Source organism: Aeromonas sp. sif0611 (assembly GCF_019218845.1).
GTDB lineage: Bacteria > Pseudomonadota > Gammaproteobacteria > Enterobacterales > Aeromonadaceae > Aeromonas > Aeromonas media.
Genome location: NZ_JAHUWU010000012.1, coordinates 1 through 55647, shown reverse-complemented (window position 1 = coordinate 55647; position 55647 = coordinate 1). Strand labels below are relative to the sequence as shown.

At 59.8% G+C, this 55647-nt stretch carries 59 protein-coding genes and 1 pseudogene (1 of these 60 only partly in view); 13 read left to right on the top strand and 47 right to left on the bottom strand.

The genetic code is table 11. The annotated features are described in order from the left end of the window. On the top strand, positions 1 to 530 hold the 3' portion of the coding sequence (locus KW824_RS19675; RefSeq protein WP_043131489.1) for a GGDEF domain-containing protein. 493 nt of this gene lie to the left of the window's left edge; only the last 530 of its 1023 coding nucleotides appear in the window; its start codon lies beyond the left edge, outside the window; it ends in the stop codon at positions 528 to 530. Positions 531 to 590: 60 nt separating this feature from the next. Here the strand turns inward: KW824_RS19675 and luxS are convergent, their stop codons facing one another. From luxS to KW824_RS19635, 8 genes are all read right to left on the bottom strand, one after another. Continuing rightward, positions 591 to 1100 carry an S-ribosylhomocysteine lyase gene (luxS, locus tag KW824_RS19670; RefSeq protein ID WP_017782209.1) on the bottom strand — a complete coding sequence of 170 codons (510 nt, stop codon included), beginning with the start codon at positions 1098 to 1100 and terminating at the stop codon, positions 591 to 593. Between the two features lie 17 nt (positions 1101 to 1117). After that, positions 1118 to 1711, bottom strand: coding sequence for a transglycosylase SLT domain-containing protein (locus KW824_RS19665; RefSeq protein WP_139751230.1), 594 nt, complete (start codon positions 1709 to 1711; stop codon positions 1118 to 1120). Between the two features lie 61 nt (positions 1712 to 1772). Further along, positions 1773 to 2111 carry a nitrogen regulatory protein P-II gene (gene glnB, locus KW824_RS19660; RefSeq protein ID WP_005308848.1) on the bottom strand — a complete coding sequence of 113 codons (339 nt, stop codon included), beginning with the start codon at positions 2109 to 2111 and terminating at the stop codon, positions 1773 to 1775. A gap of 9 nt (positions 2112 to 2120) precedes the next feature. Further along, the gene (locus KW824_RS19655; protein WP_043131484.1) at positions 2121 to 3743 is read right to left on the bottom strand and encodes an NAD+ synthase; all 1623 of its coding nucleotides are present in this window, start codon (positions 3741 to 3743) and stop codon (positions 2121 to 2123) included. 156 nt (positions 3744 to 3899) lie between these two features. Further along, positions 3900 to 5990, bottom strand: coding sequence for a prepilin-type N-terminal cleavage/methylation domain-containing protein (locus KW824_RS19650; RefSeq protein ID WP_218410789.1), 2091 nt, complete (start codon positions 5988 to 5990; stop codon positions 3900 to 3902). A gap of 14 nt (positions 5991 to 6004) precedes the next feature. Further along, complete coding sequence (locus tag KW824_RS19645) at positions 6005 to 7120, bottom strand: PilX N-terminal domain-containing pilus assembly protein (protein WP_182786601.1); 1116 nt, start codon at positions 7118 to 7120, stop codon at positions 6005 to 6007. Positions 7121 to 7124: 4 nt separating this feature from the next. Next, entirely contained in the window at positions 7125 to 7799 is a 675-nt protein-coding gene (locus tag KW824_RS19640; RefSeq protein ID WP_232092315.1) for a PilW family protein, read from the bottom strand. Then, positions 7790 to 8323, bottom strand: coding sequence for a GspH/FimT family protein (locus KW824_RS19635; protein WP_256351432.1), 534 nt, complete (start codon positions 8321 to 8323; stop codon positions 7790 to 7792). Before KW824_RS19635 ends, KW824_RS19640 begins: the two co-directional genes overlap by 10 nt. Positions 8324 to 8410: 87 nt before the next feature. On the opposite strand from KW824_RS19635, the gene KW824_RS19630 reads away from it, so the two are divergent. Continuing rightward, positions 8411 to 8797, top strand: a complete 387-nt coding sequence (locus KW824_RS19630; RefSeq protein WP_256351431.1) for a type IV pilin protein — start codon at positions 8411 to 8413, stop codon at positions 8795 to 8797. A 190-nt stretch (positions 8798 to 8987) separates the two neighbouring features. Here KW824_RS19630 and ispH read toward each other — a convergent pair whose 3' ends face one another. From ispH to murJ, 6 genes are all read right to left on the bottom strand, one after another. Then, entirely contained in the window at positions 8988 to 9923 is a 936-nt protein-coding gene (ispH, locus tag KW824_RS19625; RefSeq protein WP_218410788.1) for a 4-hydroxy-3-methylbut-2-enyl diphosphate reductase, read from the bottom strand. Then, positions 9923 to 10375 carry an FKBP-type peptidyl-prolyl cis-trans isomerase gene (gene fkpB, locus KW824_RS19620; protein WP_218410787.1) on the bottom strand — a complete coding sequence of 151 codons (453 nt, stop codon included), beginning with the start codon at positions 10373 to 10375 and terminating at the stop codon, positions 9923 to 9925. The genes ispH and fkpB overlap by 1 nt, the downstream gene beginning before the upstream one ends. Beyond that, positions 10372 to 10875: a signal peptidase II gene (lspA, locus tag KW824_RS19615; RefSeq protein ID WP_182786607.1), complete on the bottom strand. Its 504-nt coding sequence runs from the start codon at positions 10873 to 10875 to the stop codon at positions 10372 to 10374. Before lspA ends, fkpB begins: the two co-directional genes overlap by 4 nt. Beyond that, positions 10875 to 13736 carry an isoleucine--tRNA ligase gene (ileS, locus tag KW824_RS19610; RefSeq protein WP_218410786.1) on the bottom strand — a complete coding sequence of 954 codons (2862 nt, stop codon included), beginning with the start codon at positions 13734 to 13736 and terminating at the stop codon, positions 10875 to 10877. The genes lspA and ileS overlap by 1 nt, the downstream gene beginning before the upstream one ends. Beyond that, positions 13736 to 14710, bottom strand: coding sequence for a bifunctional riboflavin kinase/FAD synthetase (gene ribF, locus KW824_RS19605; RefSeq protein ID WP_025325710.1), 975 nt, complete (start codon positions 14708 to 14710; stop codon positions 13736 to 13738). The genes ileS and ribF overlap by 1 nt, the downstream gene beginning before the upstream one ends. 120 nt (positions 14711 to 14830) lie before the next feature. Then, on the bottom strand, positions 14831 to 16393 hold the full coding sequence (gene murJ, locus KW824_RS19600) for a murein biosynthesis integral membrane protein MurJ (RefSeq protein WP_218410785.1): 1563 nt from the start codon (positions 16391 to 16393) through the stop codon (positions 14831 to 14833). A 191-nt stretch (positions 16394 to 16584) separates the two neighbouring features. Here murJ and rpsT point away from each other — a divergent pair, with 191 nt between their 5' ends. Beyond that, positions 16585 to 16848, top strand: coding sequence for a 30S ribosomal protein S20 (gene rpsT, locus KW824_RS19595; protein WP_005308808.1), 264 nt, complete (start codon positions 16585 to 16587; stop codon positions 16846 to 16848). Positions 16849 to 16897: 49 nt separating this feature from the next. On the opposite strand, the gene KW824_RS19590 is transcribed toward rpsT, so the two are convergent. The 8 genes from KW824_RS19590 to rppH all read right to left on the bottom strand — a co-directional run bounded on the left by KW824_RS19590 (position 16898) and on the right by rppH (position 24552). Further along, positions 16898 to 17200, bottom strand: coding sequence for a metalloregulator ArsR/SmtB family transcription factor (locus tag KW824_RS19590; RefSeq protein ID WP_005332359.1), 303 nt, complete (start codon positions 17198 to 17200; stop codon positions 16898 to 16900). Between the two features lie 49 nt (positions 17201 to 17249). Next, complete coding sequence (gene nhaR, locus KW824_RS19585) at positions 17250 to 18182, bottom strand: transcriptional activator NhaR (protein WP_005332358.1); 933 nt, start codon at positions 18180 to 18182, stop codon at positions 17250 to 17252. Further along, positions 18169 to 18549 (bottom strand): hypothetical protein, encoded by a 381-nt coding sequence (locus KW824_RS19580; protein ID WP_171274280.1) that lies wholly within the window; start codon positions 18547 to 18549, stop codon positions 18169 to 18171. Before KW824_RS19580 ends, nhaR begins: the two co-directional genes overlap by 14 nt. A gap of 20 nt (positions 18550 to 18569) precedes the next feature. Next, complete coding sequence (nhaA, locus tag KW824_RS19575; protein ID WP_218410784.1) at positions 18570 to 19760, bottom strand: Na+/H+ antiporter NhaA; 1191 nt, start codon at positions 19758 to 19760, stop codon at positions 18570 to 18572. 285 nt (positions 19761 to 20045) lie between these two features. Further along, entirely contained in the window at positions 20046 to 20840 is a 795-nt protein-coding gene (thyA, locus tag KW824_RS19570) for a thymidylate synthase (protein ID WP_182786608.1), read from the bottom strand. Then, a complete protein-coding gene (gene lgt / locus KW824_RS19565) occupies positions 20837 to 21664 on the bottom strand; it encodes a prolipoprotein diacylglyceryl transferase (protein WP_041207083.1) in 828 nt (275 codons plus the stop codon). Before lgt ends, thyA begins: the two co-directional genes overlap by 4 nt. A gap of 67 nt (positions 21665 to 21731) precedes the next feature. Continuing rightward, positions 21732 to 24011 (bottom strand): phosphoenolpyruvate--protein phosphotransferase, encoded by a 2280-nt coding sequence (ptsP, locus tag KW824_RS19560; RefSeq protein WP_041206408.1) that lies wholly within the window; start codon positions 24009 to 24011, stop codon positions 21732 to 21734. A 13-nt stretch (positions 24012 to 24024) separates the two neighbouring features. Beyond that, positions 24025 to 24552: an RNA pyrophosphohydrolase gene (rppH, locus tag KW824_RS19555; RefSeq protein ID WP_041206409.1), complete on the bottom strand. Its 528-nt coding sequence runs from the start codon at positions 24550 to 24552 to the stop codon at positions 24025 to 24027. Between the two features lie 733 nt (positions 24553 to 25285). Between rppH and mutH the strand changes: the two genes are divergently transcribed. Together mutH and KW824_RS19545 are read left to right on the top strand one after the other, a co-directional pair. Then, positions 25286 to 25960 carry a DNA mismatch repair endonuclease MutH gene (gene mutH, locus KW824_RS19550; protein ID WP_042649812.1) on the top strand — a complete coding sequence of 225 codons (675 nt, stop codon included), beginning with the start codon at positions 25286 to 25288 and terminating at the stop codon, positions 25958 to 25960. 83 nt (positions 25961 to 26043) lie between these two features. Then, positions 26044 to 26373 carry an isoamylase early set domain-containing protein gene (locus tag KW824_RS19545; protein WP_025325698.1) on the top strand — a complete coding sequence of 110 codons (330 nt, stop codon included), beginning with the start codon at positions 26044 to 26046 and terminating at the stop codon, positions 26371 to 26373. Between the two features lie 104 nt (positions 26374 to 26477). Here the strand turns inward: KW824_RS19545 and rplS are convergent, their stop codons facing one another. The 5 genes from rplS to ffh form a co-directional block, all read right to left on the bottom strand. Next, positions 26478 to 26825 (bottom strand): 50S ribosomal protein L19, encoded by a 348-nt coding sequence (rplS, locus tag KW824_RS19540; protein WP_005313505.1) that lies wholly within the window; start codon positions 26823 to 26825, stop codon positions 26478 to 26480. A 32-nt stretch (positions 26826 to 26857) separates the two neighbouring features. Next, entirely contained in the window at positions 26858 to 27607 is a 750-nt protein-coding gene (gene trmD / locus KW824_RS19535; RefSeq protein ID WP_218410783.1) for a tRNA (guanosine(37)-N1)-methyltransferase TrmD, read from the bottom strand. A 34-nt stretch (positions 27608 to 27641) separates the two neighbouring features. After that, positions 27642 to 28163 carry a ribosome maturation factor RimM gene (gene rimM / locus KW824_RS19530; RefSeq protein WP_005332346.1) on the bottom strand — a complete coding sequence of 174 codons (522 nt, stop codon included), beginning with the start codon at positions 28161 to 28163 and terminating at the stop codon, positions 27642 to 27644. 24 nt (positions 28164 to 28187) lie between these two features. Then, on the bottom strand, positions 28188 to 28436 hold the full coding sequence (gene rpsP, locus KW824_RS19525; RefSeq protein ID WP_042649810.1) for a 30S ribosomal protein S16: 249 nt from the start codon (positions 28434 to 28436) through the stop codon (positions 28188 to 28190). Between the two features lie 179 nt (positions 28437 to 28615). Next, the gene (gene ffh, locus KW824_RS19520; RefSeq protein ID WP_182786612.1) at positions 28616 to 29995 is read right to left on the bottom strand and encodes a signal recognition particle protein; all 1380 of its coding nucleotides are present in this window, start codon (positions 29993 to 29995) and stop codon (positions 28616 to 28618) included. A 286-nt stretch (positions 29996 to 30281) separates the two neighbouring features. Here ffh and KW824_RS19515 point away from each other — a divergent pair, with 286 nt between their 5' ends. Further along, positions 30282 to 31073, top strand: coding sequence for an inner membrane protein YpjD (locus KW824_RS19515; RefSeq protein WP_218410782.1), 792 nt, complete (start codon positions 30282 to 30284; stop codon positions 31071 to 31073). A gap of 39 nt (positions 31074 to 31112) precedes the next feature. Then, entirely contained in the window at positions 31113 to 32393 is a 1281-nt protein-coding gene (locus tag KW824_RS19510; RefSeq protein ID WP_041206412.1) for an HlyC/CorC family transporter, read from the top strand. 31 nt (positions 32394 to 32424) lie between these two features. Here KW824_RS19510 and KW824_RS19505 read toward each other — a convergent pair whose 3' ends face one another. Continuing rightward, on the bottom strand, positions 32425 to 32892 hold the full coding sequence (locus KW824_RS19505; protein ID WP_041206413.1) for an Rrf2 family transcriptional regulator: 468 nt from the start codon (positions 32890 to 32892) through the stop codon (positions 32425 to 32427). A gap of 111 nt (positions 32893 to 33003) precedes the next feature. Between KW824_RS19505 and hmpA the strand changes: the two genes are divergently transcribed. After that, a complete protein-coding gene (gene hmpA, locus KW824_RS19500) occupies positions 33004 to 34197 on the top strand; it encodes an NO-inducible flavohemoprotein (protein ID WP_182786614.1) in 1194 nt (397 codons plus the stop codon). An 86-nt stretch (positions 34198 to 34283) separates the two neighbouring features. Here hmpA and KW824_RS19495 read toward each other — a convergent pair whose 3' ends face one another. From KW824_RS19495 to KW824_RS19470, 6 genes are all read right to left on the bottom strand, one after another. After that, a complete protein-coding gene (locus KW824_RS19495; protein WP_182789003.1) occupies positions 34284 to 34874 on the bottom strand; it encodes an SEL1-like repeat protein in 591 nt (196 codons plus the stop codon). Positions 34875 to 35317: 443 nt separating this feature from the next. Beyond that, positions 35318 to 36253 (bottom strand): malate dehydrogenase, encoded by a 936-nt coding sequence (gene mdh / locus KW824_RS19490; protein ID WP_041206414.1) that lies wholly within the window; start codon positions 36251 to 36253, stop codon positions 35318 to 35320. A gap of 242 nt (positions 36254 to 36495) precedes the next feature. Then, a complete protein-coding gene (gene artM / locus KW824_RS19485; RefSeq protein ID WP_042649806.1) occupies positions 36496 to 37158 on the bottom strand; it encodes an arginine ABC transporter permease ArtM in 663 nt (220 codons plus the stop codon). Between the two features lie 2 nt (positions 37159 to 37160). Continuing rightward, the gene (artQ, locus tag KW824_RS19480; RefSeq protein ID WP_005332336.1) at positions 37161 to 37811 is read right to left on the bottom strand and encodes an arginine ABC transporter permease ArtQ; all 651 of its coding nucleotides are present in this window, start codon (positions 37809 to 37811) and stop codon (positions 37161 to 37163) included. Between the two features lie 3 nt (positions 37812 to 37814). Beyond that, a complete protein-coding gene (locus tag KW824_RS19475; protein WP_005332335.1) occupies positions 37815 to 38552 on the bottom strand; it encodes a transporter substrate-binding domain-containing protein in 738 nt (245 codons plus the stop codon). Positions 38553 to 38576: 24 nt separating this feature from the next. Further along, complete coding sequence (locus tag KW824_RS19470; protein WP_218410781.1) at positions 38577 to 39317, bottom strand: ATP-binding cassette domain-containing protein; 741 nt, start codon at positions 39315 to 39317, stop codon at positions 38577 to 38579. A gap of 200 nt (positions 39318 to 39517) precedes the next feature. Here KW824_RS19470 and argR point away from each other — a divergent pair, with 200 nt between their 5' ends. After that, complete coding sequence (argR, locus tag KW824_RS19465; protein WP_005308670.1) at positions 39518 to 39988, top strand: transcriptional regulator ArgR; 471 nt, start codon at positions 39518 to 39520, stop codon at positions 39986 to 39988. Positions 39989 to 40066: 78 nt separating this feature from the next. On the opposite strand, the gene KW824_RS19460 is transcribed toward argR, so the two are convergent. The 5 genes from KW824_RS19460 to glnK all read right to left on the bottom strand — a co-directional run bounded on the left by KW824_RS19460 (position 40067) and on the right by glnK (position 45404). Then, a complete protein-coding gene (locus KW824_RS19460; protein WP_218410780.1) occupies positions 40067 to 40972 on the bottom strand; it encodes a Dyp-type peroxidase in 906 nt (301 codons plus the stop codon). An 81-nt stretch (positions 40973 to 41053) separates the two neighbouring features. Next, on the bottom strand, positions 41054 to 42088 hold the full coding sequence (locus KW824_RS19455; protein WP_218410779.1) for an ABC transporter ATP-binding protein: 1035 nt from the start codon (positions 42086 to 42088) through the stop codon (positions 41054 to 41056). Positions 42089 to 42160: 72 nt separating this feature from the next. Beyond that, positions 42161 to 43786 (bottom strand): iron ABC transporter permease, encoded by a 1626-nt coding sequence (locus KW824_RS19450; RefSeq protein WP_171269306.1) that lies wholly within the window; start codon positions 43784 to 43786, stop codon positions 42161 to 42163. A 39-nt stretch (positions 43787 to 43825) separates the two neighbouring features. Then, entirely contained in the window at positions 43826 to 44833 is a 1008-nt protein-coding gene (locus tag KW824_RS19445) for a Fe(3+) ABC transporter substrate-binding protein (RefSeq protein WP_218410778.1), read from the bottom strand. Positions 44834 to 45065: 232 nt separating this feature from the next. Continuing rightward, positions 45066 to 45404: a P-II family nitrogen regulator gene (glnK, locus tag KW824_RS19440; RefSeq protein WP_005332325.1), complete on the bottom strand. Its 339-nt coding sequence runs from the start codon at positions 45402 to 45404 to the stop codon at positions 45066 to 45068. Positions 45405 to 45605: 201 nt separating this feature from the next. On the opposite strand from glnK, the gene arfB reads away from it, so the two are divergent. Both arfB and KW824_RS19430 read left to right on the top strand, forming a co-directional pair. Continuing rightward, entirely contained in the window at positions 45606 to 46022 is a 417-nt protein-coding gene (gene arfB, locus KW824_RS19435; protein ID WP_218410777.1) for an alternative ribosome rescue aminoacyl-tRNA hydrolase ArfB, read from the top strand. A 27-nt stretch (positions 46023 to 46049) separates the two neighbouring features. Further along, a complete protein-coding gene (locus tag KW824_RS19430; RefSeq protein WP_171269308.1) occupies positions 46050 to 46544 on the top strand; it encodes a methylated-DNA--[protein]-cysteine S-methyltransferase in 495 nt (164 codons plus the stop codon). 421 nt (positions 46545 to 46965) lie between these two features. On the opposite strand, the gene KW824_RS19425 is transcribed toward KW824_RS19430, so the two are convergent. The 7 genes from KW824_RS19425 to KW824_RS19395 form a co-directional block, all read right to left on the bottom strand. Beyond that, the gene (locus KW824_RS19425; RefSeq protein WP_218410776.1) at positions 46966 to 48162 is read right to left on the bottom strand and encodes a NupC/NupG family nucleoside CNT transporter; all 1197 of its coding nucleotides are present in this window, start codon (positions 48160 to 48162) and stop codon (positions 46966 to 46968) included. Between the two features lie 182 nt (positions 48163 to 48344). After that, positions 48345 to 49280 carry a LysR family transcriptional regulator gene (locus KW824_RS19420; RefSeq protein WP_218410804.1) on the bottom strand — a complete coding sequence of 312 codons (936 nt, stop codon included), beginning with the start codon at positions 49278 to 49280 and terminating at the stop codon, positions 48345 to 48347. An 82-nt stretch (positions 49281 to 49362) separates the two neighbouring features. Next, on the bottom strand, positions 49363 to 49899 hold the full coding sequence (locus tag KW824_RS19415; protein WP_218410775.1) for a glutathione peroxidase: 537 nt from the start codon (positions 49897 to 49899) through the stop codon (positions 49363 to 49365). A 59-nt stretch (positions 49900 to 49958) separates the two neighbouring features. After that, positions 49959 to 50522: an NnrU family protein gene (locus KW824_RS19410; RefSeq protein ID WP_218410774.1), complete on the bottom strand. Its 564-nt coding sequence runs from the start codon at positions 50520 to 50522 to the stop codon at positions 49959 to 49961. Between the two features lie 217 nt (positions 50523 to 50739). Continuing rightward, positions 50740 to 51873, bottom strand: coding sequence for a glycerate kinase (locus KW824_RS19405; RefSeq protein ID WP_218410773.1), 1134 nt, complete (start codon positions 51871 to 51873; stop codon positions 50740 to 50742). A gap of 9 nt (positions 51874 to 51882) precedes the next feature. Continuing rightward, positions 51883 to 53145: a GntP family permease gene (locus KW824_RS19400; RefSeq protein ID WP_042649793.1), complete on the bottom strand. Its 1263-nt coding sequence runs from the start codon at positions 53143 to 53145 to the stop codon at positions 51883 to 51885. A 119-nt stretch (positions 53146 to 53264) separates the two neighbouring features. Next, the gene (locus KW824_RS19395; RefSeq protein WP_218410772.1) at positions 53265 to 54380 is read right to left on the bottom strand and encodes a sugar diacid recognition domain-containing protein; all 1116 of its coding nucleotides are present in this window, start codon (positions 54378 to 54380) and stop codon (positions 53265 to 53267) included. A 348-nt stretch (positions 54381 to 54728) separates the two neighbouring features. Between KW824_RS19395 and KW824_RS19390 the strand changes: the two genes are divergently transcribed. Then, positions 54729 to 55103: a YacL family protein gene (locus KW824_RS19390; protein ID WP_005332296.1), complete on the top strand. Its 375-nt coding sequence runs from the start codon at positions 54729 to 54731 to the stop codon at positions 55101 to 55103. 50 nt (positions 55104 to 55153) lie between these two features. Continuing rightward, positions 55154 to 55450 carry a hypothetical protein gene (locus KW824_RS19385; protein WP_005332293.1) on the top strand — a complete coding sequence of 99 codons (297 nt, stop codon included), beginning with the start codon at positions 55154 to 55156 and terminating at the stop codon, positions 55448 to 55450. Positions 55451 to 55523: 73 nt separating this feature from the next. On the opposite strand, the pseudogene KW824_RS19380 reads toward KW824_RS19385, so the two are convergent. Beyond that, positions 55524 to 55647: pseudogene (locus tag KW824_RS19380) on the bottom strand (IS1595 family transposase); the annotation flags it as partial.

Sequence of the window (55647 nt, the reverse complement as noted above, 5' to 3'; positions counted from 1 at the left end):
TCAAGGAGCTCAAGGCAGCACTGAACGAGACGCGCAAGATGGCCACCGAGGACGCTCTGACCTCGCTGCTCAACCGTCGCGCCTTCGATCTGGAGATGGAAAGCCTGATCCGCAGCAAGCAGCCCTTCTCGCTGATCATGACCGATATCGATCGTTTCAAGAACTTCAACGACGAATATGGTCATCTGCTGGGAGATCAGGTGCTGCGCATCGTCGGCAAGCGGCTGCGGGAAGTGAGCAAGGAGGGCATCACGGCCTATCGGCTCGGAGGGGAAGAGTTTGCCCTGCTGGTGCCGGGCCGGGTGTTGGCACTGACCCGCCAGATGGCGGAGAGCCTGCGCCGGGTCATCGAGCGGATGTCGCTGCTGGATCGCAAATCAGGCCGGCGCATCGATCACATCACCGCCTCCTTCGGTGTGGGGGAATATAATGGGCAGGAGACGGCGGACGCCCTGATAGAGCGCACCGACAAGCTGCTCTACAAGGCCAAGGAGCTGGGTCGCAACCGGGTGATGCCACTCCCCTCCTGAGCCTCTCAGACACAAAAAAGGCCGGTCACAGACCGGCCTTTTCATTTTTCCGCATTCTGCTCAGAGGCTTTTCAGCTTCTCTTCCGGCAGCGCCAGCTCGTCGTTGTGGTTGACGCCGATGCCGCGCTCCAGCACATGGCGGGCGATGGCATGGGCCTCTTCCAGGGAGTGCATGCTGTAGGTACCGCACTGGTATTCGTTCAGCTCGGGGATCTTGCCCTGCTCCTGTACGGTCAGCACGTCGCTCATGGCGGCCTGCCAGGCGGCGCCCACGCGGGCCTCGTCCGGCGCACCAATCAGGCTCATGTAGAAGCCGGTACGGCAGCCCATGGGGGAGATGTCGATGATCTCGACCCCGTTACCGTTCAAGTGATCCCGCATGAAACCGGCAAACAGATGCTCAAGGGTATGGATGCCGCGCTCGGAAAGGATCTCCTGGTTCGGCACGCAGAAACGCAGATCGAACACGGTAATGGTGTCCTTGTTCGGGGTCTGCATGGTCTTGGCGACCCGGACTGCCGGGGCTGCCATGCGAGTATGGTCGACGGTAAAACTGTCCAATAACGGCATTTCTGACTCCTGATTGGTTACGAGAACCAGCCCCCGCTGGGAAGCCGATCCTTGCATTGTCGATACTGGGCGCCGTAGCGTTGGGCACGGGCCTCCACCTTGCGGGAGACCTTCATCAGCCACCCCTTGCTGCGGTAGCTGCCGCGCCGGTAACCACCCCAGCCTTCGTGATAATTGAGATATTGACCGTAGGCATCCCACTTGGAAGTGCCATTGAGCCGCTGCGCCTTGTGAGTGTACCAGCCCATGAAATCGATGGCGTCAGCGAAGTCGTCGCGATCGCTCCAGCCGTTGCCGCTCTCCCGCTGGTAATCATCCCAAGTCTCATCCTTGACCTGGGCATAGCCATAAGCAGAGCTGGCACGCCCGGTAGGGATGAAGAGAAAATATTGCATCGGCGGCTGGGCATCGTGCACGAAGGAGGACTCCTGATACATCATGGCCATCACCACATGTACCGGGGTCCCCCACTTTTCGTTCATCTTGAGTGCTGCCTTGTGCCACTCGGGTTTTTCCCGAAAGATCTGGCACAGGTTTTCCGGCTGGGCCGGTGGCTGACTACTGCAAGCAGTCAGCACCATCAGCAGGCCGGCTGCCACCATGAGACGCATCCTTGGTATCGGATGGGTTACATTTTCGTTCTCTTGGTCGTTACGAGGCACATCCATCACATCAAATCGCGTCTTCGTTCTCTTCACCGGTGCGGATGCGGATCACACGCTCCACCTCGCAGACGAAGATCTTGCCATCACCGATCTTGCCGGTACGGGCAGTGTTCTGGATCGCTTCCAGACAGGCGTCGAGATCCTCGTCCTGCACCACTAGCTCTACTTTTACCTTGGGCAGGAAGTCGACCATGTACTCGGCACCGCGATAGAGCTCGGTATGGCCCTTCTGGCGCCCGAAGCCTTTGACTTCGGATACAGTCATGCCGTTGATGCCGATCTCGGCCAGGGCTTCGCGCACATCGTCCAGCTTGAACGGTTTGATGATGGCTTCAATCTTCTTCATGGTGACTCCTTACCAGTTCTGTTTACCGAACCCGGACGTAATGGGGTAGCGGCGATCCTTACCAAAGTTGCGGGTCGTGATACGGGGCCCGACGGCAGCCTGACGGCGCTTGTACTCGTTGAGATCCACCAGGCGGATCACCTTGCGCACCACGGCTTCTTCGAAGCCCTCCGCCACCATGTCAGCGACCGAGGCATCTTCTTCCACATAGCGCTTGAGGATGGCGTCCAGAATGTCGTAGGGGGGCAGGCTGTCCTGATCCACCTGATCCGGTGCCAGCTCTGCCGAAGGGGGACGATCAATGACCCGCTGCGGGATCACATAGTCGACGGAGTTGCGGTATTCGCACAGCTTGAAGACCAGCGTCTTGGGCACGTCCTTGAGCACGTCAAAGCCGCCCGCCATGTCACCATACAGGGTGGCATAGCCGACCGCCATCTCGCTCTTGTTGCCGGTAGTCAGCACGATGCGACGACGCTTGTTGGAGAGCGCCATCAAGAGCACGCCACGGCAGCGGGCCTGCAGGTTCTCCTCGGTGGTATCGCGGGCCGTCCCTTCAAACAGCGGCGCCAGCTGAGCCATAAAGCCCTCGAACATGGGCTCGATGGAGATGATGTTGAACTCGACCCCCATCCGCTCGGCCTGCTCCTTGGCATCCTCCACGCTCATCTGGGCGGTGTAGCGGAACGGCATCATCACCGCCTGCACCTTGTCGGCACCGATGGCATCTGCCGCGATGGCGAGCGTCAGGGCGGAGTCTATGCCACCCGAGAGGCCCAGCACGGCCCCCTGGAAACCGTTCTTTGTGACGTAGTCATGCACCGCTAGCACCAGCGCCTGATAGGTCTCGGCCAGGGGCGCCAGCGGCGCGGCGGGTTCCCGCTCTTTCAGCGGCTGACCGTCGACAAAACGCACCAGCGCCAGCTCTTCGGCAAAGGGGGCCAGCTTGTGGGTCAGCTCGCTCTGGCTGTTGAACACCTTGGAGCAACCATCGAATATCAGTTCGTCCTGACCACAGACCTGATTGAGGTAAACCAGCGGCAAGCCGGTCTGCTCGCAACGCTCGGCCATCAGCTCGCGGCGGATCCAGGGTTTTTCCTGATCGTATGGGGAAGCATTGATGGTGAGCAGCAGCTCGGCACCGGCCGCCTTTGCCGCGAGTGCCGGGCCCGGTTGCCACAGGTCTTCACAGATGAGCAAGCCCAGTTGATGGTCACGGAACGACACCACGCAGGTATCGCTCGCCGCGGTGAAGTAGCGCTTCTCGTCGAACACCCCGTAGTTGGGCAGATCCTGCTTGAAGTAACGGGCGATCAGCTTGCCCTGCTCATAGAGAGAGGCGGCATTGTAGAGCGCTTCTCCTTCACGCCAGGGGTGTCCCACCAGGATGGCGCAACGACCCTGCCAGGCCACAACACGAGCCAAAGCCGCCTCCACCCGGACCATCAGATCGCTGCGCAGCAGCAGATCTTCAGGCGGATAGCCGGTCAGCGCCAGCTCGGAGCAGACCAGCAGATCGGCACCTTGCTGGTCGGCCTCTGCGGCGGCAGCCAGCACCTTGTCACAGTTATCTTCGATGGCGCCTACCGTCAGATTTAACTGGGCAAGCATCAGAGAGAGGGCTTTTGCCATGGCGATGCATCTTGAATTCGAAAATGATGGGGAATGATAAAGAAAAGGCGCTGGCTGTGCCAGCGCCTTGGGGAGAAGGGCATCCGTTATTATTCCATCACTCTACCTATGACTGATGACGGATATACACATGCCTCCATATCACAGCACATCAGGCTAGGGCACTGTGGTGCACGTCGTCGTCGGCGTCGGCGTCGGTGCAGGTGATGCGGTCAGCAACGTCTCCTGTACCATCATCACACAACCGCCCACCGAGGTACCGCTGGCTGGCAGGGTAAATGTCTGGGAGGCCGGCGTGATCTGGTAACCGCTCTTGGAGAGGGTCAGCGTAAAGCTGCTGCCAGGTACCCCGCTACACGAATAGTTTGGTTTTGCCGGCGTGCCCAGATCCAGCACCTGACAGGTCACATTGGCATTGTTGACGCCAACGGTCAGGCCAATAGAGGTGGCGTCGCAAGGGGCAGATTTATTGTTTGGGCCCGTTGTCTTCAGCTGCAAACACTCCACGATCCCGTGAATGCTGGCAACCGGTTGGTCTTGGATACTGACCAGTATGGTGGAGGTCATGGCCGCAGTGACATCTTCAGGCAGTACGGCTGACCCCACAACCCCCGAATTACCCTGATAACTTTTCACCGTGATGGTGATTGGGCTATCGGCTGGCGGTGTGCCAGAGAAGGTCGTACTCTTGGCCGTCAATATCCCCCGGCTATAGGTGCCGTAATAGTTGTTGTCCGGGTCAACGATAGTGGCTATCGGCTGACTGGTCACGGTACCTTTGTTGGTGTCGCTGCTGCTCCATTCGCTTAGCAGCGTCATGTTCACATCCTGAAACGGGATTTTGGCCAAAATCGGTTCGCTCACTCCCCCTTTAAAGACCTCATCGCTTAGATAGCTGGGGGGCATGATATCCACGTAGATGCCACGGCTGATCAATTGCCTCGAGCCTATCGAAGTCGACAGGGCCGTGGTACTGTCACCAGCCCGGTTCGCCGCCAGCCAGCTATTGAATGACTGGATCGCCGGGGAGGAGTTGGGGGTCGACCAACTGCTGTCAGTTGTCCCAGCGAAAGCCGTTTTCTGCCATTTGGCATGCTCTGTCACCACATAGACCACATAAGCCTGATAGTTCGCCAGATTGGTGGTATCGTTCAGAAAGCTGGCGGAGAAACTGGTTAGGCTCGCAAGGCGCCAATCCGGTGCGGGGCGGTAGAAACCATCGATACGGATAAACCGGCAGGCATCCAGATAATCACCTGTGCTGGCCGCCACCAGGCTACTCCCGCTTGCTTGGTATCTGCCCCTGCTCGTGTTCAGTGGTGCGTAATAGCCGGCAAATCCTTGGGTGCTCACATCATGATGTTCATTGCAACAAGTCGAGCAGAGTGTTTCCTGCTGATTGGCATTGCCTTTCAGCACCCCGACAGACTTGCTCAACTGTGTACCTGACTTCCAATATTGCAGATCATCGGACTCGATATAATAGGGACGTGCGGGCAAATAAGCCGTTCCTGTGCCACCGGAAAAAGTGCAGCTGCAATAAACCGTGGCAGTATCCTGAACCGACTGTCGCTGACTGCCGGTTCCTATAGTCTGGTAAGTCGCCGTATCAAATTGAATGGTTCGGCTGGAACTGGATCCTCCCGATATATGGGGTAAAGGCTTGCTCGTCTCTTTATTGCTGCCATTCCCCAGCGCAACTGAAACCACGTCCGGAACGCTTCCCTGCGTATAGTCAACCGTGGGACTTTCACGGGGTTTGACCAGACCGTCTCCGGTTTCTTCGCTGGTGAAGGAACCTGTGGGGGAAATAGCGCCTGCCAGCTGCAGCGTACGGGCTGCCCCATCATTATCATTCCAGGTGACAGTCACCTCTACCCGCTTACGCTCCGGATAGTCGTAAAGATAAGTGGCTGGCTTAGTTGTCGACCAGACACCGCCATTCAGATACTGGTTGCTGACCTTCCAGCTGACTCCGTAGTTGTCATTCGAGAGTGACTGGCTGCTGCTACCGGTGGAAATGTCTTTATAAGCAGTGAGTGGTGGGGTCGCTGTGCGTATTTCGTTGAAGTTGCGAAACTCATCGAGCTTGGACTCGGCCAATCGCATGGCTATCTCGTACCGCCCCCCTTCGCGGGCTGTACTCAACATGCCACGCGCCAGCGAGACAAGCCCAGCCACCCCCACCCCGAGCAGTACCAGGGTAATCAGGATCTCCAGCAGACCGAATCCTTTCTGCTTTTTCATATGCGTTCCTCGCCCTACCAATCCCGCCAACTACCGGGCACCATCTTTGTGGTCTGAAAACTGGCGCCCTGTTGAACACCGTCAAGCACGGATTGATCGTATTTGACATTGAAAGTACCGCTCGTGATATCGATAGGGGCATTGGCAATCAGGGAGCCATTCACCGTTGCCGTACCATTTGCTTTCACCCGCGGAGGATTACTCGGATCATCGGAATGCGCGAAAATGATGCCGTTGAATACCAAGCCGCCATTCATCGTCAGGTCACCATCCCGGACAATCAGCACCACGGGAGCCCCCGCACTTCCAATCAGACTCGCAGTGAAGTCGCAATCGACGCCAACATCGACAATAAATATCCCGGTCGATGTCGCCCCCAGAGAGCTGCAATTGGGGATAGAAATCGCCCCGTTATCGAACATGTTAGCCCAGCCTTCATCTGTATTCGGCTCTCCAAACAGATACCAGAGCAGATCGTCTGGGAAGGTGGGATCACTTGCCTTTATATCCGGCCCGATATCATTATCATCGCTGAGATTAGTACTGCAGCTGCCGCCGCTAAAATCCCCTTGGTGACACGTCTGCCAGGATCCGCTGCCCCCTACAGCCTGATCAGACCAGACCGATAGCGGTACCCCTGGCCCCCCACCGTTTGGATTGGCAACCACAGTGAAGTTTCCCCCAATAGAAGCCCCTCCCGCGACCATCAGAGGTACAGCTTTGGCTGCGGAAAGCAGATGATAGGCCGCAACCTGAACCCGCACGGTAGCGGTTCCCAGATTGCTGGGCAAAGTGGCTATGGATACCAACTCCACCGGCGTCACATCCAGCGTATTGGGCGGTGAGCCGACCGTGATCGGCGTTGTATTGGTAGCCGTGAGCAGATAAGTGCCTTCCGCCGAGCTGACCGTCAGGCCGCCGCTGGGGATAGCAATGCCAGCGCCCTGCCGACTCAGGCCATCGGCAATACCCAACTCAGCCAGTGCAATGGCCTGCCGATATTGAACCTCGTTGACGCTGACTTTTCGGTCGGCCACCATCAACTTTCCCACCAACAAGGAAATACCGACAAGGATAAGGATAAGCAGCAGGGTGACCGTAAAGGTGGTGAAACCGGCGTGGCGCTTCATGACATCAGAACCCGTCGTTGCGCAGCTTGATATCCCGCTGCAGAGTGAGTACCAGGGCCGGAGATTTGATATCGTTGCCCGTGATAGTGAGCCTGATAGTTCTGACCCCCGTGGAGACAGAACCGGAAATCATCGTAAAGCTCAGGTCAGTAATCTCAATCGCATCATCCGTAGTAAGTCTATTGCCCCCACTACTACAGGCAGTAGTTAACGTCCCCACGCTTGCCGAAGCAGATAGATCATCCAGCCATATGGAGCTATCTGTGCTCGTAGAACGATAACTGTATACAACAGCCTCCTTAGCCCCTGGCAAGCCAGGGCTTGGAGCATTAGCATCACGCTCATCGTATTTCACTGCTATACAGCGGAATTTATCTGGCGAAGACGAATATTTATTTAGCAAATGCTTAGTAGAATCGAAATAGAAGGGAGATGTTGCGCCAGAGACCAGAGTATGGGCTGCAGCACTGGTGTCATAACCTGCACGCTGGATATCACGAGCCATCATGTCCGTAATCGATTGAAGCTCCTGATTGAGTCTACTCACCTGCATGGCAGTTCTGTTGGCCTTGAGGATGCTGGCAAAGAGCGCCGACGCAGCCGCAACCAGCAGCAAGCCCGCCACCATGGCCACCATCAGCTCCACCAGATTGAAACCCCGGTTGTGTCTTAAGAACATGTTGGGACACCCCCAACCTTGCTGCCTGTTGGTGCACAGGTAGATACCCGCCCCAAGTCACTCGAACGAACCTGTATGGTATAGGCACCAGAGCTCAGCTCAATATTCCCCGCGGGTAAAGTCCCCCTGCGTGGTGAAAAAGTGAGTTTGCCCCCGGTGTAACTGGCGGTCAGTGCAATACCAGGATATTCGCTGGCATCACCGCCTTTTCGCCCTTCCACGCTGGAGCAACTGTCGGCACAACTGTTACAACTGCCCGCTCCGTCGACCGCAACCCGATAGCACCAGCCGCTCAGTCCGCTGTTGAAAATGATGAGGGTGAGGTTGTTGTTGCGTTTGACCGCCTCGGACTTGAGCAGCATGACATCGGTATAGATGGCCTGCGTCGCAGCTCTGACCATCTGCTCCTGTCGCAATGACTGATAGCTGGGGAGCGCGACGGCAACCAGGATCGCCACCAGTGCCAAGGCGAGTATCAGTTCTATCAGGGTAAAGCCGGACACCGGCCTGATTCGCATTTCCATGTTTGCACAGACTCCTGTCTGTAGCCCGTTCTCGGGCCGGCGAGTACTATCCTATGATAGTCTCAACTCACCTATGGAACCATGCCGATGCCAATACGCTTCGCAAGAGGAATAACGCTGATTGAATTGATGGTCGTAGTCGCCATCGTGGCCATCATTGCTGCCATCGCCTATCCCTCTTTCCAAAACGGACTGCAGCACTCCCGACGTGCCGATGCGTTCAAGACTCTGCTGACCATGCAACTCAAGCAGGAAGAGTATCGCATCACCAGCAGCGCTTACAGCACGAACCTGGCGGATCTTGGTAACCCCAGCAGCAGCTACTACAGTTTTTCCGTTGTTGCTGCGTCGACCGGTGCCGCCACCTACAAGCTGCAAGCTCAGGCTATTGGTGCCCAGCTCGGCGATACAGGCTGTACCCTGCTAACCATCACAAAGGCCGATGTGAAGGATCCTGCCGACTGCTGGAAGTGAACCCTCATAACCATCAGCACCCAGTTGAAGGTGATTGAGAGGGATCTCTCTCATGCATAGGGAAAACACTGAAATCACAAGAAGGCGAATCTGTGCCAATCACTATGCCTCCCCCCAGCACGCCTTTGGCCTTGATGCAGGTATTGCCCGCTCTACCTATAAAAATGCCGGCGCTGGGCCGGCATTTCCATCAGAGGATACGCAACTCTGGCGGCACCTCGAATACTACGTTTTCCTCGCGACCAGGGTGTTCTGTCACTATCGTGCCCCCCAACTCACGCAGACGGGCGATGACATTTTGTACCAGCACATCGGGGGCAGAGGCCCCCGCGGTCACCCCGATACGCTCCACACCGTCCAACCAGCCCGGTTCGATCATGGAGGCATCGTCGATCAGGTAGGCTCGCGCCCCCACCTTCTCGGCCAGCTCCCGCAGGCGGTTGGAGTTGGAGGAGTTGCGCGACCCCACCACCAGCATGGCATCCACCAGCCCGGCCATCTCCCTAACTGCATCCTGACGGTTCTGGGTGGCATAACAGATGTCATCCTTGCGCGGCCCCTGGATCTTGGGGAAGTGCTTGCGCAAGGCATCGATGACGTCAGAGGTCTCATCCACGCTCAGGGTGGTCTGGGTGACGAAGCAAAGATCATCCGGGTTCTTCACCTTGAGCCTGGTCACATCCTCCGGCGTCTCCACCAGATACATGCCCCCTTCCTGATTCTCGTACTGCCCCATGGTGCCGATCACCTCGGGGTGGCCCGCGTGACCGATGAGTACGGCCTCGGATCCCTTGCGACTGGCACGATGGACCTCCATGTGCACCTTGGTCACCAGTGGACAGGTGGCATCGAACACCTTGAGGGCACGGGACTTGGCCATCTCGCGTACCGTCTTGGCAACGCCGTGGGCGGAGAAGATGACGATGCTGTCGTCCGGCACCTCGTCCAGTTCCTCGACGAACACGGCTCCCGCCTCCTTCAGCTTGTTCACCACATAGCGGTTATGCACCACCTCGTGACGGACATAGATAGGGGCACCGAACTTCTCCAGCGCGCTCTCGACTATGCTGATGGCACGGTCGACACCGGCGCAGAAGCCACGCGGGTTAGCCAGCAAAATATCCATCAGCTCACCTTTTCCTCGTCATCCACGCCCAGGATCTCCACCTCAAAGGTAACGGTGTGGCCCGCCAGCGGGTGGTTGAAATCGACCGTCACCGACATGCCTTCCACCGCCCGGATGATCCCCGGCAATTCGCTGCCGTTGGGCTGATCAAACAGGATGATGGTACCGACCTTGGGTTCCACATCGGCACCAAACTTGGCTCTGTCCAGATGGTAGATGTTGTCGGGATTGGAGAGGCCAAAGGCCTCTTCCGGCGGCAATGTGAAGCTCTTGCTATCACCTTGCTTGAGCCCCAGCAGGCACTGCTCGAAGGTGTTGGTCAGGCTGCCATCCCCCATCCGCAGGCGGGCCGGTTTGCCGTGCAGCGCCGTGCTGTCAGCTACCGAGCCGTCTTCCAGCTTGATAGAGAAGTGAAACAGCACACTGCTGTCTGCAACAATCAGCCGGCTCATTGCGTCACGTCCTTCTTCTTTTCACTGCGAAAACCTTCCAGCACTATCATGGCGGCGCCGATGAAGATGAAGCTGTCGGCCAGATTGAATGCAGGCCAATGAGCTCGCTGCCAATAGAAATCGAGGAAATCGACCACGTGGCCCAGCACCAGCCGATCAAAGACATTGCCAAGCGCCCCGCCGATGATGAGCGAATAGGCGATGCCGCTCCAGCGCTGAGCGACGGACTGCTTGCGCAGCCAGTGGATCAGTAAGCCACAGATGGCAAACGCCAGCACCGCGAAGAACCAGCGCTGCCAGCCGCCCTGATCAGCCAGGAAGCTGAAAGCCGCCCCCTTGTTGTAGACATGGACCAGGTTGAAGAAGGGGGTGATCTCCACCCCCGGGTAGCCAAATGGCAGCAGCTTGACCACGGCGAGCTTGCTCGCCTGGTCCAGTACAAAGGCCAGCACTGCCAGCCACAGCCAACGCAGGCCGCTTTTATGGTGAGTCATGTTCATCAGGCAAATTGACGAGTTTCGCCGTCACCCTCGACGTTGGTGACGCAGCGGCCACAGATCTCTTCGTGACCGGCGATGGTGCCCACGTCTTCCACATGGTGCCAGCAGCGGTCACACTTGGCGGCGGCAGACTGGGCCACGCTCAGCCACAGGTCGTCGCGCTCGGTCGCCACGGCGTCTGCCGGGGCGGTATCGACGCTGACAACCTTGGCCTTGGAGGTGAGCAGCACGAAGCGCAGCTCATCGGCCAGGGCGTTCAGACGCGCGGCCAGTGCCGGCTTGGCGAACAGGGTCAGCTCGGCCTGCAGGGAGCCACCGATGCGCTTCTCGCCACGGGCCACTTCCAGTGCCTTGTTCACTTCACCGCGCACGGTGAGGATCTCGGCCCAGAAATCGTCGTTGAGGGTTTCACCCGCTTCCAGCCCGAACAGGCCGTCATACCACTCCTCGGTGAACACGAACTCGCCGCGCTCACCCGGCAGCAGTGCCCAGATTTCATCGGCGGTGAAGCTCATGATCGGCGCCATCCAGCGCACCATGGCCTCGGCGATGTGATAGAGGGCGGTCTGGCAGGAGCGACGGGCCAGGCTGTCGGCCTTGGCGGTGTACTGACGATCCTTAATGACATCCAGATAGAAGGAGCCCATCTCGATGGAGCAGAACTGCATCAGCTTCTGGGTCACGCCGTGGAAGTTGTACTCGTCGAATGCGGCCATGATCTCGGCCTGTACCGCTTTGGCACGACCCACGGCCCAGCGATCCACCACCACCATGTCGGCAGGCGCAACCATGTCGGTCGCCGGATTGAAGCCGTTCAGGTTGGCCAGCAGGAAGCGGGCGGTGTTGCGAATACGACGATAAGCATCGGCGGAGCGCTTGAGGATCTCGTCGGAGACGGTCATCTCGCCGGTGTAGTCAGTGCTCGCTACCCACAGACGCAGGATATCGGCACCCAGCTTGTTCATCACGTCCTGCGGGCTGACCACGTTACCGATGGACTTGGACATCTTGCGACCCTGGCCATCCACGGTGAAGCCGTGAGTCAGCACCTGGTTGTACGGGGCCTTGTCTTTCATCGCCACGCCGATCATCAGGGAGGACATGAACCAGCCGCGGTGCTGATCAGAACCTTCCAGATACATGTCGGCCGGGTTGCCGTTAAACTCGGGACGAGCGTCGACCACTGAGGAGTGGGTTGAACCGGAGTCGAACCAGACGTCCAGGGTGTCAGGCACCTTGTCGTACATGTCGGCATCGGCGCCCAGCAGCTCGGCCTTGTCCAGATCCCACCATGCCTGGATGCCGGACTGCTCGACCCGCTTGGCCACTTCGTGCATCAGGCGTACGGATTCCGGGTGCAGCGCCTGAGTCTCTTTGTGAACAAACAGGGAGATAGGCACACCCCAGGTACGCTGACGGGAGATACACCAGTCAGGACGGTTCTCGACCATCGCCTGAATACGGTTTTTACCCCAGGCCGGTACCCAGCCGCTCTGGCCGTGTTGTTTGATACCGTCTTGCTCGATGCGCTCGATCTCTTCCAGCGCGCGCTTGCGCAGTCCCTTCTGTTCCATGCTGATGAACCACTGCGGAGTGGCACGGAAGATGATCGGGGTCTTGTGACGCCAGCAGTGCGGGTAGGAGTGATTGAACACCTTGTGATGCAGCAGGGCGCCGCGCTCGGTCAGTACCTCGACCACAGCGGCGTTGGCCTTGAACACATGCTGGCCAGCAAACAGTTCGGTATCCGGCAAGTAAACGCCGTTGCTGCCAACCGGGTTGGCCACTTCCAGACCGTACTTCTGACCCACCACAAAGTCTTCCTGACCGTGGCCAGGGGCGGTGTGTACCGCGCCGGTACCGGCATCCAGAGTGACGTGGTCACCCAGTACCACAGGCACGTCGAAGCTGTAGAAGGGGTGGTTGAAGCGCAGCAGCTCGATCGCCGCGCCCTTGGCGTAGCCCAGATTGTGGAACTTCTCGATACCGGCGCGATCCATGACGTCCTTGACCAGCTCGGCGGCCAAGATCAGACGCTCGGGGTGCTCGCCTTCAACCTGCACCAGCGCATAGTCCAGATCGGCGTGCATGGCGATGGCGCGGTTGGCTGGCAGGGTCCACGGAGTAGTGGTCCAGATCACCGCAGAGATCGGGCCCTTACCGGTGTGGCCTTCGGCGCAATCAAACTTGGCGGCAACGGTCGCCTCATCAACGGCCTTGAAGCGCACGTCGATGGAGGGGGAGTTCTTGTCGTAGTACTCCACTTCAGCTTCAGCCAGCGCGGAGCCACAATCGGTACACCAGTGCACCGGCTTGGAACCTTTGTGCAGGTGGCCATTTTCAACGATCTTGGCCATGGAACGGATGATGTTGGCCTCGGTGCCAAAATCCATGGTCAGGTAGGGGTGTTCCCAGTCACCCAGCACACCCAGACGGATGAAGTCGGTCTTCTGCGCTTCGATCTGGGTCTTGGCGTATTTGCGGCACTCGGCGCGGAATTCGGCAGCGGAAACCTTCTCGCCCGGCTTGCCGACCATGCCTTCCACTTTCAGCTCGATAGGCAGACCGTGGCAATCCCAACCCGGCACATAGGGGGAGTCGAAGCCGGAGAGGCCCTTGGACTTGATGATGATGTCTTTGAGGATCTTGTTGACCGAGTGACCGATGTGAATGCTGCCGTTCGCGTAGGGAGGGCCATCATGCAGAATGAAAGAAGGCTTGCCCGCTTTGGCGCGGCGAATGGCGCCGTAAAGATCCTGATCGTACCAACGCTTGAGCATGTTGGGTTCGCGCTTGGCCAGATCGCCACGCATCGGAAACTCGGTTTCCGGCAGATTCAGGGTGTGTTTATAGTCGCTCATCAGTCCTGGGTTCCCTTCTTTTCTAAAAGAGTGCTGGGTAAATTGAATGGTGGCAGCCCGAACCAGGCTCGGGCCGCCAGGGCATCTCGTTCGATCTGCTCTTTCAAGGCGGTGAAAGAGGCAAACTTCTGCTCTTCGCGCAGCTTGTGGCGAAGCAGCACCTTGACCTGCTGACCGTATAGATCACCAGAAAAATCAAATAGATGTACTTCCAATCTGGCTTGTGTACCGCTCAAGGTCGGCCGTACACCCACATTGGCGACGCCGGGGAAGGTCTTGCCGGAACATAACACTTCCACCGCGAACACGCCACCGACCGGGATCACCTGCCGTTTGAGCGCGAGATTGGCCGTAGGAAAACCTATGGTGCGCCCCAGCTTGTCGCCGTGGGCCACCCGGCCGCTGATGGCATAGGGGCGGCCGAGCATCAGCTCCACCTCCGCCATCCGCCCTGCCTTCAAGGCCTCGCGCACCAGGGTGCTGCTGACCCGCTGGCGTTCGACCTGGAAGCTCTGGGTGCTGATCACCTCGAAGCCGAAGCGGTGGCCCGCCTCCTCCAGCAGGTGGAAGTCCCCTTCCCGCCCCTTTCCGAAGCGAAAATCATCACCCACCACCAGGTAGTGCACGCCAAGTTTCTCCACCAGCAGCTGCTCGATGAAGGTGCTGGCGGCCTGCTCGGCGAAGCGGTGCGTGAACCGCACGCAGAGCATGCGATCTATCTGCATCCCCTTGAGCGCTTCGTACTTCTCTCGCCAACGGCTGAGCCGGGCAGGGGCGGCATCTCCCGCAAAGAGCTCAAGGGGCTGCGGTTCGAACAGCATGACGCAGGCGGGCAGGCCAAGCTGGGCGGCTTTCTCCTGCAGCCGGGCCAGCACAGCATGGTGGCCCTGATGAACCCCATCGAAGTTGCCTATGGTCAATACACAACCCCGGTGGCGGGGCTTGATATTGTGAATGCCGCGAATGAGTTCCATCAGTGCCTTGTGCGTTGCTGCCATGGAAATCGGCGGATTATATATCAGGCAGCAGGCAGGGTCAGCCCTGCTGTTGACCCGATTTCAGGTATCTGGCCCAGATCCCGAGCCTCTTCAGCATCACTGCTGACCCGATTTCAGGTGTCTTGGTCTGACCCCCAGCACCAGCAGGACGATCCCGTACAACGCCCCCCCAAGGCAGAGCAGCAGGGTCAGCTCCATGCTTGCCTTGCCCATGCTCCAGGCTACCCACTGGGCGAGATCCGGCGACAGATAACCAAGCAGGCCCCCCATCAGCAGGGTCGCTGCCAGCAGCTTGAGGCAGAACACCCCCGTGTTGCGGGAAGGACGATAGACCGCCTGCTGATACAACCCCTTGAACAACAGAGCCGCATTCAGGGTACCGGAGCAGGCGGTGGCGAGCGCCAGCCCCACATAGCCCAGGGGATAGATGAAGATGAGGTTGCATACCATGTTGGCCACCATGGCCATGATGCCGATCCGCACCGGGGTCCTGGTGTCCTGGCGGGCGTAGTAGCCAGGGGCCAGCACCTTGATCAGCATCAGCGACAGCAAGCCCGTGGTGGATGCCAGCAGGCTGGCGCTGGACATGGCCACCTCGTGCATGCCGAACTCGCCGCGCATGAACAGCACCCGCAGTATGGGCTCGCGCAATACCGCAATCCCTACCATGGCGGGCAGGCCGAGCAGCATCACCATGCGCACCCCCCAGTCCATGGTGCGGGAGAAGTCGGCCGGATCCGCATCCACATGCTTCCTGGCAAGCGCCGGCAGGATCACAGTGCTGATGGCGACCGCGAACAGGCCAAGGGGGAACTCCAGCAGGCGATCCGAGTAATAGAGATAGCTGATGGCACCGGTCGCCAGGAAGGAGGCCAGCATGGTGTTGATCAGCAAATTGATCTGGCTGACCGAGACGCCGAACAGCGCCGGTATCATCAGGGTGCGGATCTTGACCACACCGGGATGGTGCCAACCCCACTTGGGCCACACCAGCATGTTGATCTGACGCAGGAAGGGGTACTGGAACAGAAACTGCACCAGGCCGCCGAGGAAGACGCCGATCGCCAGCGCGATCTCGGGCCGCTCCAGCAACGGGGCTATCCACCAGGCCGCCGCAATCATGGTGAGGTTGAGAAACACCGGCGTGAAGGAGGAGACGGCGAAGCGACCGAAGGTGTTGAGAATGGCACCGGCCATGGCGGTGAAGGTGATGAACCAGAGATAGGGGAAGGTAATCTTGAGCATCAGGCTGGCCAGCTCGAACTTCTCGGCCGCCGGCCCGCCGTGCAGCCAGTCCCAGAACCAGCCCCAGCCGAACAGGGCCGTCAGCACACCGGAACCCAGCACACCGAGCAGGGTGACTATGGTGACAATGCCGCCAAGGGTGCCCGCCACTGCGGCCAGCAACTCGCGAACAGCCTGTTCGTCACCGTTTTTCTTGTACTCCGTCATCACGGGAACAAAAGCCTGGTTGAAGGCCCCTTCGGCGAACAATCGGCGCAGGAAGTTAGGAATGCGGTTGGCGAAGAAGAAGACGTCTGCGGCCACCCCGGCACCGAGCAGATTGGCGATGACCACATCGCGCACCAAGCCCATCACGCGGGACGCCAGCGTCATTCCGGACACTATCATGCCGGATTTGATCAATTTCTTACTCAAGACGAGGCCTCTGGAACTGTCAGAAAGAAAAGAATGCTGTTAGAATCGGCCGACAGTTTAACCGTCTCCCATCTGACACACCACCGGGGGGCGGTGTTTATTTGCACAAATCATTTGACAATATGTGGTTGGGAAGGCATATTTCCGGGCCTTTTCAATACACTCGCTAAGACAGTTTTAGGAGTTTTACCTTGGCTAACATCAAATCTGCTAAGAAGCGTGCTCTTCAGTCAGAGAAACGTCGTCAGCACAACGCCAGCCGTCGTTCCATGACCCGTACTTACCTGAAGAAAGTGATCGCTGCCATCGCCTCTGGCGACAAGGCTGCTGCCACTGCCGCTTTCGCTGTTGCTCAGCCGATCATGGATCGTATGGCGACCAAAGGCCTGATCCACAAGAACAAAGCTGCTCGTCACAAGAGCCGCCTGTCTGCCCAGATCAAAGCTATGGCTTAATCAGCTCCGGCTGAACAAAGCTAAAAAAACCGGCCCTAGTGCCGGTTTTTTATTTGGGTTCGCTGCAATACAACCTGTGCAACAATCCAATCATCTCGCGTACCTCGTGGCTGCGCAGCGAATAGTAGACCGTCTGGGCCTCTTTTCGTGTCGTCACCAACTCATCGCGCCGCAGCACCGCCAGATGTTGTGACAGCGCCGATTGACTCAGTCCAAGTACCTCGTTGAGTTCCCCCACCGACAACTCCCGCTCCAGTAACTGGCACAGAATAAACAAGCGCCGCTCATTGGCCAGCGCCTTGAGCAGGGTGACCGCACGTCCGGCATTCGCCTCCATCTCTTCCAACTGCATCGCATTCCCTCCCCTGCAAGACAGGAATCATACCCCCTGCCTCATCGATTTAAAATGACAGGGTTGCTGGCTGAATGGTGGTGAAGTCCTCCTGACCGGCAAACAGGAAGGAGAAATCACTCTCGCACACCCGCTTCACCGCCGGATGCTGGATCATCCGCTCCGCAAAGATGACGTAGTACTCCTCCATCAGATCCTGGGTTTCTCCGATCAGCATCACCTCCTCCCCCTCCAGAATCTCCTCCCGATAGATGGTCGGCGCCATGAAAATACCCTGATTGAAGAAGCCAAACGCCTTCATCAGAGCCGCATCGTCGAACTCACCCAGGATGCTGGGAGAGATCCCCTGCTGCTCGAACCACTGCGTCAACTGTCGACCCATGGCGGTACGCCGGCCCGGAATGAGCAGCTTGCGCTCCTCCAGACAGGCGGGAAAAGGCTTTTCGGGCAGCGGCGCCTTGCAGAAGAAACTGACGCCACACCCCCCCAACCGCTTGGAAAGCAGACCGGCGTGCTGGCTGGAGTCCACCGGGCAGTCGGAGAGGATCATGTCGAGCTTGTGTTCGCTCAGTTGCTCCAGCAGCAGCTCGTGAGTCGATTCGAAGCAGCGCAGGTGGATGGAGCCGTCATTGGGGATGACAGAGAGCAGCACCCGACTGGCGAGGCGCTTGGAGAGTGCATCGGCAATGCCGACGTCGAACAGGATCTGGCTCTCCTTGCGGTAGTTGACGATATCCAGCATCTCGTAAGAGAGGCTGAACATCTTGTCGGCATAGCGAAACACCAGTTGGCCCAGTTCGGTAGCCTCGAGGGAACGCCCCTTGCGGATCAACAACTTGCCGCCCAGGCGCTGCTCCAGCAGCTTGATCTGACCGGTGACGGTCTGGGGGGTGAGAAAGAGGGCTTCCGCCGCCTGGGTGACGGAGCCCTTCTTCTGAGTCATCCAAAAATAATAGAGATGGTTGTAGTTAAGGTGTGACATCCGGTGGGGTTCCCGCGCCGCGCGGGCTCCGATAGCAGCTGAGTTCAACCGCCAGAATGTCATACATGTCGCTGACCGAGTCAACTTTGTTTGCACCGAACTGCTCTTGCAGGGTGAGCTTGAGGCGGGCCGGATCCGGCATCCGCTCCCCGCAGTAACGCTTGTTCGACTGCTTGACTCTCTCGCCAGCCCGGCTGCTAAGGGCACGTTCGGCAAAGGTCTCGCCGAATTGGGCCTTGGCCTGCTTGTCTCCCAGCATGAGGGCGCTGTCCACCACCCCATTGAGGTAAGCCGAACAACTGGCCGACGTTGCATCCTGCTGGCACTCCGCCAGGCTATTCGCCCAGAGTGCCGGGCTCGCCAGCATGACTAACCATCCGAGTCTTCTCATAACCCCTCCGTGCTTTGATTCGCCTCCCGATTGGGCAGCGATGTCCGCAGGGCGATAAAACCGATCACGGCCGCCAGGGTGGATCCCACCAGGATACCGAGGCGTGAGTAGCTGCCGTAGTCCAGTCCGCCATGCTCGAATGCCAGCGACGCGATGAACATCGACATGGTAAAGCCGATGCCACACAGGATGCTGACGGCAAAGATCTGCTTGAAGTTGACGCCACTCGGCAGCTGGGCAATGCCGAGTTTCACCGACAGCCAGCTGATGGTGAAGATGCCGAGGGGCTTGCCGATGAAGAGCCCCAGTATGATGCCCATGGGCACCGGGCTGAGCAGATCCGACAGCTGGATCCCGTCGAGGGAGACACCAGCGTTGGCAAAGGCAAACAACGGCAGGATCAGATACGCGCTCCAGGGGTGCAGCGCATGCTCCAGGTGCTTGAGCGGCGAGGCATAACGCTGCCCGGAGATAGGGATCATGAAGCCAACGATGACGCCAGCCAGGGTCGCATGAACACCTGACTTGAGCACGGCCACCCAGAGCACCAGACCCACCAGCATGTAAAGGCCGATCCTGTCCTCACCACGGCGATTCATCCAGAGCAGAGTAAGGGTCGCCACTATGCCGACCGCCAGTGCGGTCAGCGACAGCTGTTGGGTATAGAACAGCGCGATGATGATGATGACCCCAAGGTCATCCATGATGGCCAGGGCCAGCAGGAAAACCTTCAGGCTGGTCGGCACCCGTTTGCCGAGCAGCGCCATCACCCCGAGGGCGAAGGCGATATCGGTCGCAGCCGGGATGGCCCAACCGGCCCGGGTGACTTCGTCCTCGTAGTTGAAGAAGGCATAGATGAGCGCAGGGGCCAGCATGCCGCCTACGGCGGCGATGGCCGGGAAGGTGGCCTGCACCCGGGATGAGAGCGCCCCCTCCAGCATCTCACGCTTTACTTCCAGCCCGACCAACAGGAAGAAGAGCGCCATGAAGCCGTCGTTGATCCAGAGCAGCAGCGGCTTGTTGATGTCCAGGGCAGCAATGCGCACCTGTACCTGAGTATTGAGGAAACTCTGATAGTGCTCCGCCAGGGCAGAGTTGGCCAGACCGATGGCCAGCAAGGCGGCCAGGATCAGAATTATTCCGGAGGCTGACTCCAGTTTGAGAAATCGCTTGAACACATCGCTCATGGTCTAACTATCCATAAAATTGTACTTTTTCAGTCTAGGGGCCGAGTGAACCAATGAAAAATCGTTTCTAGCTGCCAATAACAACGGAAAAACCGAAGGCAAAATAAATCATGTCTGCTATAAGCACGTTTTACCCCGCCTTCTCGAACCTGTTCGTCATTCATTTCTTTGCATATTCATTCTTGTCAGGAATGAAAAAGGCGCCCGCAGGCGCCTTTCGAACAGATGGAATAGCATAGCGGGAGATCCCGCCGAGAGCCGCTCGCCATCATGGCGGATGCAGGATCAGATGGCGACAGGGGCCTTGATACCCGGGTGAGGATCATAGCCCTGGATCTCGAAATCCTCGAACCGGTAGTCGAAGATGGAGTCCGGCTTGCGCTTGATCACCAGCTGCGGCAAGGAACGCGGCTCGCGGGAAAGCTGCAGCGCCGTCTGCTCCATGTGGTTGGAGTAGAGGTGCACATCGCCACCGGTCCAGACGAAGTCGCCCACAGCCAGATCGCACTGCTGGGCCATCATGTGGGTCAGCAGGGAGTAGCTCGCGATGTTGAATGGCAGACCGAGGAAGACGTCGCAGCTGCGCTGATAGAGTTGGCAGGAGAGCTTGCCGTCCGCCACATAGAACTGGAAGAAAGCATGACAAGGGGCAAGCGCCATCTTGTCCAGCTCTCCCACGTTCCAGGCGGAGACGATGATGCGGCGGGAGTCCGGGTTGTGCTTGATGTCATCCACCGCCTTCTGGATCTGGTCGATGACGGTGCCATCGGCCGCCGGCCAGGAGCGCCATTGGGCACCATAGACAGGGCCCAGATCGCCATGCTCGTCGGCCCACTCGTCCCAGATGCTGACGCCGTGCTCTTTCAGGTAGGCGGTATTGGTGTCGCCATTGAGGAACCACAGCAATTCATGAATGATGGAGCGCAGGTGACACTTCTTGGTGGTGACCAGCGGGAAGCCTTCCGCCAGATTGAAGCGCATCTGATGACCGAACAGGGAGACGGTCCCCGTGCCGGTGCGATCGGATTTGACTGTACCTTCATCCAGGATCTTCTGCATCAGCTCGAGATATACCCTCATTGCTTTGCCTCCTTCGCTGCGTTGCCAAACAGCTGCGGACGCTTGTAGGCAACCCAGATCATCAGGGCGCCGATGATGATCATCGGGGTGGAGAGGATCTGGCCCATGCTGATCTCCTGGAAGTAGAGACCCAGCTGACTGTCAGGCTGGCGTACGAACTCCACCAGGAAGCGGAACAGGCCGTAGAACAGCAGGAACATGCCGGAGATGGCGCCCCGTGGCGGGTTCTTGCGCCAGAACAGGTTCAGGATGATGAACAGCACCACACCTTCCAGGGCGAACTGGTAGAGCTGGGAGGGGTGACGCGGCTCGGGGCCTGCCTCCGGGAAGATGATGGCCCAGGGCACGTCCGTGACCCGGCCCCACAGCTCGCCGTTCATGAAGTTGCCGATACGGCCGACGCCGAGACCGAATGGAATGAGCGGTGCCACAAAGTCCGCCACGGTGAAGAAGTGACGCTTGGTCTTGTGCGCAAACCAGATCATGGCGGTGATGACCCCGATCAGACCGCCGTGGAACGACATGCCCCCGGTCCAGATCTTGAACAGGTAGGTGGGATCGGCCAGGAAGAGATCGAAGTTGTAGAACAGCACATAGCCGATACGACCGCCCAGGATCACCCCGAGGAAGCCGTAGAACAGCAGGTCAGACACCTCGTTGCGGGTCCAGCCACTGTTGGGCGCGTCGGCGCGGCGGCCTGCAAGCCACATGGCAAAGGCGAAACCAAACAAATACATGAGACCATACCAGCGTACCGATAGTGGTCCCAAACTGAATGCTACGGGATCAATCTGCGAGAAAACCCAATATCCGTCATGCTGCATGGCGCGGCCCCAGTCATAAGAAAAGCCGCATTCTCCGATCATTCGTCAGCAGGAACAAGACTGAATATCAATCGGGCAGCTTGGTCTTGTGACCCGCGCGCAGCAAACCGCCAAGACCGTGCTCTTCCAGGTAGCGGGCAAACAGGCCACGGAGCACGTGGGGATTGTCGTGCTTGAGGCCATCGGCCATCAGCGCCTTCAGCTCGCCGAGATCGGATTGACGCAACACGTACTTGATGCGGGAAATGTTGTGGGTGTTCATGCTGAAACGGCGATAGCCCATGGCCAGCAACAGCAGCACGCCGACCGGATCCCCGGCCAGCTCGCCGCAGACCGAGACCGGCTTCTGGTAACGATGGGAGGCATCGACCAGCAGTTGCAGGGCGCGGATCACCGCGGGGTGGAAGGCGTCATAGATACTGGCGACCCGGGCGTTGTTGCGATCCACCGCCAGCAGATACTGGGTCAGGTCATTGCTGCCCACCGACCAGAAGTCGATGAGGGGGGCCATCTCCGGCAGGATGTAGAGGGCGGAGGGCACCTCTATCATCACCCCCAGGCTGGGGTAGCGGATCACCGCATCGCGGCTCGCCGCCTCTTCCGACACTTCACGCCAGGCCTGATCCAGCAGCCGGCGGGAGGCCTTGATTTCACTGACGCTGCTGATCATCGGCAGCATGATGGCCAGATTGTCCAGCCCTTCGCTGGCGCGCAGCATGGCCTTGAGCTGCACCAGGAACAACTCGGGGTGATCCAGGGTGAGCCGGATCCCCCGCCAGCCAAGGAAGGGATTTTCCTCCACGATGGGGAAATAGGGCAATTGCTTGTCCCCCCCCACATCCAGGGTGCGCATGCACACCGGGCGATCACGATAGGTCTCCAGGATCCCGCGATAGCGCGCCGTCTGCTCCCATTCGGAAGGGAAGCTGTCCTGCAGCATGAAGGGGATCTCGGTGCGATAGAGCCCGACCCCATCCGCCAGATGATTGAGGGAGATCTCGGTGTCGGCGCTGAGGCCGGCGTTGAGCAGCAGGGAGACAGGGGTGCCGTCAGCCGTCTCCGAGGGTTGATTGTCTACGCTGCGCACCAGGGTATCGAGCGCCCGCTCCTCGTTCAGCAGTTGCCGGTACTCGGTCAGGATCACCTGATTGGGCTCGATGAAGAGATCGCCGCTGTAGCCGTCGACCACCAGAGTGCGCCCACCTATGTCGCCGAGGGGCAGATCCACCCCCATGATGGCCGCCACCCCCATGGCACGGGCCAGGATGGCAGCATGGGAGTTGGTCCCCCCCTTGAGGGAGACCACACCGCTCAGAAACTCCCGCGGGATCTCGGCGAGTATGGTGGCGGTCACCTCGTCGGCGACCAGCACCACCGGCTCACCTATGGTGAGCTGCTCGGGTTCGTCCTGCACCAGACGGCTGATAAGCCGCTGGGCGATGTCTTTCACATCGGTGGATCGCTCCCGCAGATAGGGATCTTTCATCCCCTTGAACTGATCGATCAGCCGATCGCTGATGATCTTGACCGCGGAGATGGCGGTCCAGTGCTCCTTGCTGACCTTGTTGCGGATCGGCTTGATGTAGCCGGGATCGTTCAGCAGGTGCAGATAGATGTCGAAGATGGCGACCGAATCCTGGCTGTAGCTCTCGCGAAAGCGCAGCGCCAGGCTCTCCAGATCGTGGCGCACCTCTTCCACCGCAAGCTCCAGCCGGGCCAGCTGCTTGCCGTGCTCCTCATCCTTGCGCGGGGTGATGCTGTTGAGCGCCTTGCGCGGACGCCACACCCAAGCCTTGGCGATGGCGATGCCGCTGGCACCGGCGATGCCACGCAGCGGCTTGCTCCAGTCAGTCTTCTGCAACCAGCCCTTGGCCTGGGCCTGGGCGATGCGGGCCGCCAGTTGCGCCGCCAGGGTGACCATGAAGGACTCTTCCCCTTCATCGAACAGCCGGCTCTCTTTCTGCTGCACCACCAGAATGCCGACCACCTGACGCTGGTGCATGATGGGGGCACCGAGGAAGGAGCGAAACGCCTCTTCCGCGACATCGGGCAGAAACTTGAAACTGGGGTGAGAAGGGGCATCGGCCAGGTTGATCAGCTCTTCCCGCTGGCCCACCAGACCGACTATGCCCTGCTCGAACGGCAGGGTGGCCTTGCCCACCGCCGATTCGGCCAGCCCATCGGTCGCCGCCAGTCGATAGCGGCGCATGTCGGGCTCGGCGACATAAACGGAGCAGCAGTCCACCATCATGGCAAGCCGGGTCTGGCTCACCAATGCTTGCAAGGCCTGTTCGAGGGTGTTGGCCTCGGCCATGCTCTCGACGATGCGTCTGAGTTCCGTCAGCAACTAATTGTGCTCCTTAGCGCGAGCGGTTGCGCCGCCCATCCTTTCGATTAACCTGCACCACCGGCACCGGCATGGCCAGCGGGGCAAACTCCTTCATCACCCGGCGGTAAACTTCCCGCTTGAAGGAGACGACCTGACGAACCGGGTACCAGAAGCTGACCCAACGCCAATCATCAAATTCCGGGTGACCATGACAGCCGAACTGGATCCTGGACTCTTTGCCAGGCTCGAGCTGCAACAAAAACCATTTCTGCTTCTGGCCAATACAGACCGGTGAACTGTCCCAGCGAACGAGTCGTTTGGGTAAGCGGTACTTCAGCCAGTTGCGACTGGTCGCCAGTATGGTCACATCGTCGGGCTTGAGGCCTATCTCCTCATACAACTCACGATACATGGCCTGTTCCGGCGATTCACCATCATCAACCCCCCCCTGCGGAAACTGCCAGGAGTGCTGCCCATAGCGCTTAGCCCACAATACTTGCCCGTCACGGTTACAGATCACGATGCCGACATTGGGACGAAATCCGTCGCCATCTATCACGTGATCACCTTATAAAGGCTGAATCTATAAAGAGATTGTTCCACATTCACCCCGTGGCGGCAAACAGGGACTGTCATCTTCCACTCATGAATAACTTGGCATTTCAAGCAAAGTTATAAACAAACCTGAAGAACAAGCTCCGCAAGTTGCCCACCCAGACTGTGCATAAGCCTGTGATCAAGCGGGTATATACAGTAGTTTTATACTACGACTTCAAATCATGCCGTATCATACCCGATTCATATAAAAACAGAATATTCATTTAAATACATATAGTTAATATTTAAAGACTGGATCAAGATCCATGTCTTTTGCGCCCAAGGATCCTGGCTGTCAATTGTGAACAAGTTCGACTGTTCAAAGATCCACCAAGGCTAGTTTATCCACAAGGATGGCGCATTATCTGCACCGATATGGCGAGAAAAATCGGTGTGCTCTCACATTTATTTCTGATGCCAGGCCCTGTATCACCACTTTATGTCAGTTATCCAAGATTTCTGTGGATAACTATGTGCAACAGCCAGGCCAAACCCTTGGACAACTCGTTGTAACCGGGATCCTCCCGTTCTCCAGGCTGGAGAAAAAAGTCAAACTCCTTTAAAATCATTGCCATAGATGATAATTCACAATCTTGCCCCCCCTGTGCATAGCCGGGCAAGGATCGGTTACAAAAACAGCGATCCTCTGTCAGGATCACACTTGTCCACCCCCTTCTCGCCAACAGGAGCCCCTCATGCCCGCCAATCCACAGTCAGAGCAGGAATTGCTGGCGCGCGCCTACGCCATGGCCGGCTTCACCCTGGCCCAGCTCGCTGCGACGGCCGGCATCCCGGTGCCACGGGATCTCAGACGGGACAAGGGGTGGATCGGTCAGTTGATCGAGTGGCAACTGGGCGCCAGCGCGGGCAGCCGGCCGGAGCAGGACTTCCCCGATCTCGGCATCGAGCTCAAGACGATCCCGATCGATCCTCAGGGCAAACCACTGGAAACCACCTTCGTCTGCGTCGCTCCCCTCATCGGGATCAGTGGCCAGCGCTGGGAGGAGTCCAATGTGCGCAACAAGCTGTCGCGGGTACTCTGGATCCCGGTGGAGGGCAGCCGCACCATCCCCGTCGGTGAGCGCCGGGTAGGCATGCCCTTGCTGTGGAGCCCGAGCGAAGAAGAAGACAGGTTGCTGCGTCAGGATTGGGAGGAGCTGATGGACATGATAGTGCTGGGGGAGGTGGAGCAGATCAGCGCCCGCCACGGTCAGGTCATGCAGCTGCGCCCCAAGGCGGCCAACAGCAAGGCACTGACCCGTGCCATTGGCCGCAATGGCCAGCCGATCCAGACACTGCCAAGGGGCTTCTACCTCAAGATTGAGTTCACTCACCAGTTGCTTCGGCGTCATTTCGCCCTGCCTGCCTGATGATTGCTATCAACATCCTTGTCATAAAGTGATATAAAAATGAACAGCACTACTTTCTTCGCAGCCAGTGACAAGGAGTCGATATGCCGATCAACAAGCAATTTCTCAAGTCCCGCCCCGAGGTCAAGGTGACCTTCGCAGTGGAAAAAGAGGCCGCAGGCGAGGCCGAACAGGTCTTGCTGCTGGGGGAGTTCAGCCAGTGGCAACCCATTGAATTAAAAAGAATGAAGAGCGGGGAGTTCAAGGCGACCCTCAACCTTCCCACCGATGGCCCCAGCCATTTCGAGTATTGCTATCAACTGGTGCAGCCAGACGGGGAGACCCGTTATGACAACGACTGGGAAGCGGACGACTATGTGCCCGGCCCCTTCGGGCGCGATAACTCTGTGGTGCGGGTCAGTCAACCAGGTTGAACCCACCGCCTCAAATGAGGGATACAAAAAAGGCTCGCCATTGGCGAGCCTTTTCACTACCTGTCGAGCTATTCGTCGACATACCGACACCAATTCGAATCGAATTAGTTGAGCTTCTCTTTGATACGAGCAGCTTTGCCGGACAGGTTGCGCAGGTAGTACAGCTTGGCGCGGCGAACATCACCACGACGCTTCAGTTCTACACTGTGGATCAGCGGAGAGTGAGTCTGGAATACACGCTCAACACCTTCGCCGTTGGAGATCTTGCGAACGGTGAAAGCAGAGTGCAGACCGCGGTTACGCTTGGCAATAACGATGCCTTCGAAAGCCTGCAGACGCTCTTTACCACCTTCTTTAACACGAACTTGAACACGTACGGTGTCGCCCTGGGCAAAAGCCGGGATGTCGGTACGCAGTTGCTCTTGTTCAAGCTGCTGAATAATCTTGCTCATTGTCTTTCCTTACCTAGGATAAACTGAAAACTCTACTTAACGCTGTCACGCACTTCGCGGACATACTCGGCAAGAAGTGATTCTTGCTCGTCAGTCAGAGCTAGGTTGTTAATAAGTTCCGGCCTTCTCTGCCAGGTTCGTCCGAGCGACTGCTTGAGACGCCAGCGCCGAATCACTTCGTGATTGCCGCTTGTCAGCGCCTCGGGCACCGCCAATCTATCCAACAACTCCGGCCGAGTGTAGTGGGGATGATCCAGCAAGCCATCCGTGAAGGAGTCCTGCTCGGCACTGGCCTGATCGCCCAAAACCCCCGGGACCAGACGCGAAACCGCATCGATCAGGGTCATGGCAGGCAACTCGCCACCACTTAACACGTAATCCCCGATAGACCACTCTTCGTCGACTTCGGTTTGTATCACGCGCTCATCGATACCTTCGTATCGACCGGCGACCAGAATCAGTTTCTGATTCGTCGCCAACTCGGTTACGCCCGCTTGAGTCAGCTTGCGCCCCTGAGGAGAAAGATAGATGACTTTCGCCCCGTCTCCCGCCGCTTGCTTGGCTGCATGAATCGCATCACGCAGCGGCTGAACCATCATCAGCATCCCTGGCCCACCACCATAAGGACGATCGTCGACCGTACGGTGTTTGTCGTGGGTGAAATCCCGAGGGTTCCAGCACTCAATTCGCAGCAGGCCACTCTTGACGGCCCGACCCGTTACCCCGTGCTCGGTAATGGCTCGGAACATTTCCGGGAAGAGGCTAATCACCCCAATCCACATAAGAAACCTCCGGCACCCGTGTTAGCGCGGGAAACTAGAAACCAGGATCCCAATCAACTTCGATTGTTCGAGCAGTCAGATCAATATTCTTGATCACCTGCTCTTCCAGGAACGGGATCAGCCGCTCCTTTGCACCAAAGGCATCTTTTACATTGGCCTCAACCACCAACACATCGTTGGAGCCGGTTTCCATCAATTCGGTCACCTTGCCCAGGTCGTATCCCTTGGTGGTCATCACGGAGCAACCAATCAGGTCACGCCAGTAGAACTCACCTTCAGGCAACGCAGGCAACAGATCGGCGGCTACGCCAATCTCGACATTGGTCAATGCCAGGGCATCCTCGCGCACATCGATACCATCGAGCTTGCAGATCAGACCCTTGTTGTGACGCTTCCAGGCCGAAACCTGAATCTCACGCCATACCCCGTTCTGATTGATCAGCCAGGGGTTGTAATCGAAAATCGCTTCGGCAACATCGGTGAAGGAGTTCACTTTAAGCCAGCCCTTGATGCCGTAGACGGTACCCAGGGTGCCCAGAACTATAGGTTTTTCCACCTTAACTCCTTACCGCTTGGCTGATTAAGCAGCTTTTTTAGCGTCTTTGATCAGCTTGGCAACACGGTCAGAAACAGTGGCACCAGTAGCAACCCAATGCTCGATACGAGCCAGGTCCAGGTTCAGCTTTTCAGCGTTACCAGCAGCAACCGGGTTGAAGAAACCAACGCGCTCGATGAAGCGACCGTCACGGGCGCAACGGCTGTCAGAAACTACTACCTGGTAGAACGGACGCTTTTTCGCGCCACCACGTTGTAAACGAATGGTTACCATATCGTCCTCATGAACATCTAATGAACAAGGCCTGCAAATACGCAGACCCTAGCTTAAAATAAGCCGCGTAATTCTACTTGGATTCGTAATAATTGCAACCAAGCCTGCTATTTTTTGCGCAGGAGTTGGCATGAAAAAGGCTCACCGAAGTGAGCCTTTTTGCCTGACAAGCAGGAAAATCAGAACGGACCGCGTCCGCCACCACCGAATCCGGGTGGCAGCATGTTCTTCATCTGGCCCATCATCTTGCGCATGCCACCCTTGCCGGACATCTTCTTCATCATGCGCTGCATCTCGGTGAACTGCTTGAGTAGCTTGTTCACGTCCTGCACCTGCATGCCGGAACCCGCGGCGATGCGACGCTTGCGGGAGCCCTTGATGAGATCGGGGTGAGCACGCTCCTTTGGCGTCATGGAGCTGATGATGGCCTCCATCCGCACTGTGATCTTGTCATCCATCTGATCTTTCACGTTATCCGGCAGACCGGACATGCCGGGCAGCTTGTCGAGCATGCCCATCATGCCGCCCATGTTGCGCATCTGGGCCAGCTGCTCGCGGAAATCTTCCAGATCGAAGCCCTTGCCGCTCTTGACCTTGCTGGCCAGCTTGGCGGCTTTCTCCTTGTCGACGTTGCGTTCCACCTCTTCGATGAGAGACAGCACGTCCCCCATGCCGAGGATGCGGGACGCGAGTCGGTCCGGGTGGAAGGGCTCAAGGGCATCGGTCTTCTCGCCCATACCGATGAACTTGACCGGCTTGCCGGTGATGTGGCGCACCGACAGGGCGGCACCGCCGCGGGCGTCGCCGTCCGCCTTGGTGAGGATGACGCCGGTGAGCGGCAGCGCTTCGTTGAACGCCTTGGCGGTATTGGCAGCATCCTGACCTGTCATGGCATCCACCACGAACAGGGTCTCGACCGGCTTGATGGTGGCGTGAAGATCCTGGATCTCCGCCATCATCTCGGTGTCCACGTGCAGACGACCGGCGGTATCGACGATCACCACGTCATAGAATTTCTTGCGCGCCTGATCGATGGCGGCGATGGCGATCGCCACTGGTTTCTGGGTCACATCGCTCGGGAAGAAATCGACCGAGATGTCATTGGCCAGGGTCTCAAGCTGCTTGATCGCCGCCGGGCGGTAGACGTCGGCACTGACCACCAGCACCTTCTTCTTGTGGCGCTCCTTGAGCAGCTTGGCGAGCTTGCCCACAGTCGTGGTCTTACCGGCACCCTGCAGGCCCGCCATCAGGATGATGGCCGGCGGCTGGGCGGCCAGATTGAGCTGCTCGTTCGCCTCTCCCATGACGGAAACCAGCTCGCCATGCACTATCTTGATGAAGGCCTGGCCCGGGCTCAAGGACTTGGCCACTTCCTGGCCGACGGCACGCTCTTTCACGCGGGCAACGAAGTCACGCACCACCGGCAGGGCCACGTCCGCCTCGAGCAGCGCCATGCGCACTTCACGCAAGGTATCCTTGATGTTCTCTTCGGTCAGCCGGCCACGGCCACTGACATTGCGCAGGGTGCGCGAGAGTCGTTCAGTCAAATTCTCAAACATGACGCATTCCGATTCTTGGCATAACTAGTGGGGCATTATACCCCAGTCAGCACTGTGGGGACGATTACTCACCGCTTGCGGCGGTGACCCGCCATCGAATGAGCGGGTGTAACAAATGGAGGGCATTATACCCCAGTCAACGCCGGAGGACGATTATTCGCCGCACGGTGCTGTCAGCTGCTACTTATATATGGGCAGTTAGCCCCTGGCACAACTGGCGAGCATATCTTGTGCAAGGTATACTGCCCCTCTTATCCATAAAAGCTTGTTCGACAACGACCTGGTTATGATCGTGATCTCTGTTCTGGCCCTGGCGTTTTACCTGCTGGCCATCATCGCCTCTCTGCACCTGCTGCTCAGCGCCAAGCCCGTCGGGCAGGTGTCGCTGTTTGCCTTTGTCGGCCTGGCCCTGACCGCCCATGGTGTGGCGGTGGGAAGCGAGGTGCTGGCCACCCATTCCGGCCAGAATCTCAGCATGTTGAACGTCGCCTCCTTGGTCAGCCTCATCATCAGCGGCTTCATGGCCTGCGTTACCCGCCGTTTCAACGGCTGGATCCTGCTGCCCGTGGTCTACAGCTTCTCGGCCTTGCTGCTCGCAGCCAGCGCCCTCATACCGGGTCGCTACATCACCCATCTGGAAGCGCATCCCCAACTGCTGCTGCACATCGGGCTCGCCTTGATGGCCTATTCGGTATTGATGATCGCCTGCCTGTTTGCGCTCCAGCTTGCCTGTCTGGATCGGCAGCTGAAGTCCAGAAAGATAAGCCATCTGCCCGCCATGCCGCCCCTGATGACGGTGGAGAAGCGTCTGTTCCAACTCATCTCCGCGGGCCTGTTGCTGCTGACCCTCTCCATCGCCTCGGGTCTGTTCTTCCTGGAAGACATGTTTGCCCAGGGCAAATCCCACAAGGCCATCCTCTCGATCCTGGCCTGGTGCGTCTACGCCTTGCTGCTGTGGGGTCACCACACCCGTGGCTGGCGTGGTCGCAAGGTCATCATGCTGAGCCTCATCGGCAGCATCATCCTGACCCTGGCTTACTTTGGCAGCCGCTTCGTCAAGGAAGTCTTGCTGAGCTGACGGTTCAGCCCCCAAAAACCACCCCAACAGGAGCCCTTCTTGGACAGTATCTCAACGAGCACATTACTGATTGTTCTCGTTATTTTGATTGTGTTGTCAGCCTTCTTCTCCAGTTCCGAAACCGGTCTGATGTCCCTCAACCGCTACAAGCTGCGGCATCTGGCCCAAACCAAACACAAGGCAGCCCGTCGAGTCGAAAAGCTGCTGGCCCGACCGGACCGCCTGCTTGGCCTCATCCTCATCGGCAACAACCTGGTCAACATTCTGGCCTCCGCCATCGCCACCATAGTCTGCATACGGCTGTTCGGGGATCTCGGCGTCGCTATTGCCACCTTCGGCCTCACCCTGGTGGTACTGGTGTTCGGGGAAGTCACTCCCAAGACTCTGGCGGCCATGTTTCCTGAGCGCATCGCCTATCCCGCTTCCTGGGTCCTCAAGGGGCTGATGGTGCCCTTCGCCCCCCTGGTCTGGCTCATCAACAGCATCACCAACCTCTTGCTCAAGCTGTTGCGCCTCGAACATCGCAAGGATGACTCCCTCAACACCGAAGAGCTGCGCACCATAGTCAACGAGGCGGGCAGCCTCATTCCCCAGCGCCATCAGGAGATGCTGATCAGCATTCTGGATCTGGACAAGATGACGGTGGAAAACATCATGGTGCCGCGCAGCGAGATCTCTGCCATCGACATCAATGACGACTGGAAGAGCATACTGCGCCAGCTGGCCCACTGCGCCCACACCAAGATCCTGCTCTATCGTGACAATATTGACGACGTAGTCGGATTTTTACACTCGCGTGACGCCCTCAGGCTGGTCGCCAGGGACCAGTTCAGCAAGTCCAGCCTACTGCGGGAAGTCGATCCCATCTACTTCATTCCACAGGGCACGCCGCTCAACGTGCAGCTGGCCAAGTTCCAGCGCAACAAGGAGAGGATCGGGCTGATTGTCGACGAGTATGGCGATATTCAGGGGCTGATCACCCTGGATGACATCCTGGAAGAGATAGTGGGCGACTTCACCACCTCCATGGCCCCGGCGCCGAGCGACGAGATCCACCCCCAGCCGGACGGCTCCTTCCTGGTGGAAGGCTCCGCCAGCATCCGCGAGCTGAACAAGGAGATGCACTGGCACCTGCCCATCGACGGCCCGCGCACCCTCAACGGGGTGATTCTGGAGTACCTGGAGGAGATCCCCCAGCCCAACATCAGTGTCAGGCTGGCGGGTTACCCCATCGAAATCCTCGAAGTAGAGAACAACATGGTGAAGATGGCGAGGATCATGCCACACCTCTACCGTAACGAGTCAGGTTACGAGGATTGAAAAAAGGCTGCCGATGGCAGCCTTTTTTGTCTCACTCGCTCTCGTCATCCGGCTCCAGCACCAGGGTCGGGATCAACTCGCCAAACACCTGCTGCAGCTCGTCGCGGTTGGCCAGCAAGTCTTGCAGCGTATAGCCGTCCATCACCGCCAGGAAGGCGTTCATCGCCTCCTTCAGTGCACTCTTGAGCAGGCAGACAGAGACGATATGGCAGACGGGGGAACCGCAGTCGATCCCATCCAGATTGCCTTCCAGCGCCCGGATCACCTGGCCTATGTTCACGCTCTCAGGGGAACAGGCCATGCGGATCCCGCCATTCTTGCCACGCTGGGACTGCAGATAACCCAGCTTCACCAGCTGGTTCACCACCTTCACCATGTGATTGCGGGAAACGTCATACAAGGCAGACACCTTGGCCACGCTCGACAATTCCCCCTCCGGCAACGTGGCCAGATAGAGCAGGGCTCTCAATCCAAAATCGGTATAACTTGTTAGTCTCATAGTGCCTGTGGCGCATAGCGCAAAGAATTGATGATTGATCCAGATCAATTAAACATTTAGGATGCAACTTATTAAGTGACATTCCAGATGTTCAATTAGAAAGGACCTCCTATGTTAGACCAAGCCACCATCGCCGTCATCAAGAGCACCATTCCTTTGCTCGAATCGGCGGGGCCTGCCCTCACCCAGCACTTCTACCAGCGCATGTTCAACCACAACCCCGAGTTGAAGGATGTGTTCAACCTGGCCCATCAGCGCAGTGGCGGTCAGCCCCTGGCCCTGTTCAGTGCCGTGGCGGCCTACGCCAAGAACATCGACAACCTGGGGGCCCTGGCCGGAGCCGTGGAACGCATCGCCCACAAGCACACGGGTTTCCTGATCCAGCCGGAACAATATCACATTGTGGGTAGTCATCTCTTGGCCACGCTCAAAGAAATGGGTGGCAGCGCGGTAACGGACGAGGTGCTGGAAGCCTGGGGCAAGGCTTATGGGGTGCTGGCCGACATCTTTATCGGCCGGGAGGGCGAGCTCTACCGGGAGAAGGCGAGCGAGATCGGCGGCTGGCAAGGTGCTCGCGCTTTCCTCATCAAGGAGAAGCGCCAGGAGAGCGAGCTTGTCACCTCCTTCGTGCTGGCCCCCGTCGACGGTAAGCCCGTACTGCGCTTCAAGCCGGGGCAATATATCAGCATCAGGCTCAATCACCCGACACTGGAGCATCAGGAGATCCGCCAATACTCCCTCTCCGATTCCCCTAATGGCCGCGACTACCGCATCAGCGTCAAGCGCGAGCCCCAAGGCCAGGCCTCCAACCTGCTGCATGACCAGCTTCACATCGGTGACGAGGTGGCGCTGATGCCACCGGCGGGGGACTTCTTCCTGCAGACCGAGACGGCCACCCCAGTGGTACTGATCTCCGCCGGAGTGGGTCTGACCCCCATGCTGAGCATGCTGAACCAGTTGCTGGCTGAACAAGCGGGGACTGAAATCCGCTGGCTGCACGCTTGCGAGCATGGCGCCCAGCATGCCTTCAAGGAAGAGATCCAGATAAAGAGCAGCCAGCATGCCAGCTTGCAGAGCCGGGTCTGGTATAGGACACCTGCCGAACAGGACGTGCAGGGGCAAGATTACGACTTCAGCGGCACCCTGGCGCTGGAACAGGTCACTGACCTCATCCCGGCCAACGCTCACTACTACTTCTGCGGCCCCCTGGGCTTTATGAAGGCTGTGAAAGATCAGCTGAGCAGTTTGGGCGTCCCCGCAGACAGAATGCATTACGAGGTGTTCGGCCCCCATCAGGATCTCTGATCCCGCCTCCTGACAGGGAAAATGAACAAGGCCCACGAACGCAGGTTCGCGGGCCTTGTTGTATCGAGTGGCCTGGCTTGCCGGACTTAGTGCATCGCCTTGGCGCGGGCGATGGCATTGGCGGGCATGCGATTGCCGAGTCGGCTCAGCAGGCTAGCCGCCTTCTGGTGGGTCGCCTTGTCGCCGATGACGGCGCCGTGCAGCCAGTGGTAGGCCTCCTCGTAATCCAGCGGACTGCCCATACCCTGCAACAGCATCTCGACCCACTCTATCTGGGCCCGCTGGAAACCCAGGCTGGCAGCCTCCCGCATCAGGGTCTCGGCCCGTACCAGGTCCTTCTGGACCAGGATGCCTTTCCAGTAGTAGCGCCCCAGCTGCTCCAGTGCGGGAGCCAGGCCCTGATTGGCCGCCTCCCACATGTATTGCACGCCTACCTGGGCATCCCGCTTGGTGCAGACGCCCCAGGCCAGCATGTCCCCCCACAGGAACTGATAGGCCGGGATCTTCATCACAGAGGCGCGTGCCTCTATGTCCTGGGTCAGCTGGCACCTGTCCTGCTTCACCCGGGTCAGATGACGTCCCTGCTCTATCCAGTTGAGCAGCTCGTCCTGCCGATAGAGCGGCACAGCCTGCAGCTCTCCCTTGGCCAGGGATCCAGGATTCACCGCCCTGGGCAGCGGAGCAGCCGCCGGGGTTGATGCCACTGGAGCGGGTGCATCAACGCTCGACAGCACAGGGGTCGGAGCGGCGGCAGCCGTAGGCAACGCTGCCGACGCCACCGGCGCTGGGGCAACGGCAGCTGACGGTACAGGTGCGATGGCCGGTAGAGTCGCTGATGCAACCTGTGCTGATGACGGGGCGGTCGATGGCAAGGCCGCCGAGGGGGTCGGGACTGTAGTGGCCACCACCGACTGGGTTTGTGTGGCCGCCGAGATCGGCTCGGCCCCCTGCAAGGGGAGGCTGCACAGACCGACGAGGCCGATGAGGGTACTGGGTTTCATCATAGGGATCTCCTGCTGCCCTCTTTATCGGCAGCCGGGTCCATCTCCTTAGTCCGCCATGGCAAACCCCGGAAATGACAAAGGGGAGCCTGGGCTCCCCTCATGATCGACGCTGCGGCTTACTTGACGAAGTCGACACCCAGCTGGATATCGGCCTTCAGGGTAGCCAGCATGCTGTCCATGGACTCTTGCTCGAAGGCGCTCAGCTTGCCGTAGTCCAGCACGCTCTCGACACCATTCTTGCCCAGCAGCACCGGCTGCGCGAAGAAGGTGGCGTGCTCGCCGTTGCCTTCCACATAGGCGCACTCGATGACATTGGCTTCGCCCTGCAGACCCTTGATGAGGGACAGACCGAAACGGCAAGCAGCCTGACCCATGGAGAGAGTGGCAGAACCGCCACCGGCCTTGGCTTCCACCACTTCGGTACCGGCATTCTGGATGCGCTTGGTCATGGCAGCCGCCTCTTCCGCGGTGAAGCTGGCCCCTTCGATCTGGGACAGCAGCGGCAGAATGGTCACGCCACTGTGGCCACCGATCACGTTGACGCGGATCTTGTCGATGTTCAGGCCCTTGGCCTCCGCCACGAAGGTCTCGCCACGGATGACGTCCAGAGTGGTCACGCCGAACAAACGACGCTTGTCATAGACACCGGCCTTCTTCAGCACTTCGGCGGCGATAGCGACCGTGGTGTTGACCGGGTTGGTGATGATGCCGATCAGTGCCTGCGGACAGGAGGCGGCACACTTCTCCACCAGGTTCTTGACGATACCGGCGTTGATGTTGAACAGATCGGAACGATCCATGCCGGGCTTGCGGGCCACGCCGGCAGAGATCAGCACGACATCGGCGCCGACCAGAGCCGGGCTCGGATCTTCACCGCAGAAACCTTTTACTTTCACGTCAGTCGGGATATGGCTCAGGTCCGCCGCCACGCCCGGAGTGACCGGGGCAATGTCATACAGGCTCAACTCGGAACCGGCAGGCAGGCGATTTTTCAACAGCAGAGCAAGGGCTTGGCCGATGCCACCGGCGGCACCCAGAACGGCAACTTTCATGATCAACTCCATGTCTAAGCGTAGGTTTAAGGTTGTTTCTAGTTGGGTTAACGCTGTTTCTTATTGTGCGCCTCACCTTAAAGGATCCCCTGCTAAAAAACAATCTGATAACAGTTGTAATCACGGGTTCTGTGAGCCAGGGAGCAAGCGGTGACGAAAGCGGAGAGGAATATGCGATAAATGGGAGGAAAGACACAGATTTCCTGTGTCTCCCTCACCATTAAGAGGTAAATACGACTGCTTCAGGACTGGAATGCCAGTGCACGCTTCTCGCACCAGCGGAAACCAATTGTTAACAATCCATTCATGGTCAGGTAGAGGCCCCCGGCCACGGTGAACACCGCCAGGGTGTCATAGGTCTGGGCGTTGAGACGCTGGGCCAGCCCCATGATGTCCATGATGGTGATGGTGCTGGCGAGCGAGCTGCCCTTGAGCACCAGGATCACTTCGTTGGAGTAGGCAGGCACCAGCCGACGGGCGGCGTGGCGGGTCTTCATCCACAGGGTCTGCCCGGCGGAGAAGCCGAGTGCGCGGCAGGCTTCCACCTCGCCGGCGGGGATGGCGTCGAGCGCCCCCTTGAACAATCGGGTGGAGTAGGCCGCCGTGTTGAACCCGAGCGCCAGCACGGCGCAGAACCAGGGTTGCTTGAGCAACGGCCAGAGCGGCCCCGCCTTGAGCCATTCAAACTGGCCAGGCCCGTAGTAGATGAGGAAGATCTGGATGAGCAGAGGCGTGCCGGTAAAGACCAACACCCACAGCTGCACAAGCTGGGTCACCACCGGAATGCGGCGCTCCAGCACCCAGGTCATGCCAGCCGCCATCAGCACGCCAAGCAGCAGGCTGAACGCGGTGAGCTGCAGGGTAATCGCCAGCCCCCCCAGCAGGGTCATCAGGTAATCCTGCATGTTCAGCCTCCGTAACGGCGGGTGTAACGGGCAGCCTGCTTCAAGCCAAACTCACTCACCAGGCTGATGGCCAGGTAGATGAGGGCGGCGGCGGCGTACCAGGTGAAGGGTTCATAGGTGCTGGCCGAGGCCATCTGGGCCTGGCGCATCATCTCGTTCACCCCGATGAGCGACACCAGAGCAGTGTCTTTGAGCAGCACCAACCACTGGTTGCCCAGCCCCGGCAAGGCGTGACGCCAGGCCTGGGGCAGCACGATGCGAAAGAAGATATGGCTCTTGCCAAGACCCAGCGCCAGCGCAGCCAGCCGCTGCCCGGCGGGCACCGCATTGAGCGCCGCCCGCAGGGTCTGGGTGGCGTAGCTCGCGAACAGCAGGGAGAGCGCCAGCACGCCGCAGGCGAAGGGGCTGAACTCCACATACTCCCCGGTGATGAGGAACAACACCTGGGTCGAGCCGAAGTAGATGAACAGCACCACCAGCAGCTCGGGCAAACCACGAATGAGCGTGGTCAGCGTGGCCACAGGCCACACCAGCCAACGCTGCTTGCTGAGCTCGGCGGCGCTGAATGCCAGCGCCAGCGCCATGCCCCCGACCAGTGATGCCAAGGCCAGCCCCAGGGTCATCCAGGCTGCATCCAACAACAGGCTCAGCATGGCTTACTGCGCGAAGTACTTGTCGAAGATCTTCTGATAGGTGCCGTTGGCCTTGATCTCGGCCAGCCCCTTGTTCAGCTGGGTCAGCAGCTCCTGGTTACCCTTGGCCACGGCGATGCCAAAGCCGGTACCGAAGTACTTGGCGTCGGTCACCGGTGTACCGATGACACCGTACTCCTTGTGCTGCTTGAGCCAGTCGGCGGCAACGGCGGTGTCGGCGAAGACGCCGTCGGTGCGACCGTTCATCATGTCGAGAAAGGCGCTCTGGTAGCTGGCATAGGGCACGGTCAGCAGACCCTTGCTCACCCAGTTGTCCACCAGGTAGGACTGATGGGAGGTGCCGTTCTGCACGCCAACCGTCTTGTCCACCAGCTCTTCAGGCCCCTTGAAGGCGCCCTTCTTGGCCACGAAGACCGCGGAGTTCTCGTAATAGATGTCGGAGAAGTCGACCTGGGCTGCCCGCTCCGGGGTTACGTCCATGGCGGCAATGACGGCGTCATAGCGACGGAACTTGAGGCTGGGGATCAGGCTGTCGAAGGCCTGGTTGTGGAAGCTGCACTCCAGCTTGGCCTGCTCGCAGACGGCGCGGGCCAGATCGATGTCAAAGCCCTGGAACTCGTTCTTGTCATCCAGGTATTCGAACGGCGCATAGGTGGCCTCGGTGGCGAACTTGATCTCCTTGGCCAGCACCGAGGTGCTCAGCAGACCCATGGCAGCAACCAGCAACAGACTCTTTTTCATGACAGCTTCCTTATCGATTCAGTATCAATGCATCAAGAATTCGGCAAACCGGCTGGTTTGCGGAGATTGGAAGATGGCGGCGGTGCCGGATTCGATGATCCGCCCCTTCTCCAGATAAATCACCTGACTGGCCACCTTGCGGGCGAACTCCACCTCGTGGGTCACCACCACCTGGGTGATGCCGGTCTGGCTCAGGGTGCGGATGATCTCCGCCACCTCTTTGGTTATTTCAGGATCGAGCGCCGCGGTGGGCTCGTCAAACAGCAGTACCTGGGGATCCATCATCAGGGTTCTGGCGATGGCCACCCGCTGCTGCTGGCCGCCGGAGAGGCGCGCCGGCCAGGCATCCCGCTTGTCGGCCAGCTGCAACTGGGCCAACAGGTAGGCGCCCTTCTCGATGGCGGCCGCCTTGCTCATGCCGAGCAGTTTTACGGGCGCCTCGATGAGATTCTCCATCACGGTGAGATGGGGCCACAGATTGTACTGCTGGAACACCATGCCCACCTTGCGGCGCAAGGCCTGGGCCTGGCGATTGAATTCGGCGGCGGAAAGGTTGGACGGGAAAGAAAATTCACTGCCGGCTATGCGCAGCACACCCGCATCCGGGGTGTCCAGCAGGTTCATCATCCGCAGCAGCGAACTCTTGCCCGCACCGCTCGGGCCCAGCAATACCAAGGTCTCGCCGGGTGCAGTCCGGAAGCTGACCTGTTGCAGTACCGGCACCTTGTGCCAGGATTTTTCGATGCCGATTAATTCGATACCCATACAGCCCAATTGAATAAGTTTTCAAAATTTCGTCCTGATTCTAGCGCCAGCATAAGTTGATGCAAGCTATATTTGAATCAATATGCAGAACAAGCGCCGCTTCCTTGCCAAAACAGGCATATGAATGCAAAATAGCAGCGCTGTTCGTATCTGCCGCCTGAGCGTGACAGGCGGTCACCTCCCTCATTCGTGAGTCCAAGATGAAACATAACGACAAGCAAGAAAAACTGGCCAAGGCCTTTAAAGCCTTGCTGAAAGAGGAGCGATTTGGCTCCCAGGCAGAGATAGTCACTGCCCTGCAAGAGATGGGCTTTGAGAACATCAACCAGTCCAAGGTCTCGCGCATGCTGAGCCGCTTCGGCGCCGTCCGCACCCGCAATGCCAAGATGGAGATGGTCTACTGCCTGCCGGTGGAGCTGGGTGTGCCCACCACCTCCAGCCCGCTCAAGAACCTGGTACTGGATGTCGACCACAACGGCGCCCTGGTGGTGATCCACACCAGCCCGGGTGCGGCCCAGCTCATCGCCCGCCTGCTCGACTCCCTCGGCAAGGCCGAAGGTATCCTCGGCACCATAGCCGGTGATGACACCATCTTCATCACCCCGACCAGCGACACCGACATCGAAGAGCTCTACCTCTCCGCCCTCGAGCTGTTCGAACAGACCCCCTGATCCGGTCGCACTCGCGCCACCTGAACGAAAAATCCCGGCCAAGGCCGGGATTGTTGTTTCTGCGCGATCGGCAAGCAGTTACTTGCCTTGGGCGACCAGAAAATCGATGGAGGGGGCGAAGAAGGCGGCCCCTGTCACTGCCCTGGTGAAGCGCAGCAGGTGATCGAAGTGGCTCCCCTCCCCCTTGTACATGCTGGCCAGCATGGCATTGAAGTGCTGCGGGGTGCGGCAGCAGGAGATGAAGTAGAGCCCCTGCTCGTGCATGGTGCCCCAGGGCATGCTCTGGCGCAGTATCTCCATGGACTCTCCCTTCGGGGTCTTGAGGTTGACCCGCTTGATGTGGGAGGTCAGCGGCTTGTCGGCCGATTCATACTCGATGTTGTCGGCCTTGGTGCGGCCGATGATGTCCTCCTGCTCCTTCAGGGCCAGCTTCTCCCAGTCGCTCATGGCATGCACCCAGCGCTGGACATGGACATAGGATCCACTGGCAAACTCGCCCCCCTCCAGCAGCGCCACCTCGGCCCTGTGCTCATCCTGGGGGTTCTCGGTGCCGTCGACGAAACCGGTCAGATCCCGGCAATCGAGGTTGCGGAAACCACGCACCTCTTCGGCCAGCTCCACCAGCCCGGCCAGCAGCGCCATCACACGCTGTCCGGCATGATGCAGCACGTCGACCCGATCGGCGCGCAGTTGCACGAACAGATCGAACGGGGTGTTCGGTGCTTCCTGGCCGTTGGCAGACTGCGCCATGAAGCCACGGAACTGGGGCGGACGGGCGACAGGGTAGATGGCATCCCAGCCCTCGGCCCCGACGGCAACCAGACCGCTGAAACCGGCGTCGGGGAAATCGGCGCTCACCGAATCCCACAGAACCGGCAGCCTGGCCAGACGGGCTGCCAGCTCGACACCGTCACCGGTGCGATTGAACATCAGATAGAGGGCATGCAGATTCGGCTCTGCGCAGATCCCGGCTTGGGCTTTCATTTCTCTCTCCAAAGGCATTGGCTATGGGCGTGGCGCGATTATAAACCGGAACGGAGTCAATTCCTTGATTTCCCATCACTATCAGGACATCTGTTCGAACAGCACCAGGGCATGGGGGGCCACGGTGACCCGCGCCCTCTCCCCCTCGAGAGGCTCCCCTATGCTGGCCTCCAGCACCTGGTCGGCGCACTCCACCAGCACCCGGCAGTGATGGCCGAGGAACTGCTGCTCCCGCACCAGCAAGTCGCCATCGGCGGCGGCCGCCAATGCCAGCTGCTGGGGCCTGAGCATCAGCTGCAGCCGCTCTCCCCGGGCGCGACCGTGCGGCTCATGGCCACGAATGACCCCGAGCGCCGTCTGCACGCTGTGGCTGTCCACCACCTCGGCCGCCAGATAGTTGACCCCACCGAGAAACTCCGCCACGAAGCGGTTCTGCGGCTGGCGATAGAGTTGTTCCGGTTCCCCTACCTGCTCGATGTGACCGGCTCGGAACAGCGCCAGCCGGTCGGCGAAGGCAAACGCCTCTTCCTTGCTGTGACTGACGAAGATGGCGCCTATCCCCTGACGCTTGAGCAGGGTGCGGATCTCGAGGATCAGCTTCATCCTCACCTGGGTGTCGATGTTGGAGAAGGGCTCGTCCAGCAGCATCAGTCTGGGCTTGCACACCAGGGCGCGGGCGATGGCGACCCGCTGCTGCTGACCACCGGATAGCTGATGGGGATAGCGATCCCCCAAGCCCTGCAGGTTGACCAGCGTCAGCGCCTCGTCGATCTGCTGCTGGCGGGCCTCGCGAGGCGCCCGGGTCAGCCCGAAACCAATATTCTCGGCCACCGTCAAATGGGGGAAGAGGGCGTAATCCTGAAAGATCATGCCGATGTGGCGACGCTCAGGCGACACCGTCACGTCGGGCCCGTCCAGCAGGGTATCGCCGAGACGAATGCTGCCTTCCGCCAGTGGCAGCAGGCCGGCGACGGCCTTTAGCAGGGTGGTCTTGCCACAACCGCTCGCCCCCAGCAGGCAGACGATCTCGTTGTCGGCCACCGTCAGGGAGAGCTGCTCCAGCACGTTCTGGCCGTTGTAACGGCAGCTAACCTTCTCTACTTGCAAGCAAGACACGACTCAGTTCCTCTCGTTTCGTGGCATCCCCCGCCGATGGCCGGGGTACGCTCATGTACCCTGGTGACAGGCCTAATGACCCGGGCTGTCCAGACTGCGATTGACCCAGATAAGCGGTACCAGCCCCACCAGCACGATGACGATGGCGCCGAGCGCCCCCCGCTCCAGCATCTCGTCCGAGACGAACTGGTAGACATGGGTCGCCAGGGTCTCGAAGTTGAACGGCCGCAGCAGCAGGGCCGCGGGCAGCTCCTTCATGGATTCGATGAACACCAGCATGGCACCGGCAAAGAGACCTCGTCGCACCAGAGGCAGATGCACCCGGCGCAGCATGCCCCCCGTCCCCTGTCCCAGAGAGCGGGCCGCCATGTCGAGGCTGGGGGAGATCTTGCCCATGCTGCTCTCCACCGAGCCGATGGCGATGGCCACGAAGCGCACCAGGTAGCCGAATACGATGGCGGTGAGGGTGCCGGTCAGCAGCAGGCCTGGTCCCTGCATCCCGAGCCACTCGGCCAGATCGTTGAGACCAAAATCGAGCGCCGTCAGCGGCACCAGCACCCCGATGGCGAGCACTGTGCCCGGCATGGCATAACCGGTGGCGGCGATGCGCAGGGGCAGCAGGCTGCGAGTGCCACCATCGAGACGGCGGAAGAAACCCAGCAGCAGGGCGATGGCCATGGCGAGCAGGGCAGTCAGGGCCGAGATGAGCAGACTGTTGCCAGCGAAACGCACGAATTCCGGCGTCCACGACAGTGCGAAATAGCGCACCCCGTAATCCAGCAGGATGACGAACGGCAGAGCGAAACCGGCCAGCACCAGTCCCCAGCACCAGAGCCCGGCCAGCAGACGGCTGGCCCCCTTGAGGGGATAGCGCAGGGGCTGTTCATGGCCCATGGATTTCTGGAATACCTGCTGGCGCTGGCGGGAGCGGCGCTCCAGGGCGATGAGCAGCACCACGGCCAGCAGCATCAGGCAGGAGAGCCGGGCGGCAGTGGCCAGGCTGCCGTAACCGAGCCAGGTGTCGTAAATGGCCGTCGTCAGGGTGTTGATGGCAAAGAAATGGACGGTGGCGAAGTCGGCCAGGGTCTCCATCGCCACCAGCGACGCCCCGACCATGATGGCGGGGCGGGCCAGGGGCAGGCTGAGGCGACGAAAGCTCTGCCAGGGGGTGCAGCCGAGCAATCGGCTGGAGTGAATGAGGCTGACCGACTGTTCCAGGAAGGAGGCGCGCGCCAGCAGATAGACATAGGGGAAGAGCACCAGCGCCAGCACCCAGGCGGCACCGCCGAGGGAGCGGATGGCCGGGAACCAGTAATCGGTCGGGCTCTGCCAGTCAAACAGGGCTCTCAGCCCCGCCTGCAGCGGGCCCGAGTAGTCGAGCAGGTCGGTATAGACGTAAGCCACTATGTAGGAGGGCATGGCCATGGGCAACATCAGGGCCCACTGCAGGGCGCGGCGCCCGGGCACCTGGCACATGGCGACCAGCCAGGCGGTGGGCACCCCGAACAGCAGGCTGAGCAGCACCACCCCCAGCACCAGGCCTGAGGTGTTGCGAAGGTAATCGAGCAGCACCGTATCGACGAGGTGGCGAAACAGGTCTCCGTCTGCCGAGAGGGCAGAGAAGATGAGGGCAAGCACCGGCAAACCCAGCAGCAGAGCGGTGGCCCAGCTGCCGGCAATCCATCCAAAATTTTTCATGAGACCACAGAGATTGATGGGGCCCTTGGCCCCATCTGATTACAAGTCGAATTTCACTTCATCCAGCAGTTGCAAGGCGTCCTTGCGGTGCTTGGCGTAGTCGCTGACCGGCATGGGGTCAGACTTGAAACTGCCCCAGGACTTGACCATGGCGGAAGGCTCGACCCCGGCCTTGACCGGGTACTCGGCATTCACGTCCGCGTACATGTGCTGGGCGGTGTCGCCAGAGAGAAACTCCATCAGCTTCTGGGCCGCGTCCTTGTTCTTGGCGTACTTGGTCATGGCCACACCGCTCACGTTGACGTGGGCACCGCGATCACCCTGGTTCGGGAAGTTGATGTAGACCGCATCGGCCCAGGATTTCTGTGCCGGGTCTTTCAACATGGCACCCAGGTAGTAGCTGTTGCCCAGAGAGACGTCGCAGATACCATCCTTGATCGCCTTGACCTGATCCCGGTCGTTGCCTTGCGGCTTGCGCGCCAGGTTGGCCTTGACCCCTTCCAGCCAGGCTTTAGCGTCCGCCATGCCGTGATGGGCGATCATGGACGAAACCAGCGCCACATTGTACTCGTGCTTGCCGCTGCGGGTACAAATTTTTCCTTTGAATTCAGGCTTGGCCAGATCTTCGTAACTGATGGTGTCGAGCTTGCCGAGGCGATCCTTGCTGGAGTAGATGGCGCGAACCCGGGTGGTCAGGGCGAACCACTTGTTGTCCGGATCCCGATAGATGGACGGGATGTTCTCCTGCAGCGTCTTGCTGTCCACCGGCTGCACCAGATCCTTCTCCACCAGATCGGTCAGGCGGCTGATGTCGACGGTCAACATCAGATCCGCCGGGGAGAGCTTGCCTTCGCGCTCCAGACGCTCGTTCAGCCCCTCTTTGGCAAACACCACGTTGACCTTGATACCGGTCTCTTTCTCAAACTGCTGGATGATGGGCTTGATCAGCTCATCCTGCCGAGTGGAGTAGACATTCACTTCCGCAGCGGCAAAGGCCGACTGGGCGATCAGCGAGGAGAACACCAGCGCCAGCATCTTCATTTTCATCATCCATTCCTTGTTTATGCATATAGTGATAACTATTTTCGTTTGCATTCTGCATGAATCAGGATGAGAGGATCAAGGTGGTTTACAGAGGTAGGGCCACATATTTAATCGCCGCTAAAACAAAAAGACCGGATGGAATCCCACCCAGTCTCTCCATGACCACGTATTCTCTTTTTCTGCCGGGTCTGCCTTAGTGCTACTCGGGCTTAGCCACCGGCTCCATGGCGCGGGATCACAGTGCCTCGTCGTCGCTCTCGCCGGTACGGATGCGCACTGCCTGCAGCAAGTCATAGACGAAAATCTTGCCGTCCCCTATCTTGCCGGTATAAGCCGCCTTGCAGATGGCCTCGATCACCCCTTCCACGTTCTCGTCGGCGGTGGCGATTTCCAGCTTTACCTTCGGCAGGAAGTCGACCTGGTACTCGGCCCCCCGGTATAATTCGGTATGCCCCTTCTGGCGACCGAAGCCCTTGACCTCGGACACGGTCAGACCCTCGACCCCCAGGTTGGCGATGGCCTCGCGCACATCGTCCAACTTGAAAGGTTTGATAATCGCAGTAATCAGCTTCATCTGGTTGCTCCCAATCCATGGTATGTCATGAAGAGGTCATCAATTCTTGTGCCAAGTATTTTTATTGTTTATTTTCATAAAGATAGCCGTTAACCCTTGAGCCGTTTCGGCTCAGGAGCACCAAGGAAGCGCATCTCGCCCCATAATGAGGCACCAAGCTGCACCAGACTCCCTTGATGCACCAAATGAGAGCATCACCCCATGTTAGTCATCTCCAACAGCGTGATCATTCCCTGGCATGAGCTGCAGTTTCAGACCATGCGTGCCCAGGGCGCCGGGGGCCAGCACGTCAACAAGACGGACTCCGCCGTCTGGCTGCGCTTCGATTACCGCGACTCCCCCAGCCTGCCGGGCCTCTATAAGGAGGGGTTGGAGAAGCTCAGCGACAGCCGGGTCCACGATGGCTTCATCCAGATCAGGGTCGAGACCCACCGCAGCCAGGACATGAACCGCAAGGAGGCCATGAGCCGCCTGACTGAACTGCTGAAAAAAGCCGCCTGGCGTCCCAAGGCGCGCCACGCCACCAAGCCGACCCGCAGCTCCCAGCGCAAACGGGTCGACGCCAAGAAGCGCAAAGGCGAGATCAAGTCGGCCCGTGGCAAGCCCGGGATGGAGTGAGCCGTTCAGGCCGAGGAAGAGAGACCCATGAGATACAGTTTTTGTGAGAGCGCCCAGGGCCCCCTGCTCGTCGCCATCGACCAGGATGGCCTGCGTTATGTTGAGTTCGTGCGGGGGGAGCAGCCGGTCACCCCCACAGCGGAATGGCAACGGGACGATGTGGCCCTGGCCCCCTACCTCGAGCAGTTCGAGGCCTATTTTGCCGGCCGGCTGCAGCGCTTCACGCTGCCGCTCGCCGCCAGAGGCACCCCCTTCCAGCAGTCGGTGTGGCGCGCCCTGTGCGACATCCCCTACGGCGAGACCGTCAGCTATCTCGAGATAGCTCAGGCCATCGGCAACCCCAAGGCGGTGCGGGCAGTGGGGGCGGCCAACGGCCGCAACCCCCTGAGCATCATCGTGCCCTGTCACCGAGTGATAGGCAGCAGCGGTGCGCTGACGGGGTACGCCGGCGGCATTCCCATCAAACGCTGGTTACTGGCACTGGAACAGCAGACGGTCGACAACTTCACCCTGGCTCCTTGAGCCCCTGATTAGCCGGCCTCATTCCGTTCACAACGCTGGTTGCTGGCACTGGAGCAGCAGACGGTCGACAACTTCACACTGGCTCCCTGAGCCCCTGATTAGCCGGCCGCATTCCGTTCACAACGCTGGTTGCTGGCACTGGAGCAGTAGACTGTCGACAACTTCGCGCTGACGCCACCGGGCGTTTAGCAAAATGAACAGAGTATGAAGAATCGCCTCAGAAGGGCTTCAGACAACATCAGGCATCATGGCCTCACACTTGGATGGCACGGCTCATCCCTCATTCAAGTGGCACCCATGTGACGCTTCCAATCTGTCTTTTTCCCCGCGCCTCCTCTGAGGCGCTTTTTTTTTGCCCGAGTGGCCACAAAAAAGCCCGCCGAAGCGGGCTTTGATCTGAAGGCGCGAGCCTCTAGGTCACTCAGAGGGCGAGGAACAGGCCAGCGAGCGAGGCGCTCATCAGGTTTGCCAGCACCCCCGCCAGTATGGCCCGCATGCCGTAACGGGCGATGAAGGACTTGCGCTCCGGCACCATGGCGCCCAGGCCGCCAATCAGGATCGCCATGGAGGAGATGTTGGCGAAACCGCACAGGGCGAAGGTGACGATTGCCTTGCTCGACTCGTTCAGAGTCTGATCCTGCACCAGGGCGATGAAGGCGACGAACTCGTTGATGACGATCTTGGTGCCGATCAAGGCGCCGGCGGCCTGAGCCTGATCCCAGGGCACGCCGATCAGCCAGGAGACGGGGGCGAACAGCCAGCCCAGGATGATCTGGAAGCTGAGATCCAGCCCCACCAGATCACCGGCCCAGCCCAACAGGCCGTTGAGCATGGCGATCACCCCGACGAACGCCAACAGGGTCGCGCCCACCGCCACAGCGATGTTGAGGCCGGACATGGCGCCATCGGCCGCCGCTTCAATCACGTTGGTGGCGCGCGGGATCACCACATCTTCATGATGATCTTCCTCATCGGCACCGGGCGGTACCAGGATCTTGGCCATGGCCAGACCGGCAGGTGCCGACATGAAGGCGGCGGCGATCAGATATTTCAGCTCGACCCCGATGCTGGCATAGCCCACCAGGGTGCCACCGGCCACCGAGGCGAGACCGCAGCTCATCACCGCAAAGAACTGGGAGTCAGACATCTTGGAGAGGTAGGGCTTGACCACCAGGGGGGCCTCCACCATGCCGACGAAGATGTTGGCGGTGGCGGAGAGGCTCTCGGCACGGCCGGTGCCCAGCAGCTTCTGCAGACCGCCGCCCAGCAGGGCGATGACCCGCGGCATCAGGCCGATGTGGTAGAGGATGGCGATCACCGCGGAGAAGAAGATGATGACCGGCAGCACGTTGAACGCGAAGATGAAGCCCAGTTTGAACTTGGCCAGATCCCCGAACAGGAAGGCGATCCCCTCCTGGCCGTACCCGATCACGCTGCTGACGCTCTCGCTGATGCCGTTGAGCACCTGCTGACCCGCAGGCAGCCAGAGCACCAGAGCGGCGAAGAGGACTTGCAGACAGAGGGCGAGACCCACTGTTCTCAGTGGGATACGACGACGATTATCAGAGCAGAGTACGGCTAGCGCCAGGATACTCAAGATGCCGAGCAGGGCGATCATAGGGATTCCATCTATTGGGGCTGAAGATGGGCGCGGATTCTGCTCCCCTGCCCCCATCACTGCAAGTCCACCTGGTTACAGCCCTGTTAGCAAAAACGTTTGCACGATATCGGTTGCGTCAACTTGCTGATTTGGCTCGTTTTTGGTATCAGGCGAAAGTCAGTGTTTCAATATGGAAACGATTATTCCTCCACACCGGACAATCTGCCTCCCAGCCAGGGGGCCAGCCGCTGTGCCCAGTAGGGTTCGGGGCCGAAGCTCTCCTTGAGGAAATCTATGAAGAGGCGGATCTTGGGATCCAGGTGCTCCCGTCTGGCGTAGACGGCGTGCACCGCCATCTTCTGGTTCGGGCGCCACTGGGGCAGCAGGGGGATGAGCTGGCCGGATTGCAGCTCCTTGTCCAGCAGGTAGTTGGCTACATAGGCGATGCCAAGCCCGGCCAGGGCGGCATCCCGCACCGCCTCCGCCAGATCCACCCGGTAGTTGCCCGCCACCTGCACCGTCTGGCGCTCCTTGCCCTGGTGAAACGACCACTCGTGGTAGCGCCGCTCCCGGCTCTGGTAGGTGATGCAGTTGTGCCTGGCCAGATCCCTGGGGTGCAGCGGGGTACCGTGGCTCAGCAGATAGTCCGGCGAGGCCACCAGCACGAAGCCGATGTCCGCCAGCCGCTGCCCCACCAGGGCCTCGGGCTTGTCCTCGTAGGTGGTGATCCAGAGATCCAGCCCCTCATCCACCAGGTTGGTGCGGTGATCGAACAGGGAGACTTCCAGCTCAAGATCGGGGTAACGCGCCTGGAATGCCTTGAGCCGAGGGATCACGTGCAAGCGGCCGAAGGACTGGCCCACCCCCAGGTGCAGCACGCCGCTCACCTTGCCGCGCCGCTCCGCCACCATGGAGTCAGCCTCCAGGGCCACCGCCACCAGGGCACGGCAGTGGCGGGCATACTCCTGGCCGAGTTCGGTGAGGGAGAAGCGGCGGGTGGTACGCTGCACCAGCTGGGCGCCGAGCTCGGTCTCAAGCTGAGCCAGCTGCTTGCTGATGTGGGACTTGGATACCCCGAGCCGCCGCGCGGCGGCAGAGATGCCCTGCTCGCGAACCAGGGCATCGAAGATCACCATTTGGGGAAGACGTTGCAGCACGGGATAACCAGAGTGAGTGGCGGGCCCCCATTATTCCAGAGCCGCCCGCCAGGGGGTAGGGTCAGCGTCCCAGCGCCTCGATGATCTGCTGTTTGAGAGGATCATCCGACGGATTCTGATTGGCACCATAGCTCGCAATCAGCTTGCCATCACGGCCTACCAGATATTTGTGGAAGTTCCAGTTGGGTGCATCCCCATCGGCGGCAGCCGCCAGCCCCTTGAACAGCGGCACCGCATCGGCGCCCCGCACCGAAACCCGATTGAACATGGGGAAGGTGACCCCGTAATCCCGGCGACACACTTCAGCGGTCTTGTTCTCGTTGCCCGCTTCCTGCCAGAAGTCGTTAGAGGGGAACCCCAGCACCATCAGCCCCTTCTCTTTGTAGTTCTGGTAGAGCGCCTCCAGATCCCGGAACTGGCCGCTGTAACCACAATAAGAGGCGGTATTGACCACCAGCACCACCTTGCCCTCGGTCAGCTGGCAGAGGTTGTGGCGCTGGGTGTTGTTGAGTTCCCGCATCTCCACATTGAAATAGTCGGGGCAGGCGGCAGACGCTGCGCCCGAACCGATCAACAACAGCAGGGTGAACCATTTCATCGACGTGACTCCTCGGGTTTTCTCCATCATACGCACGATTCCTGAACAAGGTTCAGCGATCAGTGCAGCGGGATCCCGGTCAACCAGCCGTGACCCCAGAAGACCAGCAGGGCCGTGAGCATCAGACCGGCGCCCACGCTGATCCCCGTCCCCTGCCAGGTGGCCGCTGGCCGGGGCTTGGTGCGCCAGTCCCGCACCGAAATCCAGACGATGCTGACCAGCGCCCAGGCGCCTATCCCTCCGAACAGCGCCAGGGAACGCGCCTCGCTGTTGACCGCCAGATGAGCGCAGGCCCAGAGCAGGGTACCGAGCAGTTGGGGATGTACCAGCCAGCGGCGCAGGTGGTTCGCTCCCTGCCCTGCGCACAGCAGGATCAGCGCGACCGGCATGGCCGCCATCACCAGCATGGGCCCCCAGGCGGGCAGGAAGTAGAGCGGCATGGGGCTGGCGCTGCGCCAACCGGCGAGGATGCAGCCGATGGCGACGAACACCAGCAGCGAGAAGAGTCCCTTGTATCGGTTCTCACCCAGCCGCTCCCGCAGACGGGCACGGTGCACTACGGCGAAGCAGGGATAGAGATGGATCAGGGTAAATAGCACTACCCCCAGGGTCAGCAGGATCATGGGCGTCTTCTCGCACGTTGCCCCTCACGGGATGGGGAGATCACTATGCCGCAAAGGACCCTGGCAGAATACAAAAACCATATAGAAGACAGCAGGATAATAAAAAAGCCGATCCTGGGATCGGCAAGGTGCGTCAGAGGGTCTGCCCTCAGGCGAGCAACCACATCCGCTACACGGGGCTGGGTGCGGCCGGTGACGGGCACCGGCCAGAAGAGGATTAACGACGCAGCAGATAGAGAGCAGCGACGTTGCGGGCCGTGAGCTGCAGGTTGGTGGTGGCGGTTGCGATCGCCTCCGACAGGGACATGGCCCGGTTGACCACCGCAAACACGGCGTCGATGCCATGGTCATGGACCACGCCGCAATCGTCGGTGAGGCAGCCGGCGATGCCGATCACCGGTTTGCCGAACCGCTTGGCGCAGCGTGCGACACCAATTGGCGTCTTGCCGTGGATGGTCTGGCTGTCGATGCGCCCTTCGCCGGTGATGACGAGATCCGCATCGGCCACTTCATCGGCCAGTTTCAAGGCGTCGATGACGATCTGGATGCCGGGCTTGAGCTCGGCACCGAGCAGGCCGACCAGGGCGGCGCCCATGCCACCGGCGGCGCCCGCCCCCGGAATATCCTTCACCTGCTTGCCGAGGGCTTGTTCGATGCAGTCGGCGTAGCGGGCCAGGTTGGCATCGAGCTGGGCCACCATCTCCGGGGTTGCCCCCTTCTGCGGGCCGAACACGGCGGAGGCGCCTTTCGGGCCGCACAACGGGTTGTTCACGTCGCAGGCCACCTCGATGACCAGCTCGCTCAGGCGCGGATCCAGCCCGCTCAGATCGATGGTCGCCAGCTCGGCCAGGCCGGCACCACCCAACTCGATGGCAGAGCCATCCGCTTTGAGCAACTTGCCACCGAGCGCCTGGATCATGCCGGCACCGCCGTCGTTGGTGGCGCTGCCACCGATGCCGAGAATGAGGTGCTTCACCCCCATCTCCAGCGCCGCCAGGATCAGCTCGCCGGTACCGACGCTGGAGGTGAGCAACGGATTGCGCTGCTCGGGTGCCACCAGATGAATGCCGGAGGCAGCGGCCATCTCGATGACGGCCCGCTCGCCATCCCCCAGCAGACCGACGAAGCCCTGCACTTTGTTGCCGAGCGGAGCCGTCACTTCAACCTGCAGGATGCGGCCACCGGTGGCATCCACCAGGGACTGCACAGTGCCCTCACCGCCATCGGCCATGGGCAATTTGACATAGGTGGCATCCGGCAACACCTGCTTGAAACCCGCCTCGATGGCATCGGCCACCGCCATGGCGCTCAGGCTCTCCTTGAATGAATCGGGTGCAATCACAATTTTCATATCAATTCCTTAGGCGAGGCCAAACACGCCAAACATCAGGGTGGAGACAGTCGCAATGGTCAGACCGACCGCGGTTTCGTACGGGATGAGCTTGAGGCGCTCGCCGACGCCCATGTGAACGCTACCACCGGTGGCGTGGAAGAAGGAGCCGTGGGGCATGTGGTCAAACACGGTAGCACCGGCGTGGATCATGGCGGCCCCCGCCAGACTGCTGATGCCCAGCTCGATCAGGGTGGAGCTGAATACGTTGGAGGCCACCACTGTGCCTGCGGTGGTCGAGGCGGTCGCCAGCGACATCAGGGCACCGGAGATGGGGGCCAGCAGGTAGGAAGGCAGACCGGAGGCGGTCAGGCCGCTGATCAGCACATCCTTCAGGCCGGAGTTCGCAATGATGCCCGCCAGGGTACCCGTGCCCAGCAGCATGATGGCCACCGGCGCCATGCGGGCCAGACCGGAGACTGCAAACTGGTTCACCTTGCTGAACTTGCCCATCATCAGGGCGCCGACCAGGCCGCCGAGGGGCAGGGCGATGAGCGGATCCACGACTATGCCGGCCACCGGGCGCAGGGCCAGCAGCAGTATGGCGACCAGGGGGGCGCTGATGGCGGCGAAGAAGCCGGGCAGCTTGCCACCGTCAAAGTTCACCACTTCGTCGGCCGCGACCTTGCTGCCCCGCTTGTTGAGGCGCTTGGCGAGCCAGTAGGCCATCACCAGACCGAACAGACCCGGGATGATGCCGGCCGCCATCACGGAGGTGAGGGGCAGGTGGAAGGCGTCGGACGCGGCGATGGCGTTGGGGTTGGGAGACATGACGTTACCCGCCTTGCCGCCCCCAATCATGGCCAGCAGGATGGCCGCCTTGGAGAGATCGGCACGACGGGCGATGGCCAGCGCTATGGGGGCGACAGTGATGACGGCCACGTCCACGAAGACGCCGACCGCGGTCAGGATCAGGGTGGCCAGGGCCAGGGCCAGCAGGGCACGGGTCTCGCCGAGCTTGCGGACTATGGTCTCGGCGATGGTGGTGGCGGCACCCGATTCGATCAAGACACCTGCCAGCACACCGGCCGCCAGGATCCGCATCACGGCCGTGGTGATCCCCTGGGCGCCGCCGATCATCAGGGCGACGGTCTGGGTCAGGTCGGCGCCGCCGATCAGGCCACCGGTCAGGGCACCGACTATCATGCCGTAGGCAGGCGGCACCTTCTTCAGAATGAGGAAGATGGCGATGGAGAGCGCAGCGAGAGCACCGAGCGCGGATACAGGGATCATGACGGGCACCTTTCAAATGAGTGAGTGGTGGCCATTATGGTGATCCCAACCCGGAATGCTTTGGCTTAAAAGCCAAAACTTGCGTTTCAACAGCCTTTATTTTTGTTCATATGAACAAGTCAGCCGTCGAGATTGAGCCCGAGATAGAGCAGGAACTTGTCATCTAACTTGTTGAAATTCAAGCCTGTTATCTGCTCTATCCGGGTCAGCCGGTAACGCAGGGTATTGGGGTGGATGAAGAGCGCTTCGGCACAGGGATGCAGATCACAATCCTGCAAGAAATATTGGCGCAGCGTTTTTTGCAGCGTTCCTTTTGCATCCTCCTTTGCCAGCTTTTGCAGCGGGGCCCGCAGCTGATCCGCCTGCCAGGAGTCCGCCAGGCTGCCGAGCAGCACCGGCAGGCGGTAATCCTCGAAGAAGTAGACCTGCTTGCGCGGCGCCTGGCTCATGCCACGGCGCAGGGTGTCACGGGCGGTCAGGTAGGAGCGCGCCAATCCGCCCGTCCCGGCGAAGTAATCACCCACCCCTATGCGTACCTTGAAATGAGGAATGCGGGCCAGCAGCTGCTTGATGCGGCTGCGCTCCTGCGCCGATTGCCAGACGCCGTCACTGAGCTGGGCCGGCTTGAGCACCACTATCTCGTCCAGACCGTTGATGGCCACCAGGTTGTCCCGCTCCGGGTTTTCCAGCAGGTGCACCAGTTCCCGCAGGCGGGCGGGCTCCGCTTCCTCCAGTGCCAGCACGGCGACGACGCGAGGCTGCGCCAGATCGAGGTCGAGGAAGCGGGCCGCCTGCTGCAGCTGATCCGCCCGCCCCTCGCCGCGGATGAGCTGCAGCACCAGTTCTTCCTTGTGGCGTTTGTCCCACTGCAACTGCTCGGTGAGCGCCGCCTGCTCCAGGATGAGCTCGGCGGTCATCCGCACCAGTTCGGCGTAAGCACGCACTTCCTCCGGATCCCCAGAGATGCCGATGACCCCGAGCAACTCCCCCTGATAGGCGATGGGCAGGTTGATGCCGGGCCTCACCCCCTTGAGCTGCCGGGTGGTCGCTTCGCTTATCTCCACCACCCGGTTCTCGGTCAGCGCCAGCACGGCCCCCTCGTGACGCTGATGGAGCCGCTCCGGGTTGCCGGAGGCGATGATGAGGCCCCGCTCGTCCATCACGTTGACCGAGAACGACAGTATCTTCATGGCCCGGCTGACAATCTGATGAGCGAGCGCGTCATTGAGCTGCATAACATCTCCGGATAGATAGCCGAGGGGTTCCGGAGGCGATCCCCAGACGATGCGGCTCCTCCATCACCTTGGCCGAGCACGACCGTCTCTGCATTACCTTGCTGACGATCTGCCGGGGGAGCGTGTCATTGCGTTGCATCATATCTCCATACCATTCGTTGACAGGGCACCCTGGTGGCCTGGATCCGGAGGACAGACCCGTTAAAGATCCCACATCATCAAGACAAGCGCGGGGGGGATCGCTAGAATAGGCCACTTTACGCTATCTGTGCCCCACCATGGATCATGGATCCGGCGTCATGCCGCTCCCTATTGTGGTGGCTCCACCCTTCCGATAGGGACTCCGCTATGGATTATGAATTTCGCCGCGACCCGTTCGGTGGCTATCGCGCCCGGTTCTCCATGGGCCACGAGGCCATCGGTCAGTGGCTGATCGATGAAGTTGGCAAGGATGAGGAGACGCTCGACGAGCTCTTCTCCATCATTGACCAGCTATCCAATCGAACCCGCACTGAGTACCAGCGTCATGGCGGTGACTATTCACTGCTGCTCACCCCTGAGGAGGCCGAGGTGAAAGCCAACGTCCTCAATATCGAGCTGGATGAGGATCTCGACGATCTCGCCTACTACGATGATGAGCAGCTGGCCATGTGCGGACTGGAAGACTTTGCCCAGGTGCTCGGCTCCTGGCGCGCCTTTATCCGCAACGAGGATATGGGCTGAATACCCACATTTCGGGCGAGCATGCCCCTTGCAACCCAACAGGATTGACTATGTCCATTTACGATTTTGATGACGAACTGCCGGAAGACGAAGAACAGGAATCCAGCCAGAAAGCCGCCGTGCCTGCCAAGAAGAAGGGCAAGCAGGTGATGAATACCCAGGTCAACCTGAGCCCGCGCGATGCCAGCCGCCTGAACGGCCTGCACGTCGAAGCCATCACCACCCTGGATGACGTCAGCCTGCCGAAAAACGTCATCTTCAAAGCCGGCCTCATCGCCCTGGGCGAGCTGGAAGCCACCAAGCGTGCCGACATCATAGCCCGCGTGATCGCCGAATCCGGCCGTTGACATGGCCTGGGCCCGTGCATTCGGGCCACCATCTATCCCCAAAGCCGGAGCCTCTGCTCCGGCTTTTTTATGGCTATGTCCCAATTACGTGTTGCATGGGGCGCCCTAGCGCCTCATGCAAGCAACATCTGACGTCTATCCCTCGTTGATAACGCTCCAGCATCCGCCGCCAACCCAGATAATGCTTCAAGTAAGAT

What these genes read in the sequence shown, in the direction of transcription:
- luxS (WP_017782209.1), bottom strand. Translation starts at nt 1,100, where the DNA reads ATGCCGTTATTGGACAGTTTTACCGTCGACCATACTCGCATGGCAGCC.
- KW824_RS19665 (WP_139751230.1), bottom strand. Translation starts at nt 1,711, where the DNA reads ATGCGTCTCATGGTGGCAGCCGGCCTGCTGATGGTGCTGACTGCTTGC.
- glnB (WP_005308848.1), bottom strand. Translation starts at nt 2,111, where the DNA reads ATGAAGAAGATTGAAGCCATCATCAAACCGTTCAAGCTGGACGATGTG.
- KW824_RS19655 (WP_043131484.1), bottom strand. Translation starts at nt 3,743, where the DNA reads ATGGCAAAAGCCCTCTCTCTGATGCTTGCCCAGTTAAATCTGACGGTA.
- KW824_RS19650 (WP_218410789.1), bottom strand. Translation starts at nt 5,990, where the DNA reads ATGAAAAAGCAGAAAGGATTCGGTCTGCTGGAGATCCTGATTACCCTG.
- KW824_RS19645 (WP_182786601.1), bottom strand. Translation starts at nt 7,120, where the DNA reads ATGAAGCGCCACGCCGGTTTCACCACCTTTACGGTCACCCTGCTGCTT.
- KW824_RS19640 (WP_232092315.1), bottom strand. Translation starts at nt 7,799, where the DNA reads ATGTTCTTAAGACACAACCGGGGTTTCAATCTGGTGGAGCTGATGGTG.
- KW824_RS19635 (WP_256351432.1), bottom strand. Translation starts at nt 8,323, where the DNA reads ATGGAAATGCGAATCAGGCCGGTGTCCGGCTTTACCCTGATAGAACTG.
- KW824_RS19630 (WP_256351431.1), top strand. Translation starts at nt 8,411, where the DNA reads ATGCCAATACGCTTCGCAAGAGGAATAACGCTGATTGAATTGATGGTC.
- ispH (WP_218410788.1), bottom strand. Translation starts at nt 9,923, where the DNA reads ATGGATATTTTGCTGGCTAACCCGCGTGGCTTCTGCGCCGGTGTCGAC.
- fkpB (WP_218410787.1), bottom strand. Translation starts at nt 10,375, where the DNA reads ATGAGCCGGCTGATTGTTGCAGACAGCAGTGTGCTGTTTCACTTCTCT.
- lspA (WP_182786607.1), bottom strand. Translation starts at nt 10,875, where the DNA reads ATGAACATGACTCACCATAAAAGCGGCCTGCGTTGGCTGTGGCTGGCA.
- ileS (WP_218410786.1), bottom strand. Translation starts at nt 13,736, where the DNA reads ATGAGCGACTATAAACACACCCTGAATCTGCCGGAAACCGAGTTTCCG.
- ribF (WP_025325710.1), bottom strand. Translation starts at nt 14,710, where the DNA reads ATGGAACTCATTCGCGGCATTCACAATATCAAGCCCCGCCACCGGGGT.
- KW824_RS19590 (WP_005332359.1), bottom strand. Translation starts at nt 17,200, where the DNA reads ATGCAGTTGGAAGAGATGGAGGCGAATGCCGGACGTGCGGTCACCCTG.
- nhaR (WP_005332358.1), bottom strand. Translation starts at nt 18,182, where the DNA reads ATGTCACACCTTAACTACAACCATCTCTATTATTTTTGGATGACTCAG.
- KW824_RS19580 (WP_171274280.1), bottom strand. Translation starts at nt 18,549, where the DNA reads ATGCTGGCGAGCCCGGCACTCTGGGCGAATAGCCTGGCGGAGTGCCAG.
- nhaA (WP_218410784.1), bottom strand. Translation starts at nt 19,760, where the DNA reads ATGAGCGATGTGTTCAAGCGATTTCTCAAACTGGAGTCAGCCTCCGGA.
- thyA (WP_182786608.1), bottom strand. Translation starts at nt 20,840, where the DNA reads ATGAGGGTATATCTCGAGCTGATGCAGAAGATCCTGGATGAAGGTACA.
- lgt (WP_041207083.1), bottom strand. Translation starts at nt 21,664, where the DNA reads ATGCAGCATGACGGATATTGGGTTTTCTCGCAGATTGATCCCGTAGCA.
- mutH (WP_042649812.1), top strand. Translation starts at nt 25,286, where the DNA reads ATGCCCGCCAATCCACAGTCAGAGCAGGAATTGCTGGCGCGCGCCTAC.
- KW824_RS19545 (WP_025325698.1), top strand. Translation starts at nt 26,044, where the DNA reads ATGCCGATCAACAAGCAATTTCTCAAGTCCCGCCCCGAGGTCAAGGTG.
- rplS (WP_005313505.1), bottom strand. Translation starts at nt 26,825, where the DNA reads ATGAGCAAGATTATTCAGCAGCTTGAACAAGAGCAACTGCGTACCGAC.
- trmD (WP_218410783.1), bottom strand. Translation starts at nt 27,607, where the DNA reads ATGTGGATTGGGGTGATTAGCCTCTTCCCGGAAATGTTCCGAGCCATT.
- rpsP (WP_042649810.1), bottom strand. Translation starts at nt 28,436, where the DNA reads ATGGTAACCATTCGTTTACAACGTGGTGGCGCGAAAAAGCGTCCGTTC.
- ffh (WP_182786612.1), bottom strand. Translation starts at nt 29,995, where the DNA reads ATGTTTGAGAATTTGACTGAACGACTCTCGCGCACCCTGCGCAATGTC.
- KW824_RS19515 (WP_218410782.1), top strand. Translation starts at nt 30,282, where the DNA reads ATGATCGTGATCTCTGTTCTGGCCCTGGCGTTTTACCTGCTGGCCATC.
- KW824_RS19505 (WP_041206413.1), bottom strand. Translation starts at nt 32,892, where the DNA reads ATGAGACTAACAAGTTATACCGATTTTGGATTGAGAGCCCTGCTCTAT.
- hmpA (WP_182786614.1), top strand. Translation starts at nt 33,004, where the DNA reads ATGTTAGACCAAGCCACCATCGCCGTCATCAAGAGCACCATTCCTTTG.
- mdh (WP_041206414.1), bottom strand. Translation starts at nt 36,253, where the DNA reads ATGAAAGTTGCCGTTCTGGGTGCCGCCGGTGGCATCGGCCAAGCCCTT.
- artM (WP_042649806.1), bottom strand. Translation starts at nt 37,158, where the DNA reads ATGCAGGATTACCTGATGACCCTGCTGGGGGGGCTGGCGATTACCCTG.
- artQ (WP_005332336.1), bottom strand. Translation starts at nt 37,811, where the DNA reads ATGCTGAGCCTGTTGTTGGATGCAGCCTGGATGACCCTGGGGCTGGCC.
- KW824_RS19475 (WP_005332335.1), bottom strand. Translation starts at nt 38,552, where the DNA reads ATGAAAAAGAGTCTGTTGCTGGTTGCTGCCATGGGTCTGCTGAGCACC.
- KW824_RS19470 (WP_218410781.1), bottom strand. Translation starts at nt 39,317, where the DNA reads ATGGGTATCGAATTAATCGGCATCGAAAAATCCTGGCACAAGGTGCCG.
- argR (WP_005308670.1), top strand. Translation starts at nt 39,518, where the DNA reads ATGAAACATAACGACAAGCAAGAAAAACTGGCCAAGGCCTTTAAAGCC.
- KW824_RS19460 (WP_218410780.1), bottom strand. Translation starts at nt 40,972, where the DNA reads ATGAAAGCCCAAGCCGGGATCTGCGCAGAGCCGAATCTGCATGCCCTC.
- KW824_RS19450 (WP_171269306.1), bottom strand. Translation starts at nt 43,786, where the DNA reads ATGAAAAATTTTGGATGGATTGCCGGCAGCTGGGCCACCGCTCTGCTG.
- KW824_RS19445 (WP_218410778.1), bottom strand. Translation starts at nt 44,833, where the DNA reads ATGAAAATGAAGATGCTGGCGCTGGTGTTCTCCTCGCTGATCGCCCAG.
- glnK (WP_005332325.1), bottom strand. Translation starts at nt 45,404, where the DNA reads ATGAAGCTGATTACTGCGATTATCAAACCTTTCAAGTTGGACGATGTG.
- arfB (WP_218410777.1), top strand. Translation starts at nt 45,606, where the DNA reads ATGTTAGTCATCTCCAACAGCGTGATCATTCCCTGGCATGAGCTGCAG.
- KW824_RS19430 (WP_171269308.1), top strand. Translation starts at nt 46,050, where the DNA reads ATGAGATACAGTTTTTGTGAGAGCGCCCAGGGCCCCCTGCTCGTCGCC.
- KW824_RS19425 (WP_218410776.1), bottom strand. Translation starts at nt 48,162, where the DNA reads ATGATCGCCCTGCTCGGCATCTTGAGTATCCTGGCGCTAGCCGTACTC.
- KW824_RS19420 (WP_218410804.1), bottom strand. Translation starts at nt 49,280, where the DNA reads ATGGTGATCTTCGATGCCCTGGTTCGCGAGCAGGGCATCTCTGCCGCC.
- KW824_RS19415 (WP_218410775.1), bottom strand. Translation starts at nt 49,899, where the DNA reads ATGAAATGGTTCACCCTGCTGTTGTTGATCGGTTCGGGCGCAGCGTCT.
- KW824_RS19410 (WP_218410774.1), bottom strand. Translation starts at nt 50,522, where the DNA reads ATGATCCTGCTGACCCTGGGGGTAGTGCTATTTACCCTGATCCATCTC.
- KW824_RS19405 (WP_218410773.1), bottom strand. Translation starts at nt 51,873, where the DNA reads ATGAAAATTGTGATTGCACCCGATTCATTCAAGGAGAGCCTGAGCGCC.
- KW824_RS19400 (WP_042649793.1), bottom strand. Translation starts at nt 53,145, where the DNA reads ATGATCCCTGTATCCGCGCTCGGTGCTCTCGCTGCGCTCTCCATCGCC.
- KW824_RS19395 (WP_218410772.1), bottom strand. Translation starts at nt 54,380, where the DNA reads ATGCAGCTCAATGACGCGCTCGCTCATCAGATTGTCAGCCGGGCCATG.
- KW824_RS19390 (WP_005332296.1), top strand. Translation starts at nt 54,729, where the DNA reads ATGGATTATGAATTTCGCCGCGACCCGTTCGGTGGCTATCGCGCCCGG.
- KW824_RS19385 (WP_005332293.1), top strand. Translation starts at nt 55,154, where the DNA reads ATGTCCATTTACGATTTTGATGACGAACTGCCGGAAGACGAAGAACAG.